The organism is Flavobacterium sp. UBA6135 (genome assembly GCF_002428305.1).
Taxonomy (GTDB): Bacteria; Bacteroidota; Bacteroidia; order Flavobacteriales; family Flavobacteriaceae; genus Flavobacterium.
Genome location: NZ_DIVJ01000005.1, coordinates 57,672 through 115,342, shown reverse-complemented (window position 1 = coordinate 115,342; position 57,671 = coordinate 57,672). Strand labels below are relative to the sequence as shown.

The window sequence follows — 57,671 nt, the reverse complement described above, 5'->3', positions numbered from 1 at the left end:
TTGTAAAAACCCAATTAATGTATTGATTAGTATAACCGCCAAGATTACATAGGTATCTACTTCATGTCCGGTAAACCATGAAATTAAAGCGGCCATAAACAAAATCAGAATTAAGGTGCTCTTGAACTGTTTTAAAAAAAGCATCCACCAAGTTCTGCCTCCGGTTTCCTGAATTTCGTTTTTCCCATATTCTTGTTGCCTTTTGGGAATGTCGCTTTCAGAAAGACCATTTTTTTGGGAGGTTTGAAAAAATTCAAATAATTCAGGAATGGTTTTTTGATAGGCTTTCATGGAATACAATTTATTAAATTGTAAGTTACTGATTTTATATTGTTTACGAAATGATAATTGTCATTGTGTCGAAAATTGGCGGGTTTAAAATCCATACATGGAAGATGGATTTGATTGGGGATAATAATTGTTATGGTTTCTATGTTTTGGACGGGTTAAAACCCATCCCTACAATATGGGTCGAACCTACGGCTCTTTGACGTTTGGTTAGAACAGATCCTTATGAAATGGATTTAAAAATGGACAGGTTGAAAGCTACATTTTGTCATGGATTCTATTTTGTGGATGGGTTAAAACCCATCCCTACAATATGGGTCGAGCCTACGGCTCTTTGACGTTTGGATTGAGGATTTTACCTAAGAAAGGGTCTAACTATTTTCGGACTTCATCGGTGTGGTTTCCATTTAAAATTCATTAACTACGTAGTATAAAATAGCTTTATTTTTCATTAATTAAAGCCTTGATTTCTTAATAGTTATTAATTTTATGATAGTTGTATAGATACTAAGTAAAAATATGCTATTTTTGTTATTATGCAGAAGAAATCAGTACAAATAGCATTTCTTTTTTTAGCTTGTTTTATACAATTAGGACATAGCTTATTTCCGCATACCCACGAAACAGATCATCACCATCATAATGGAACGCACCATCATCACCATGATGAAGAACATTCTGCTGAGAAGGGGATTTCACATTTTTTCTCCCATTTTAATCACGCTGCTGATGCTTTTTCTACTACTCAGGTAGAAGAAGTTAGTAAAATCAATGAAAAAGTTCCTAGTGATATATTGGTAATAGAAAATTATACCACCTATACATTATCTCTTACTTTATACAATAAAAAAGAAGCACTTTACAAAAAAGAACCGCTGATTTTTATTTCTCCTCATTTACATTCTTTACACTTTCGTGGTCCGCCCACACTCTTTAGTTAAACTATTCATTATTTGAATTACAAGACACTTATTGCCTATTATGGGCTGTAAGTCATTTTCATATATACTAATTTTAAAAACTAAATCAATGAAATCAACGATTCACGACCCGAGCGTTAGCGACCCGGTAAAGCAATTCCAAAAACTAAATCTTAAAAGCAGGAGTAGAAAAGCATTGCTTTCTATGGCAGTTGTAGGTATGCTACTTACTGCATGTAAAAAAAATGAAGAACACGGACATGATCACACCGATGGAACGCACCAACATGTGGACGGTGAAGAACATCATCATGAACATGAAGCAGCTGCTGCTTCACAAGAGGAATTTACCGTTGGGAAAGATAGTGTGGCGAAAAATGAGGCTCACGATCATCAACATGAAAATGGTGAAGACCACAAACATTAATCAATTTGATGTCTATAATTTATTATTATAGGCATCAAATTACTTTTTACTTTATATGAAAATAATAAATAAAATACTGTTACTTGGTTTATTCGTTAGCGGATTAACCAGTTGCAACAACAAAGAAGCGGCTAAAGAAAGTACTGCACTAGAACCTTTGTCACATACACTTTACACTGAGAATTCAGAATTATTTGTTGAATTTAAACCTTTAATTGTGGGTGAAACGTCAAAGTTTGCGGCTCACTTTACCGTTTTAGGTGAAAACTTTAGGGCTTTAACGGATGCTAAAATAACGGTCAGCTTAGTAGTTGGTGATAAGGGCATTAAAAACGCCATTGACACTCCGAGTTCCCCGGGTATCTTTCGCTTGGCTCTAAGTCCGAAAACCGCAGGAACGGGAACATTGATTTTTGACATTGTAGCCAAAGATTTTACCGATAAAATCACGATTGAAAAGGTTGTGGTTTACCCGGATGAAAAGACAGCTTTCGCTAATCAACCTCCACACGCTGAAAGTACTGCTATTTCGTATTCGAAGGAACAAGCTTGGAAAGTGGAATTTGCCAATCAAGCAGTTAAGAAACAAACATTTAATGACATCATTAAAACAAGTGGTCAAATTCTTTCTGCTCCGGGTGACGAAGTGATTGTTACCGCTAAAGCAAGTGGGGTTGTTCTTTTTTCCGGTAAAAGCACGATTGTAGGTGCTGCTATCAATTCAGGAAGCTCACTTTTTACCATTAGCGGTGGTGATATGGCTGAAAACAATATTGATGCCTCTGTAAAAGATGCCAGAGCCAATTATCTTAAAGCAAAATCAGATTATGAACGTTCAAAATCACTGGTTGCAGATAAAATTGTTTCAGAAAGAGAGCACCAACAAGTCAAGTTGCAATTTGATAATGCACAAACTGCTTACCATACGATTTCAAAAAATTACAGTTCTAAAGGCCAGAATGTGCTGGCTCCAATGTCGGGTTTTGTAAAAAATGTATTGGTCACCGAAGGACAATATGTACCCTCCGGAGCACCATTGGCTACGATTTCAAAAAACAAAAGATTATTAGTTCAAGCTAACGTCTCTCAAAACTATTTTAGTAGGTTATCAAGTATTACATCGGCTAATTTTAAAACACCTCAAAGCGATGTGGTTTACACTACAACTGCATTAAATGGAAGCCTTGTTTCTTATGGTAAAAGTGCCTCTGCATCCACTCCTTTTATTCCTGTAACTTTTGAAATTGATAATGATGGGCAGTTGGTTTCGGGTTCGATAATTGAGATTTATCTAAAATCTTCAACTATTGCAGATGCTTTAGTAGTTCCGGTTTCCTCTCTAATTGAAGAGCAAGGCATTTTTTATGTGTATGTACAAACAGGTGGCGAAAGTTTCGAAAAAAGAGAGGTGAAAGTAGGTGCAAGTGATGGTTTGAATGTACAAATTGTAGCAGGAATAACCGAAAATGAAAGAGTTGTTACCAAAGGAGGTTATCAAATTAAATTATCAAGTGCTTCAGGTGCTTTGCCAGCTCACGGACACGAACATTAGAAATTTTGAATTTTGAATTATTAATTGAAAGTATGAAAAAAGAAAATATTATAGTAACTAAGTCTTTTGATTTTGCATTGGTAATCATTGAGCTTTATAAACAATTGGCTGAACAAAAAGAATTTGTGATCTCCAAACAATTATTACGAAGTGGAACAAGTATCGGTGCAAATGTTCAGGAAGCAACTGCGGCAATATCTAAAAAAGATTTTACAGCAAAAATGTCAATTTCTTCAAAAGAAGCAAGAGAGACAAAATATTGGTTGCAATTGCTTGATAGAAGTAAATTAGTAGATTTAGACTATTCAAAATTAATTGATGATGTTGATCAACTCATCAATATTCTTACGGCAATAGTCAAATCATCTCAAAAAAATTAACAATGTTGAATGTTGAATTTTAAATTGTGAATTATTTATTTAATTCAAAATTCAACATTTATAATTCAAAATTCCATAAATGCTAAATAGAATAATAAAATTTTCACTACACAATCGATTTTTTGTAGTTGTAGCATCGGTTTTACTGCTGATTTTTGGCAGCATAATTGCTTTCAAAATGGAAGTAGATGTCTTTCCGGATTTGACTGCTCCAACGGTAGTTGTGCTAACTGAAGCTCACGGAATGGCTCCTGAAGAAGTAGAAAAGTTGGTTACATTTCCTATTGAAACCTCCGTAAATGGTGCAACTAATGTGAGGCGTGTTCGTTCCTCTTCCTCTGCCGGAATATCTATTGTATGGGTTGAGTTTGAATGGGACACCGATATTTATAAAGCACGACAAATTGTAAATGAGAAAATAACTGCGGTTGCTGAAAAACTACCACAAGGAGTTGGAAACCCCACAATGGGTCCACAATCTTCAATCATGGGAGAAATTATGTTGATCAGTGTAACCGCTGATAAAACTTCTCAAATTGATTTGAGAACCATTGCCGATTGGACTATTAGACCAAGATTATTAGCTACTGGTGGTATTTCGCAAGTAGTGGTTATTGGTGGAGAATACAAGCAATATCAAATATTAGCTTCTCCTCAAAAGATGAACTATTATAATGTTTCACTTAATGAATTGCTAAAAGCAAGTGAAGAAGCCAATGGGAATTCGTCGGGTGGTTTTATGAATGAATACAATAACGAATACATCGTTAAAGGTATTGGTAGAACCAACGAAATTGAAGCTTTGAGCAAGTCAGTTATTAAAATGCTGAACGGAAATCCAATTAAAATTGAAGATGTTGCTGAAATAAAGATTGGTGCTTCCTTAAAAATTGGCGATGGTTCGTTAAATGGCGAGCCGGCGGTGATTATGACAGTAATGAAGCAACCTTCAACCAATACGTTGGAGTTGACTGAAATCATTGATGCTTCGATAGCTGACATTCAAAAGAATTTACCAAATGATGTAAAAATTAATACCAAAATTTTCCGTCAGGCCGATTTTATTAATGCTTCCATCAGTAATATTCAAAAAACATTATTGGAAGGAACAGCTTTTGTCATCATCATTTTATTTTTATTCTTGATGAATTGGCGAGCTACCTTTATTTCGATGTTGGCCATTCCGATTTCCTTACTTGTAGCCATAATTACTCTAAAATATCTTGGTTTTACAATCAATACTATGAGTTTGGGAGGTATGGCAATTGCTATTGGCGACTTGGTAGATGATGCTATTATTGATGTGGAAAACGTTTTTAAACGACTCAAAGAAAATGCACGCAAACCAAAAGCAGCACAGCATGATAAAATAACCGTCATTTTTGATGGTTCGTTTGAAATCAGAAGTTCTATAATTAATGCCACCTTTATTATTATTGTTGCCTTTTTGCCCTTATTCTTTTTATCCGGAATGGAAGGTAAATTATTAGCACCACTTGGCATAGCTTTTATCGTTGCCTTGTTTGCTTCGTTAATCGTTTCCATAACGCTTACACCTGTTTTAGCAAGTTACTTATTGACTAATGATATGATGCTTTTAAAACAGCATAAAGAAAGTTGGTTGGTTGAGCGTCTGCAAAAAGTTTATTCCAAGACATTGCATAAAGTTATGGAAATGAAAAAAGCGGTGCTGATTTTTGCAGGTTGTTTGTTTCTAATTTCTTTGTTTGTCATGAGCCAATTGGGGAGAAGTTTTTTACCAGAATTTAACGAAGGTTCCTTAGTTATTAGTGCTCTTAGTTTACCCGGTATATCCTTAGAAGAAAGCAACAAAATTGGTACACAAGTTGAAAAAGCATTATTATCGGTACCTGAAATTAAAATCACAACCCGAAGAACCGGAAGGGCAGAATTGGATGAACACGCTCAAGGTGTTAACGCTGCCGAAATTGATGCCCCTTTTACACTTGAAGACAGAAGTCGTGATGAATTTATGGCAGCTGTTCGTGAAAAATTAGCCGGAGTTACCGGAGCCAATATTACTATCGGACAACCTATTGGTCATCGAATTGACCATATGTTGTCGGGAACTAGAGCCAATATTGCAATCAAAATTTTTGGGAATGATTTGAATATACTCTTTACACTTTCCAATGAAATCAAAGCCAAAATTCAGCATATAGACGGATTGGTAGATTTGAGTGTGGAACAGCAAGTTGAAATTCCTCAAATTCAAATTAAAGCGAAACGTGAAATTTTGAACCAATACGGAATTACCATTGGTCAGTTCAATCAATTTGTTGATGTCGCTTTTGCAGGCGAAAAAGTATCTGAAATCTATGAAGGCAATAAAACTTTTGATTTGATACTTCGTTTTGACGATGCCAACAAAGGCAAAATTGAGCATATCAAAAATGCTTTGATTGACACCTACGACGGAAAAAAAATACCCTTGTATTATGTTGCGGATATTGTAAGTACTTCAGGACCCAATACCATCAACAGAGAAAATGTACAACGTAAAACGGTTGTTTCTGCTAACGTTTCCGGTCGTGACCAAAAAAGTGTTGTCGCTGATATTCAGAAAATCATTGATGAAGAAGTAAAATTACCTGAAGAATATCATATCGAATATGGTGGACAATTTGAAGCCGAAGCCGAAGCCTCAAAAACATTAATTCTTACTTCACTTATTTCGTTATTGGTCATTTTCTTAATCTTGTATCAAGAATTTAAAAAGGTTAAAACTGCTTCTATCATATTACTAAATCTACCTCTTGCTTTAATTGGTGGTGTTTTTAGTATTTACTTCACTAGCGGTATTTTGAGTATTCCTGCTATTATAGGTTTTATTACTTTGTTTGGTGTTGCCACTCGTAATGGAATACTACTTGTGTCACATTATGAAACGTTAGAAAAGGAAGGATTATCGCTTTATGAAACCGTCATTCAAGGTTCAAAAGATAGATTAAGTCCTATTTTAATGACTGCCTTAACCGCAGGATTGGCTTTGATTCCGTTAGCTATCGCAAGTGATTTGCCAGGAAATGAAATACAAAGTCCGATGGCGAAAGTTATTTTAGGTGGCTTATTGACTTCAACCTTATTGAACATTTTTATTGTTCCTGTGGTGTACTATTTATCTAATCGAAAAAAAGTAATAAATGAAAACTAAATTATTAATTGGTTTGGCACTGTTAGCATTTAGTTCGGGATTTGCTCAATCTAATATTGACAATATCTTAACTGAAATTGCTAAAAACAATAAAACCATTCAAGCCAATACGAACTATTGGAATACTCAAAAAGTGCAATATAAAACCGGAAATTCATTATACAATCCAACTATTGAGTACGATTATTTAAAAGGAAGTCCTGCTAATGCCGGTAATCAAGCGGATTTGATAATCACGCAATCTTTTGATTTCCCAACTGTTTATGGAAAGAAAAATGAATTAGCTAAACAAATGAGTATGCAAGCCGATTTGCAATTGAAAGCTGCGAACCAAGAATTACTTTTGGAAGCTAAAAAGATTTGCATTGAATTGGTGTACCGAAACAAAATGCAAGTCCCGTTGACCAAACGAAAAGAAGCTACTGAAAAGTGGTTGGCCAATTTTAAGAAGAAATTGGATAGTGGCGATGGAACTATTTTGGATGTAAACAAAGCTGAAATTCAATTGTTGGAAATCAAAAAGCAGTTTCAAGATAATGCTTCAATCCTAATGAAATTAAAAGAGCAATTGACAAGTTTAAACGGTGGAAATAGTATAGATCTAACTGATCTTACTTATTTCGATATTCCGTTTATTCCCAATTTTGAAACCTTAGTAAAGGAGATTGAAGCCCAAGATTACATCAGAAAAACGCTAGAGCAAGAAAAAGTAATCGCTCAAAAACAGATTGATGTCAGCAAAGCTTTAGCGTTACCAAAAATGGAACTTGGGTATCACTATCAAGGTATTTTAGGCCAAACGTATAACGGAATTCACACCGGAATTTCATTGCCCCTATGGGAAAGTAAAAACACGGTAAAACTTCAAAAAGCGAAAATGGTTTATGCAGAAAGTGTGTTGACAGACCATTCCAACGAACGCTATTACGAAGTAAAACAGCTTTATGGTCGTTATGAAAGTTTAAAAAATATTTTAGCTGAATACGAAAAAATTAACCAATCTGTTGAGCCCATTCGTCTTTTGGATAAAGCATTGGCTGCCGGACAAATTTCAGCTTTGGAATATTTTGTAGAATTGAACTATTACAATACTACTTTTAATTCTTTTTTAGAAATTGAAAAAGAGTATTATGATGTTGTAGCCACATTGTTGAAGTACAAATTATAGCGTAGTTTACTACATAATTTTAGCCCAACAAATTAATGTTGGGCTTTTTGTTAGTGTACTCTTTGTTGATTTACAAATTCGCAAAGAAGTCATTTCCTTTATCGTCGGTAATGATAAAAGCCGGGAAGTCTTTGATGGTGATTTTCCGAACGGCTTCCATGCCTAATTCTTCAAAATCGACGACTTCAACAGACAGAATATTTTCTTTTGCAAGAATGGCTGCAGGACCTCCGATGGAACCTAAATAGAATCCGCCGTATTTTTGACAAGCATTTCGAACTTCGTCGGTGCGGTTTCCTTTGGCCAACATAATCATGCTGCCGCCGTGTTTTTGGAATTCATCCACATACACATCCATTCTGCCAGCTGTGGTTGGTCCGAAACTTCCGGAAGGCATTCCTTCAGGTGTTTTTGCCGGACCTGCATAATATACGGGATGATTTTTGAAATATTCGGGCATCGGTTTTCCGGCATCGAGTAGTTCTTTGATTTTAGCATGAGCGATATCTCGAGCTACAATCAACGTACCGTTTAATTTTAATCGGGTTTTGATGGGGTATTTTGAAAGTTCAGCCAGAATTTCTTTCATCGGTCGGTTCAAATCGATGGTTACCGGTTCTTCTAAATGCGGAGCCGTTTCGGGCAGGAATCGTTTTGGGTTGGTTTCCAATTGTTCCACAAAAATACCCTCTTTGGTAATTTTACCTTTAATATTTCTATCTGCAGAACACGAAACACCCATTCCAACCGGACAAGAAGCCGCATGTCGCGGTAAGCGAATTACTCGTACATCATGTGTCAAATATTTTCCGCCAAATTGAGCTCCAATGGCACTCTCTTGGCAAATTTGTTGTACGCGTTTTTCCCATTCCAAATCACGGAAAGCTTGACCTGCCATGTTTCCTGTGGTTGGTAAATGATCAAAATAGCCTGCAGAGGCTTTTTTGACTACGGCTAAATTTGCTTCTGCTGAAGTGCCGCCAATCACTAAAGCTAAATGATAAGGTGGACAAGCGGAAGTGCCTAAATCCATGATGCGTTCGCGTACAAAAGCTTCTAACGATTTTTCGTTTAACAACGATTTTGTCTTCTGGTATAAGAAGGTTTTGTTGGCCGAACCCCCACCTTTTGCCAGGAATAAAAATTCATAGGAACTTCCTTTTTTGGAATAGATATCAATTTGAGCCGGTAAGTTGGAGCCTGAGTTTTTTTCTTCAAACATCGAAATCGGTACAATTTGCGAATAACGAAGGTTTCTTTTTTGGTACGTATTAAAAATACCTCTGGAAAGCCATTCACCGTCGTCAGCACCTGTGTAGACATTCTCTCCTTTTTTTGCCATAACGATAGCCGTTCCGGTATCTTGACAAGAAGGCAATTGTCCTTCCACAGCAACAACCGCATTTTGTAACAGGTTGTACGCCACAAAACGATCGTTGTCGGTCGCTTCCGGGTCGTCAATAATTTTTCTAAGCTTTTCTAAATGAGAAGAACGAAGCATGAACGATACGTCGCTCAAAGCTTCTTCGGCTAATAAGGCAATTCCTTGTGGGTCAACTGTCAAAATTTCTCGGTCTCCGAGTTGTTCTACTTTTACAAAATCAGTTGTTATTTTGCGATAGGCTGTATCGTCTTTAAGAATGGGATAAGCGTCTTGGTATATAAAATCCATAGTCATGTAATTAAAGTGTAAAGTTACCATTTATTGGGGAATTTGAAAATAGTAATGAAACGAAACTTGCGTGCAGAATTCATTTTCAACTCCCAAACATTTGTTTACCTTTGCTTTTTAAAAATTAAGCTTCTCACTATGTTACAAATAGCCGTTATTCGGGAAAATAGAGATCAAGTTATCGCAGCTTTAGCGAAACGAAATATGGATGCCGTTACTTTGGTGGATACCGTTTTGGATTTGGATGAAAAACGCAGGGCCACACAAGTAGCTTTAGATAACGTGTTGGCGGAGTCTAATTTACTGTCAAAAGAAATTGGTGATTTGATGAAATCAGGTCAAAAGGACCAAGCCACTGCTTTAAAAGAAAAATCGACTTCTTTCAAAGAGCAAACGGCTCAATTGAAAGAGGCGTTGGAAAAATACACCACCGCTTTAGCGGAGGAATTATATAAAATTCCAAATACACCTGCTGCGATTGTTCCTGAAGGGAAAACGCCGGAAGATAACCTGACTGTTTTTCAGGCAGGGGCAATTCCGAAATTACATGAAGGTGCTTTGCCACATTGGGATTTGGTAAAAAAATACGACATCATTGATTTTGAATTGGGAGTAAAAATCACCGGTGCGGGTTTTCCCGTTTACAAAGGAAAAGGGGCAAAGTTGCAACGAGCTTTGATTACTTATTTTTTGGATAAAAATACCGAAGCCGGTTATTTGGAATACCAAGTGCCGCATTTAGTAAACGAAGCATCGGGTTTTGGAACCGGGCAGTTGCCTGATAAAGAAGGACAAATGTATCATGATGCGACCGATAATTTGTATTTGATTCCAACCGCAGAAGTGCCGGTAACCAATATCTTTCGCGATGTGATTTTGAACGAAAGTGAATTACCTGTTATGTGCACCGGTTACACGCCTTGTTTCCGAAGAGAAGCCGGATCCTATGGAGCTCATGTTCGCGGATTAAACCGTTTGCATCAATTTGACAAAGTAGAAATTGTTCGCATCGAACATCCTGATAAATCGTATGAAGCTTTAGATGGTATGGTGGAGCATGTTAAAGGTATTTTGAACGAATTGAAATTACCTTATCGAATCTTGCGTTTGTGTGGTGGCGATATGGGCTTTACCTCTTCATTGACCTATGATTTTGAAGTGTTTTCTACGGCACAAGACCGCTGGTTAGAAATCAGTTCGGTTTCTAATTTTGAAACGTTTCAAGCCAATCGTTTGAAATTGCGTTTTAAGGACAAAGACGGTAAAAACCAATTGGCACATACGTTGAATGGAAGTTCGCTAGCCTTACCCAGAGTAATGGCCGGCATTATAGAAAATTATCAAACTCCGGAAGGAATTGTCATACCGGAAGTATTGCGACCTTATACCGGTTTTTCAATTATTGACTAATTGCAAAATCGTTTAAAGAAGAGGTCCCTTTTACATCAAATGGGACCTTTTTTTATACAAACCCACATGGTTTTCGTTAATCTTACCCTAACGGGAGCTTGATTTAGTAAAAAAAAGTTACTTTAGTGCCTAGTTTTTTTGAGTTATGTTACAACGTTGTATTCTTTTTGTTTTTCTTTTGACCGGATGGGTACATTTTGGCCAAAATGAGCAGTTGGCACAAAACTACTTTGACAGTGGTTCTTTTGAAAAAGCGTTGGTTAGTTATCAAGAACTATTGAAAACCAATCCCGGAAACGGCATTTATTTTTTGCGAACCATAGAATGTTACCAACAATTGGAGCAGTATGATAAAGCGGAAAAAGAACTGAATGAACGTTTATTGAAATACAAACAAGCCACACTTTTAATTGAATTAGGCTATAATTATCAACTTCAAAAAAACACTACCAAAGCCGAATCATTGTATGAAGAAGCTCTTTTAAAAATAAATGAAGCTCCCACCAATGTCTATTCCGTTGCTTCCACTTTTGAAAAGAAAGTACTGTTGCAGTATGCACTAAAAGCTTATGAAACGGCTTATGAAGTGGATCCAAAATCCCGTTTTAATTATCAAATGGGTTTACTTTTCGGGCAATTGGGGCAACCGGACAAAATGATTGAAAAGTTTTTGGAGGAGTTGTATACCAATCCACAAAACAGTGTACTCATTCAAAATCAATTGTCTCGATTTATGAATGATGATACGGATGAACAATTTAATAACCAACTTCGCAAGGCCTTACTGGTAAGAGCACAACAAAACCAAGATATTTTTTGGAATCAAATGTTGAGCTGGTATTTTGTTCAGCAGAAAGACTATGGCAAAGCCTTTATTCAAGAAAAGGCCATTTATAAAAGAGAACCCGAGACGTTTTCCAATATTGTTTCCTTGGGTGAAATGGTAATAGAAGCGGAAGAAAACGATTTGGCTAAAGAAATATTCAATTTCATTTTAGAAAACACCAATGATTTGGATTTGCAAATTCAATCGCATTATTATTTGATGCAAATACAAATTGATCAGGCGGTAGAAAAAGACTATGCCACTATTGATGCTGCTTTGGAATTGCTTCTGAAAAAATACGGGGTGAGTCCTTATACACTTTCCATCCAATTGATGCAGGCCAACTTTGTTACTTTTAAACGCAACAATCCCGAGCAAGGGAAAGCTATTTTGAACCGGACGATGGAGTTGCCTTTGAATCGTTTTCAATTGGCTGATGCCAAAATGGAATTGGCGGATATCTTATTGTTTGAAAATAAATTCAATCAAGCTTTAATTTATTATACACAAATCCAAGAGGATTTAAAAAATGATGTGATTGGACACGAAGCCAGTTTAAAAGCGGCAAAAACCAGTTATTTTAATGTTGATTTTGATTGGGCTTTGACCCAACTCAAAGTATTAAAAACCGCCTCTACCCAATTGATTGCAAATGATGCTTTGGAATTGTTTTTATTGATTAACGACAATACCGTTGCGGATTCCACGCAAGCAGCTTTAAAACGATTTGCCAAAGCAGATTTTTTGGTTTATCAAAACAAAAAAGCAGCAGCCTTAAAAGAGTTTCAGACCTTGTTGCAGGAACACCAATCGGATGTCATTGCGGATGCTACGTTATTGCGAATAGGCACTTTGTATGAGGATTTAAAAGACACATCAAAGGCATTAGAGGCCTACCAAAAAATAATTGATGATTTCCCCGAAAGTATTTATAGGGATGAAGCCTTGTATTTTTCAGCGGAAATCTATCACAAAAAACTTAAAATGCCCGATAAAGCAAAAGCTCTGTATGAGAGTTTGCTTTTCAATCACCAAGACAGTATCCATTTTGTGGATGCGAGAAGAAAGTATCGACAATTGCGAGGCGACAGCAATTTGTAATTTTTTAATTTAACAGCAAAGCGTATGATTATTTATAATGTTACCATCAATATAGACGATAGTGTTCACGAAAAATGGCTGCATTGGATGCAAACCAAACACATCAATGATGTGTTGGCTACCGGAAAATTCTCCACAGCCCGAATGGTTAAAGTTTTGGTGGAAGAAGAAGGAAGTGTTACCTATTCCGTTCAATATGTAACCGACAGTAAAGAAAAGTTACAACGCTACTACACGGAAGATGCTCCGCGATTGCGTCAGGAAGGACTGCAGTTGTTTTCGGATAAAATGCTAACCTTTCGAACCGAATTGGAAGTGATTAGCGAGCATTTTTCAGAAGTTGCCATGCAGTAAACTGTTTCAGCAGCCTTCGCAGCAAACCACATTTTTTAATGCCTAAATCCCATCAACATGGAACAAGTAAGAGCAAAAAAACACCTTGGGCAACATTTTTTAAAAGAGGAATCTATCGCCAAAAACATAGCTGATTCGTTATCCTATTCCGGTTATTCCAAAATCTTAGAAATTGGTCCGGGAATGGGCGTTTTAACCAAATATTTATTAGAAAAGCCCACAGAAACTTTCGTCATAGAAATTGATAGGGATTCAGTGGTTTATCTCAATACCAATTACCCTCAATTGGCAGGAAGAATCATTTCCGAAGATTTTTTAAAATATGATTTAGGAGCCTTTTTTGGTCAGGAACCATTTGCTATTATTGGTAATTTCCCGTATAATATTTCTACACAAATAGTGTTCAAAATGTTGGCCATGCGAAATCAGATTCCCGAGTTTTCGGGGATGTTTCAAAAAGAAGTAGCCGAACGAATTTGTGAAAAAAAGGGCAGCAAAACGTATGGTATTTTATCAGTTTTGACTCAAGCTTTTTATGAAGCGGAGTACTTATTTACCGTTTCCGAGCATGTTTTTTCACCACCTCCGAAAGTGAAGTCGGGCGTATTGCGTTTAAGACGAAAAGAGAACTATCATTTACCATGTGATGAAAAACTGTTTTTTGCCGTGGTAAAAACGGCTTTTAACCAACGCAGGAAAACACTTCGTAACAGTTTAAAAACATACCAACTGTCTGATAATTTAAAAGAAGATAGTATCTTTGACCTCAGACCGGAGCAGTTGTCGGTTGAACAATTTGTGGCATTAACTCAAAAGATTGCGGCCAATGGAGTTTAAAATCAGCAGAGACTTTTTAGCTCAAATAGAGCAACTTATCAGTGAAAACAAGGGGCAGGAACTGTATGAGTTGCTCCATGACATTCACTATGCTGATATTGCCGAAATCATGGAAGAACTTGACCAGAAAGAAGCAAGTTACATTTTCAACCTATTAGATTCCGAAAAAACCGCAGAAATTCTTCTGGAATTGGATGAAGAAGTTCGCGAAAAAATACTTAAAAATTTAACGGCAAAAGAAATTGCAGAAGAGTTGGATGAACTTTCCACCGATGATGCTGCCGATATTATTGCTGAATTACCCCAAGAGAAAAAAGAGCAGGTAATTTCCGAATTAGAAGACGTTGAGCACGCCAAAGACATTGTGGATTTGTTGCGTTATGACGAAGATTCTGCCGGAGGTTTGATGGCCAAAGAGTTGGTGAAAGTCAACGAAAATTGGAATGTACTCACCTGTGTTAAAGAGATGAGAGTTCAAGCTGAAAACGTTTCAAGAGTCCATTCCATTTATGTTGTTGATGACGAAGGACGATTAAAAGGACGGTTGTCTTTAAAAGATTTATTGACCACTTCCACCAAAACACCGATTAGCGATATTTATATTCCAAAGGTAGATTATGTAAAAGTAGATACTAAAGATGTTGAGGTAGCCCGAATCATGCAGAAGTACGATTTGGAAGCCATTCCGGTAATAGATGAGATGGGACGCTTGGTGGGACGCATTACTATTGACGATATCATCGACGTCATCAAAGAAGAAGCCGATAAAGATTATCAGTTAGCGGCAGGTATTTCGCAAGACGTTGAGGCTGATGACAGCATTTTAGAATTGACGAAAGCCCGCTTACCGTGGTTGGTTTTAGCACTTTTGGGAGGTTTCATCGCTGTAAAAGTAACCGGACAATTTGAAGGTGCTATGGAAAATTACAAAGTGCTGTTTTTTTTCACGCCACTTATTGCTGCCATGGCAGGAAATGTAGGAGTTCAATCGTCTGCAATTATTGTGCAAGGTTTGGCAAATAATACTTTAGGAGGAACTATTTGGCAAAGGTTGTTTAAAGAAATGAAATTGAGTCTTTTCAATGGATTAATACTATCTTTTATTCTCTTATTAGGGAGTCATTTTTTATTAGGTCATGAGTATATTATCGGGATTACAGTTTCCATTGCCCTAATCTCTGTAATCGTCATCGCATCACTCATTGGCACTTTTGTTCCCATTACGCTAAATAAATACGGAATAGACCCGGCACTTGCAACCGGACCGTTTATCACAACGAGCAATGATATTTTTGGGATTTTAATTTATTTTTCCATTGCAAAAGCGATTCTAGGATTCTAAAATTTGTATTTTTAGGGTGCAAAAACCTGTTATGTATATAGCCAAGGACATAACTTTACATCATATTTCGTGAACATAACCAAAGTAAAAATTCTACACCTCGATTCCAATCATCCGCTATTGTGGGAGCAATTGGAAGTGTTAGGTTTTGAAAACCATGAGGATTATTTGTCTTCTAAAGAAGAAATCGAAGCAAAAATTCAGGATTATCAAGGCATTGTTATTCGCAGCCGATTTAAAATTGATAAAATTTTTTTAGACAAAGCCACTAATTTAGAATTCATAGCTCGTGTAGGTGCCGGTTTAGAAAGTATTGATTGTGACTATGCCCTTTCAAAAAATATTCATCTCCTAGCAGCACCTGAAGGCAATCGCAATGCGGTTGGCGAACATGCATTAGGGATGTTGCTTTCGCTGATGAACAAATTAAACCAAGCCAATCAATCTGTAAAAAGCGGCAACTGGCTGCGTGAAGGTCATCGCGGTTATGAATTGGAAGGAAAGACAGTGGGCATCATCGGTTATGGTAACATGGGCAAATCATTTGCTAAAAAACTGCGTGGTTTTGATGTGAAGGTTTTGTGTTATGATATTTTGCCTTTTGTTGGTGATCAAAATGCCAAACAAGTACCATTAGAAGAGTTGCAATTGAAAGCCGATGTGCTTTCGCTTCACACCCCATGGACACCGGAGACGGATAAAATGGTTAATGAAACATTTATCAATGCATTTGCTAAGCCGTTTTGGTTTCTTAACACCGCTCGCGGTAGGTCGGTGGTGACGGCAGATTTGGTAAAAGCACTTCAAGCCGGAAAAATTTTAGGAGCCGGATTGGATGTGTTGGAATACGAAAAACTTTCGTTCGAAAAATTATTTGAAGGAGAAAAACCGGAAGCTTTCACGTATTTATTAGAAGCAGAAAACGTTTTGCTTTCACCACACATTGCCGGATGGACGTTTGAAAGTCATGAAAAATTAGCTCAAGTTATTGTAGACAAAATCAAAAACCTATATCTCCCTTCAGAAGAAACAGCTGAAATTAAGCGAGTAACCGGAATTGGCGGCATCTTTTTTAAATCAAATGATTCCAAAAAATTAGTGGCATGGTACGGTAAACATTTAGGTTTAAAAACCGATCAATACGGCTCCACTTTTTGGTGGAAAGATAACGATGGTAACGATTGTTCCACACAATGGTCGCCTTTTGCTGCCGATACTACATATTTTTCACCATCCGAGAAACCATTCATGCAAAATTTCAGAGTGGAAAATTTAGAAAAACTTTTAGAAAAATTAAAGCAAGAAGGTGTAACAATTATAGGAGATATGGAGACTTACGACTATGGAAAGTTTGGATGGATTTTGGATCCCGAAGGAAATAAAATTGAACTTTGGGAAGCAATTGACAAAGCCTTTTTATAATTTTTTTCTATTTTTATAGTAACTAACCAATTTATATAAAAAACCATGGAAACATCAAAACCAAGAGAAGAGTGGAATACTCCAAAACCATCTGAGTTTCAACCGGCTTATCGCGAGTCAAAAAAGATTGCGGCAGGTATAACAGCGATACTTTTAGGTGGTTTAGGCGTGCATAAATTTATCTTAGGTTACACAAATGAAGGTGTAATTATGCTAATGTGTACCATCTTTGGGGTGGCCTTATCTTGTTTTATTTTTCCAATCTTCATCGCTGTAGGCGTTGGCATTGTGAGTCTTATTGAAGGCATTATCTACTTAACCAAAACAGATGAAGAGTTTTATCAGACCTATCAAGCTAATAAGCGACCTTGGTTTTAAATAGGAATAATAAAAAAACCCCAATAGTGATTGCACTTTAGGGGTGTTTTTAGTTTATTTCTTAACCGTTTTTTTCTTTCTTTTCCAACTCTGCCTGAAATTCTTCCATAACCGGTTTGACAGTGCTTTCAGGAATATCAGCAATTCTGATATACATTAATCCATCTACGGCATTATTAAAAAGAGGATCCACATTAAAGGCAACTACACGGGCGTTTTGTTTGATGTATTTTTTAATCAATACCGGCAGACGTAAGCTCCCCGGTTCAATTTCATCAATGATTTTGTCAAATTTATTCAAATCGGCTTCCGTTTCATTGAACACAAAATCTTTGTCGGCGTCTTTCAGTTTGACTTTGTACTCTTTTTTTGGATGAATGTATTGTGCAATATATGGGTCGTAATAATGCGATTTCATGAACTCAATCATCAACGATTTTGAAAAATCTGAAAATTGGTTACTGATACTAACACCGCCAATTAAGTATTTATGTTCGGGATAACGAAGTGTGGTGTGCACAATTCCTTTCCACAATAAAAACAAAGGCATTGGTTTTTGTTGGTATTCATTGATGATGAAAGCCCGTCCCATTTCAATAGATTTTGACATGAAGTCGTATAATTCCGGTTCAAATCGGAACAATTCATGAAGGTAAAAACCATCTATACCATATTTGGCATAAATTTGTGAACCCAATCCCATACGGTAGGCACCGGCAATCACCTGAGCCTCATCATCCCACAAAAACATGTGGTGGTAGTATTTGTCATATTGGTCTAAATCCAATGATTCATTGGTACCTTCGCCAACAGCTCTAAATGTAATTTCACGAAGTCTGCCAATTTCATGGAGAATGTTTGGAATTTTATCTGCGGTAATTAAATAGACGTGGTAGTTTTTACTTTGTAACAAACGGTAATCGCCTTGTTTAATCATGCCCATTTCCTCCAAAATCTTGTCGTGATTGGCAGGTTTTGCAATTTCTTTTGGACTTCTTGGTAATTTTAAACTTGGTGTGGTCAATAATTTGTTGCCTTTTTCAAAGGCATTGGCCAACATATAGGTTTTACGTCTCAAAAATTCAGAATAGGCATCAATTGTTTCGTATTCGTTTTGCTCGGCCACAGAAATAGGTTTTCCAATTCTAACTTTGATGACTCTGTTTTTCTGGGTTAATAATTCAGATGGCAGTTTAGCGGTTCGAAATGTGTCGTTAATTTTTGATAGAAAATAAAATAAACGGCTGTTTTTAGCATGAAAATAAATGGGAACAACAGGCACTTGGGCTTTTCGAATTACTTTAATGGCACCTTCTTCCCATGGTTTATCCACCACCAGTTTGCCATCTCTATAGGTTGAAACTTCTCCTGCCGGAAACATGCCCAATGGTTTGCCATCGCTTAAATGGCGTAATGTTTCTTTAATTCCCAATACACTGGATTTGGCATCCTTATGATTTTCAAAGGGATTTACCGGCATGATATAGGGTTTCATCGGTTCGATGCGGTGCAATAAAAAGTTGGCAATGATTTTAAAATTGGGCTCTCTTTCCAACATTAGTTTCAATAACAAAATCCCATCAATTCCACCAAGTGGATGATTGGAAACTGTAATATAAGGACCTTCTTTCGGAATTCGTTTTAGGTCTTCTTCAGGGATTTCAAATTTAATTTCAAATTCGTCCAATATACCATTCAAGAAAGGAACATCAGAGAGGTGTTTGTTGCGGTTGTAGATATTATTTAAGGTTGAAATTTTAAGTACTTTCATCAAAAGCCATCCTACAAACGTTCCGAACACGCCATATTTATCGGCATGAATTGCTTTAGCAACTTCCTTTGCGGTAACAAGCCCCATAGTTGTTATCTGTTTGTTTAATTTTTTGAGCGAACCACAAATATAGTAATTCTGCGTCTATTCAATTAAAAAAAGTAAACAAAAGCAAAAGTTGTTAAACATTTATTATAATTGATTTGCTGATGTTGCATTCCTGAAGATAATAGTTAATTTTGGGAAACTTTTTAACTTTTCAACATGAAGATTATATCCTATAATGTTAATGGTATTCGAGCCGCAATAACAAAGGGTTTTCTGGAATGGTTGCAACAAGCTAATCCCGACATAATTTGTTTACAAGAAATTAAAGCTACGGAAGATCAAATTCCAACCGAGGCAATTACGGCCGCGGGGTATCCGTATCAATATTATTTTTCGGCACAAAAAAAGGGTTACAGTGGCGTGGCCATTTTATCTAAAATAAAACCCAATTTAGTGGTTTTTGGCACAGGTATTGAACATATGGATTATGAAGGCCGGAATTTACGAGCAGATTTTGACACCTTTTCTGTCATGAGTTTGTATTTACCATCAGGCACAAATAGTGACCGATTGGGACATAAGTTCACCTATATGGATGATTTTCAAATGTATGTCAACACCTTGAAACAAACGATTCCGAATTTGATTATATGTGGGGATTATAATATTTGTCATGAGGCAATAGACATTCATGATCCGATTAGAAATGCAACCGTTTCCGGTTTTTTGCCGGAAGAACGCCGTTGGCTGGATGGATTTATGAAGAGTGGATTTATTGATAGTTTCCGGCTTTTTAATAAAGAGCCCCACCATTATAGTTGGTGGAGTTATCGAGCCAATGCCCGAAATAATAATAAAGGATGGCGAATTGATTATCATTTGGTGAGCGAACCGCTTCGTGATCGAATAAAAAGAGCTTATATTTTGCCGGAAGCCAAGCATTCTGATCATTGTCCGATTGGGATTGAGATAGCGTAGGAGTGCAATGGCAATGACAATAACAATGATAAAATCAATGTCAATAAGAATGTCAATAACACAATTTATTTGTTGTGAAGAGCAACAGAAAAAGCTTTAGTATAGCAGTGGAATACTTAACCTCTAAATAGTTTAAAAAATGATTAAAAAAATTTCAATAGTATTGGTACTAGCGGCACTTTCAACTTCGTGTGTTTCAAAGAAAGTTTACAATGATTTGGAAAGTAAATATGCGGCTTTAAAAAAGGAACAACGCCAGTTGGAGGATCAAAATGACGAGTTGACGCAAGCGAAAAACAAGTTGGATTTAGATTTGAAAGCAAATCAAGAAGAGTTGTCACGTATAAAGGCGGAACGCGATAAGTTACAAAATGATTATACTGCGGCAGCAAACAATTTGAAAGCATTACAGACTTCGTATGCGGCATTAGAAAAAAATTCGGACGAAGCTTTACAGGCTAACATGAAAAAGAACAGAGAATTGTTGGCTCAGTTGGATGCCAAAGAAAAGGCGTTGGCAGCTGAACAAGACCGATTGAACAAATTGCAAGCAGATTTACAAGATCGTTCGCAGCGTATTAATGAATTGGAGAGCATGATTGCTTCCAAAGAAGAAAGCATGAAACGATTGAAAGAAACCTTGTCAAAAGCATTGAACAGCTTTGAAGGAAAAGGTTTGACGGTTTATCAAAAGAACGGAAAAGTATATGTTTCCATGGAGAACAAATTGTTATTCCAAACCGGAAGTTGGGCTGTTGGCTCTGAAGGAAGAAGAGCGATTGTTGAAGTTGGAAAAGTATTGGCTCAAAATCCGGACATTTCAGTATTGATTGAAGGCCATACGGATAATGATAAAATTCTAGGAAATTTAGGCGGTGGTATCGAAAACAACTGGGATTTGTCCACTAAAAGAGCGACAGCTATTGTGAATATTTTAGCTGAAAACAAAGAAATTGTAAAACAAAACTTAACGGCAGCCGGACGCGGTGAATTTGCACCGATTGCTTCGAATGATAATGCAGAAGGAAAAGCCAAAAACCGACGAATAGAAATTATTTTGACACCTAAGTTGGATGAAATTTCTAAGATGTTGAATGATTTATAAAAACAGTTTCTGAGTCGCTAAGGTGCTAAGTTACTAAGGTTTTTCAATCTTTACTTAGCACCTTAGTATCTTAGCACCTTAGCACCTCAAAATGAATTACACCACTTTACCCACCACCGATATAAAAGTCAGCACCCTTTGTTTAGGGACAATGACATTTGGGGAACAAAACACAGAAAAGGAAGCCCATGAACAGTTGGATTATGCGGTTTCCAGAGGGATTAATTTTATCGATACGGCCGAAATGTATCCTATTGCAGCTCGAGAAGCGACTTTGGGAAGCACCGAACGTTATATAGGAACTTGGTTAAAGCACCGTGGTAAAAGAGATGATTTGGTCATTGCTACAAAAATAGCCGGGCCCAATCGCGGCATGGGATATATTCGTCAACCTCTTGATTTTTCTGCTAAAAGTATTCGTGAAGCGGTTGATTTGAGTTTAAAAAACCTTCAAACCGATTACATTGATTTATATCAGTTACATTGGCCGGAACGCGTGATGAATATGTTTGGACAACGCGGCGTTTCAAAAATCGATACACAATGGCAAGAGAATTTTATTGAAATTTTAACTGTATTTGATGAACTCATTACGTCAGGTAAAATCAGACATATTGGTGTTTCAAACGAAGCTCCATGGGCTGTGATGAAGTTTATCAGCGAAAGCGAGAAACATCAATTACCAAGAATTGCAACCATACAAAATCCTTATTCCTTATTAAATAGATTATTTGAAGTGGGATTATCTGAAATTTGTATGCGTGAAAATGTTGGTTTGTTGGCTTATTCCCCTTTAGGATTTGGGGTATTATCCGGTAAGCATTTAGAGGCTATACAACCTGATTCCCGAATCGGTTTGTTTCCGCAATTTTCAAGGTATACTTCAGAAAATTCTAAAAAGGCCACACGTTTGTATCAAGAATTAGCCGCTAGTTATGGGTTGACTTTGCCGCAAATGGCGTTGGCTTTTGTGCAACATCAATCGTTTGTTTGTAGTACGATACTAGGAGCAACAAATCTGAGTCAGTTGAAAGAAAATATGGATTCGCATCAGGTGGTTCTATCGGAAGCTTTACTTACAGAAATAAACAAAATACAGGAGTTGGTTCCAAACCCGGCACCGTAAGTTAGGTTTAAAAAAAGGTATTCTTTGATTCAGAACACCTTTTTTTATATACTTTAGAATTTTTAGAACTACATTACGATTTATTTTTTTATCAATTTAGTTCTGTGCCAATCCCCATTTGAAGCCTCAATACTTAAGAAATAGATACCACTCGTAAGATTTTGAACCGAAATTGAGGTTTCATTCCCCATGTTTGGATTAAAGGAACCCACTATTTTTCCGGAAGCCTCATTTAAAACTATTTGTTTGATGGCTAATAAGTTGGCGTTTTTTAGTGTTACAGTTTCTTCCGCAGGATTTGGATAAATTGAAAACCCATTGCTAGTGAAATCTTCTGTGCCAAGTGATGTATCCATTAACTTGTAAACAATTCCATTTGAAATTCCTGCTACATATAATTCCCCGTTTACATCTTCGCCAAAAGTTGCCAATGAGCCACTGAATGGAGCGGTCCAAGTTATAGTTCCCCCAGCGGTTGGAATCCATCCAATTCTATTGGCACAATAATCAGCAAAGAAATATTTATTTTGAAAATTAGGATACAAATTTCCGGTATAAGAATAGCCCCCTGTTACAGAGCAATAGCCCCCACCGTAAGGATATGTTGCAATCGGAAATTTGTAATTTGAAGAAGGACCACAGCCTGTAGTACTGTAAACCGAATTGCCTTCATAACATTTCCAACCATAATTCAATCCGGCATCGGTGGGCAATGCTTTGTTTATTTCTTCAATAGAACTTTGACCCACATCAGCAATCCATAAATCACCGTTAGTTCTATCAAATGAAAATTTCCAGGGATTTCGCATTCCCACTGCCCAAATTTCATCAGCTCCGGGTATTGCTCCGGCAAATGGATTTCCTGTTGGGATGCTATAAGGCGTTCCATTGTCTACATCAATTCGCAACATTTTTCCTAAAAGGGAATTGATGTTCTGTGCATAATTTTGTGGATCGCCGCCACTACCGCCATCTCCCATGCCAATATATAAATAACCATCAGGGCCAAAAGCCAAAGAGCCGCCATTGTGATTGGTATAGGGTTGTGTAACTGTCAATAGAATCTGAGCACTTGCCGGATTGGCAATGTTAGCATCCGTAGCACTTACGGAATAACGGGCAATCACGGTGGCACCATCACTCAATCGGGTATAGTTTACATAAAAATAGCCGTTTGTGTTATAGTTTGGGTGAAAAGTCAAGCCTAGCAAACCTCTTTCTCCGCCTGCTGTAATAATTGAACTTAAAGACAAAAAAGGTGTCGTATTGATAGTTCCGTCAGCGTTCAAAATACGGATTAGACCACCCCTTTGTACAACAAATAAACGAGAGTCACCTGCATTTACAATAGCCACAGGACTAGAAAAACCGGTTGCAAAGGATTGCAAAGCAATTGATTGCGAAAACAGACTTGTAGTAATACAAAAAACAGTAAAAAATAGTAATTTTTTCATAGTAGGTTGTTTTTGGAATAGTGTAAATTTATGAAATTATTTTTTAATTACACTTACAATTAGGCTATTACAAAAAAAAACCACCCTATTATCAAAATGATTTAGGATGGCTTAACAGCTGATAGGATAAATTAATTTAACCCATTGGGTGTAATTAAATTTTGGAAAATAATTTTGCCACTAATTCACTAATTTTTTATGGTAATTATTCGATTTAATTCGAATTTTCATCGAAGATGAACAAATTATTGCGTTTTAATAATTTATAATTCGAGAATTAGTGGTAAAAAAAACAAAATAATCTTGAATTAAATAATTTCACCCAACGGGTTAATTTACTACTTTATATCCCTTTGTTTTGGCAAGACTGTGAATGGAAACTGTAATGGCATTTCCCAAATCATCTTGCGACTTCGTTTTTTTGCTTTCTGCTTCAATGTAGGCTTGACGTTTTTTAGCTAATTCCGCCATTTCTTTTTGAATGGCATCGCGTTCTTTTGTTTTTTTATCAATTAGAATTTTCAGCTCCTCTTTGGTTTTGTTCTGAAGTTCTTTTGGTAAATCATCTTTCTTTAAGACATCAATGGCTTTTGGATTGCTCTTGGCTTTGTCTACCAAATCCCAAGTGTCATTTTTATATACTTCTTTGGATTTGCTTACTGCTCTTTCAGCATAATTGGCTCCTGAAATACTTTGAGCATTACTGTCTTCTCTCACTTGACTTGCTTTTTTTTGCGTTCCTTGGGAGCCGTAACCGATATACGTATCGTTTAAACGGGTGTTGCATTTTGTGATTTGCTCGTCATAAGGCGTTACAATATACTGCACTTTAGCATTAGAATCAATGTGAAAATATTTGCCTTCGCCTACATCAGCTCCGTCTTTCCAAAATCCGCGAACGCCTTCTTCATAACTCCCACAATGTATGGTGTTGATATAGATGTCTTTTCTTCGAGCATCAGCAATTGCTTCTTTGTAGTTGATAGACCCTTGATTGAAAGGTTCGTTTCCGGCAATGTAAATCAATTTCATACTTTTTCTGTCGCCGTGCCATTCCAATTTTTGACTGGCTTCTTGAATCACTGCACCACAATATTCTTCACCACCATTGGTGCGTAACGCAAATAATTTTTCTGATATCAAATCTAAATCTGTGGTAAGAGGCGTCACCTGACGAATATAATTGGAACTTCTGCTCAAGCCACTGTTTCCATATTCATATAATGAAATTTCAATATCCGGTGTTTTACCTTCGTATTTTAAGGTGGTGAGGGTGTTTACAATATTCCACAAACGCGATTTGGCTTGATCAATCAAGCCGTCCATGCTGTTTGAGGTGTCCAATAAAAGGGCTACTTGGATTTTTCCGGGAGACACTATGGTTTTTTCTACCTGTGGCTCAATTTTTGGTTGTTTTTCTGTGGTGTTGAAAAGGAATCCGCCGGAAACCAATATCAACGTGGCCATTACGTTTTTCATATTATTTCGTTTTATAATTTGATATAAAATTACTTTGCAAATGCATCCAACTTTGGCCCACTTGGTGAAACCCAATTTTGACTTGGTGAAATCGTTTTTTTAAGCCAAATTAATTTTCGTACTTTACACTATACTTTATAGGTTATGTATAATCAATTGAAAATACTACTACTTCTTTTCTTTTTCCCTTTGGTAATAGTGGCTCAAGACACGACCAAAACGAAAATGAGTACATCTTCCGTGAGCAAAAAAGCGATAGAACTTAAGGAAACTTTGTCTGAAAGTAACCCTAATGCAACGGCAGATAAATATGTGGAGTTGGCTGTCGAATTGGATAAAAAAGGCGATTATACTAAAGCCGAAGATTATTTGAAAAGAGCTTTACCCCTTTATCAAAAGCAAAAAAATAAAGATAAGGTGGCATCGACTACACGAATGCTGGCACAAATTCAGGAGAAGCAAAAAAAGTTCAACCAAGCCATTTTGAATTACCAATCGGCCAGTGAAGAAGCGGTGGAGGTGGGTTATTCTAAAGTTAATTCCAATGATGCGAGTCGTTTGCAAAACACCAATCCGAGAGTTCAGGCTGACTATTTGGATTCCAACATTAAGATTTTAGAGAAAGAAGGAAAAAAAGAAGAAGCTGCCGAAGTGTACAAACAAAAAGCGGAGGTAGATTTAAAGTCCGATAACAAAGGTATGGCGATTGAAAGTTATGAAAAAGCCATTGCCGTTTCTAAAGATAAACCTGAAGAAGTGTTGAAATTGAAAAGTGAGATTTCAAAAGTCTATGCTTCGGAAAATAACTTGGATAAAGCGATTGAAATTACGAAAAGCACGATAGCGGAAGCAGAAAAACTCGGAAGTGTTTCACAACAAATTGAGCAGCAACAAACGTTAGCGGGTTTGTATTTTAAAAATGAAAACCAAGATGATGCCATCGTTTTGTTAGAAGAAACCTATGATTTGGCTTTAAAAAACGGACGTACTTTTGATGCTAAGAAAGCGATGTTGGCTCTTTCGGATCATTACAGAGCACAAGGCAATCAAACGAAAGCGATTGAATTATATGACCAATTTCTGAATGATTTTGATCGAATGGTTCAAGCGGATAGTTCGTTGGTCGATTCGAAAATTTTTCAAGTTACTGAAGAAAAAATCAAGCAATTAGAAAAAGAACGTGCGTTGAAAGATGAGTTAATTACGAAGAAAAACAAGTTCAATTATGTGTTGATTGGTTCCGTTATTTTGATGTTGATTTTATTAGGATTGATTGCGAAAGCGTTGTTTTCTATCAAAACCAAGAATAAAAAAATTGCATTGCAATCGCTTCGAAGGGAAATGAATCCGCATTTTATTTTTAATAGTTTGAATAGTGTGAACCAATTTATTGCTCAAAATAATGAGTTGGAAGCCAATAAATATTTGACATCGTATTCCAATTTGATGCGTAATATGATGGAAACGTCAAACAAAGATTTTATTTCGTTATCCAATGAATTAGAGCAGATTAAGAAGTATTTGGATTTAGAACATTTGCGTTTTCAGGACAAATTTGTTTATGAAATTGTGGTGGATGAAAAATTGGATACCGATGCGATTTTGGTTCCGAATATGTTGATTCAGCCGCATTTGGAGAACGCCATTTGGCACGGATTGCGTTATCGAGAAACTATAGGGAAATTGAAAGTGACTTTTGCGGAAGAAAATCAATTGATTAAAGTTTCGATTGAAGATGACGGCATTGGCGTTGAAAAAAGTCGAGAATTGAAAACGCAAAATCAAAAAGTGCACGAATCCAGAGGATTAAACAATGTAGAAGAACGGATTAATTTGCTGAACGATTTATATCATCAACAGATTTCTTATACCATTTCGTCGGGAACTGATGGCAACGGAACCTTGGTCACGCTTTATTTTTCTAAAACCACCAAAGTAGCATGAACGATTTTCAAAAAATAAAAAGTGTCATTGTCGAAGATGAATCGGCTGCTCGCGAAGCGTTGAAAAATTATTTGGCAAAATATTGTCCGCAAATCGAGATCATTGGCGAAGCACAAAACAGTCGTGAAGCCATTCCGTTGTTGCACGAACTACAACCGCAATTGGTTTTTTTGGATGTAGAAATGCCGTTTGGCAATGCATTTGATGTGTTAGAAGGATGTAAGGATTTGCATTTTGAAACCATTTTTGTTACTGCTTTTTCGGAATATTCGTTGAAAGCGTTGAACCAAAGTGCGGCGTATTATTTGTTGAAACCCATTAGCATTGAAGAATTGATTTTGGCCGTAAACAAAGTGCAACAACAATTGATGCAACAGGAATTGTTTAACCGAAATCAAATCATCGTACAAAATTTCCGCGAACCCAAAATCGAGAAGCAACAAGTTATTTTACCCACGTTAGAAGGTTTTGAAGTCGTCAAAATGGAAGAAATCGTTCGTTTGCGAGGCAATGGTAACTTTACAGACATTCATTTGTCCGATGGATCCAAAAAAATGGTCTGTCGTTTTTTGAAACACTTTGATGAAATGTTGGATTTTCCGTTTATGCGGGTGCACAAATCACATATTATCAATTTGAATTTTGTGAAATCCTATCACAAATCATTAGGTGGTTATGTGACACTTTTTGATGAAACGGAGATTGAGATTTCTGTGAATTATAAGGAGGAGTTTTTGAGGAGGTTTAGGTGAGGTTTCAAATTAATTAATTTCTCCCAACCTTTTACTCTTTTTACGCATCTTATTAGAAAACCCTATTGATGAACAAGCTTATTACATTTTTTATTTCATTTCTACTTCCTTTGTTTGTGCTTGGTCAAAGCAATGTGCTTGGTATTGAAACAAAATCCATTAATCAATATTTAACGTTAGAAAAAAGAGAGGGAGGTTATGTTTTTAAGGGCATTAACGGAAACGAATCGCAAAAATATGATTATGTCAATTTTTTTAATGATGGTTTTGTCGAAACGAGAATTATTGTTCCATTGACTGAGGAGGAAATTCAACGACGAGCTAATTTAAATAGAGTATATGATAGATGCGGAAGTTATTATAGATCTAATGATATCACTCAAACCGTTCATGTTTTACAGTTAATGGTGGAATTGAAACTAATTGACAACTATCTTTTTCTTCCCTTTTTTCCTGTGTTAGAAAGGGATGATCTTAAAATGAAAATGATTGAAGATATTGGTACTGCAGGCAAAAATGGGAAATATGCATTGGTTAACATTAAAGGAGAAATTTTATCTGATTTCAAATACAATAATCCTATTTATGATAATAACTCATGGCGAAATAATTATTTTGAAAAAGGGAAATTGATTTCGGTTATATTGGATAAACATTCCGGAAAAGAAATTTTTGTCACACAAGACAGCATCGTTCAGTTTTGGGATTCGGAGAATTATTTATTGAAAAATAAAGCAGGTAAGTATCATTTAACTTTTCAGTCTAAAAAACAAAAAGTAAATCCGTTGTTTCGATTTGTAAAAGCTTTGCCAACAGAAAGTAGTTTGTTTACGTATCACAATTTTTTAACTAATGAAAGTGGATTTCTCACTTTAAAAGGTGAAAAATCAATCACCAATTTAATTCCATTTACCAATTTTTATAAAGGACATTGCATTGTTGTTGAAGTCATCAAAGAAGAGCAAAAAAAGAATTATTATGGCGAGCTTTTACCTCAAAAAATTACCCGAGTGCTAAAAATTGTCAATGAAAATTTTGAAACGGTAAAAGAATTACCGGAAGTGAATTATGTTAGTGGAAATTCTTTTAACCGCTTCGGACAAATCATTGCCACGAGTCATAAAGCAAGCAACAATCACTTTGTGTTGGATTATTTGGGAAATCATATTATTCCTCCAAATCAATTTGACAATCGACTCAAAGAAGTTTTTGAAGGTTTATATGAAGTGACAGATTACGCTTACACTAAAACAAAAGAAAGTCAGTACTACGAAAATTTTTACAACCAAAAAGGCGAAAAATTATTTGAAGATAATTCTCCATTTAAACATCAAAATTTATGGTTGAAAACAAAACCCGAAGTAAATTATCTCACGAGCTATGGTCAAGTTGTACTTACTTTAGACAAAGAAAATAACATCATTCCCAGAAAATAATGAAAAAGAGCTACTTTATAATTTTATGTTCGTTGCTAAGCTATTCATTCGGCTATAGTCAAGAAAAATTTCAATTGCTTTTTGAAACAAATTTAGCTGAAATCAGCACTGAAAATGAAAAGGTTTTGAATGAAAAAGTAACCTTGTTCAAAGCAAATTTCTCGGCCAATTACAAAATAGAAATTACTGGCCATACAGATGATGTCGGCAGTTTGTTTTTCAACAAAAAACTTTCAGAAAAAAGGGCTAAAGCGGTTGCTGATTTTTTTGCAAAAAAGGGCATTCCAAATTATAAAATAAGCCCAAAAGGTGTGGGATATAATTTTCCCGTTGCCGACAATGATTCGGAAGAAGGAAAAACAAAAAATCGTCGGGTAGAGGTGCAATTTGTTTACGAAAATGAATTAAATCTGCTATCGATTAAAAAGTTTAAAAAGAAACCAACCTCGTATTTTTTTGACAGTCAAGTTGAAAAACTCATCACTTATTCTTTCGGAACAAAGATTAGTATTCCGAAAAATGCTTTTACCGATGAAAACGGGAATGATGTTTTGGGAGAAATTGAGATTCGATATGAAGAATACCGAAAACCGATTGATTTCATTTTATCCGGAATACCGATGCATGTTGACCAAGATAATCAAAGAAGCTTTTTTAATTCGGGAGGGATGTTTACGATGTTAGCGTTTCAAACCGGAAAGCCAATTCATTTAAAACCTTCCAAAGATGTTGTAATTGATTTTAAACTCACTGAAAATTTACCAAATTTAAACTTTTATGGTTTAGATAGTTTATCAAACAAATGGACAGAATTTGGGAAAATAACAGATGGAAATGGCGATCGATTACAAAATTTTTTTGTTTGCGGATCCTATCAGGAAGAAGAGCAAAAATGTAATTTAAGACATTGTGAATCTTTAAAACTCATTCACAAAAGAGGAATAGAATACGCCGAAAGTAACGTTTTACTTTCTGATTTGGCTAATCTCACCGATCCGGCACATTTTGAACGAGTTCAACAAGCGATTGAACGTAACAAAGAAAAAATCGTTTCCAACACTCACCGAATAAATGTTTACAACAAAAAACTCAGTCAGCACAAAACGCGATTTGTATTGAAAAAAAGTGAGAAAACGCCATCCACAACTTCATTTAAAATTGAGGTGGAGCATCCTTCAACTTCTGAAAATAAAAAATTAGCCAAATACAATTGGGAGATTTCAAACGAAGAAATCACCAACGAAGAAATTATTTTTGCTTCAAAATGGATGTATTGTTTGGTTGAAAAAAACAAAGACGACCACTATACTATTACTTTGAAAGACACTTCGACTCAAGTGGTTTTGAAAAATGCTTCACTAGATGTTCCCAACAGAATAAAACGTAAAAAGAAAGGAAAGCACTTGGAAAATTTGATTTCTAACTTCAATGAGCCTGCTTTTAATCAAAACCAATCCGATTCAATTAAAGAGAATCTTATCGTTCAAAAAAACAAAATTGAAAAAGATTTACAAATTTTAGGACGCTATCGAAAAGGCAGTTTTGATCGAGAAGAAAATCAAAAAATAATCGATTCGCTTGACTGTTTTTCCTATTACAGTCGAGATATTAAAACTAAAAACGAACAATCCATGGACTTAGAAACCTGGTTGAACTATTTTGATGAGAATAAAAAAATGATGTTCGAACGTTATTCCGATTTACCTGAAAATGAAGCGTATAAAAAATGTATTGAAGCCGAATTGGAACGAGAAAGAGAGCGTTTACGGAATTTAGAATTGCTCAAACAACTGGCCACGGAAGGTGTAAAAGAAGATAACTTAATGCAAAGCATCAGCATTACTAATTTAGGTTCTTATAATTTTGATGTCATCATCAACAATCAATTTCCGCAAGTTCTTTTTGCAGAATATCGAGTTAATTCTACCAAGATTGAGCCTGCATTTATTTTTCTGATCAACGAGAATATAAATGGTGTTTTTAGGTTTGATCAAAATAGAACAGATTATAATCCATCCCGATTTATTTATTATCCCAGTTCAAAAAACACTTTATTAGTATTTGATCAAAACGGTGAAAGTTATTTGTTTTCTGCCAAAAAATTCAACTTGCTGAACTCAGGGAATTCAAATCAACCCAAGATTTTAAATTTAGAGAAAATTAAAAACAAACAAATGTTAGAAAGTGAGTTTTAAAAAATCTTTTTGCCTATTTCTTTTATTTCAATTTTTTGGAACGATTTGTTTTGCTCAAAAATTAACGCAAACACCTGAATTTATTTTACATCAAATTGATGAAGGGAAATTTGAAGAAGCTCTCACTGATTTAAATCAAATTCAAGACCCGCAAACGCTAGAAAATACAACCGTTAATTTGTACAAAACTTTTGTTGAAAATATTTTAAATCATAAATTTCATTCAAAAAAAGTAATTCAAGATGCTCTTTTCAAAGTTTATGTACAATCGAAGCACATTAAAGCACAAGGTGTTTATAATAGCTTAGAAAAAAAGTATGTTGTTGCTCCAGTTTATGATTCCATTATTGTTTATCCCTATTTTGAAAAACAATTCATCAAGGTTTTTAAAAAAAAGCAACAAGCCTTATTGGATGTTGATGGTAACTTGATTATTCCTTTGGGAAAGTATGGCAATATCTATCCCATTTCACATGAACTTTTTGTAGCAGACAAACGAACAGAACATAAACATTTTATTCAAGCTCCTTTTAGCATTTTCAATCTTCAAGGCGAGTTGATTCTTGACAACCAAAATTTAGATCAGCATCAAGGTCGAATTGACATTCCGCATTTCATTCAAACTCGTGATTCTATTGGAAAAGTAACTATTTTTGATGTTAAACAAAAGAAAGTAATTTATGAAAATTTAGCGTATTGCCTTGATAACACCTATGCATTTCACAATAATGAAATAGCTGATGTAAACCTTGAAGCAGAAACACAACGATTTGTTTTGATGAAAGCAGAAAACGGAAATTTTGTGTATCATGTTGTGAATGATGAACTTGTTCAACTCAAGGAATTTGATACCTATATTGATAATTTTACTGATTTGACTTTTCTTGAAAATAAATTATCGAGTTTAATCAACTTAAAAAAGAATGTCACGTTAAACGAAAATCAATACGGAGATTATGACAAGTATATTATTGTAAAAAAGAACAACAAGTTTGGGATTTACAATTTATTTCGAAACACATTTTATAAACAACCCATTTATGATAGTATTTCGCCTATTGGAAATACTTTTTATCAAGGAAAATGGATGAATTTGATTTTTGGTAAAGAGATAATCAAACCCTTTTTCAATACTCGTCAAGGACTACTATTTAAAGAAAATAACAAAGTGGGCTTACTCGATTACCATGGAAACATCATTGCTCAACCCATTTATGAAGACATCAAAAAAATAGGACATTCTTTGTTTTATTTAAGAAAAGGTAAAAAATGGGGCTTCATTAACACTGAAAAAGATGCCATTCTGGTAGAACCAAACTATGATTATTTTGATAGAGATGAAAATTATAATTTGAATGCGTATCAAAAATTAAAAGTTATCAAATACACAGAACTAGGAAAAAAAGTCATGCCGAATACGCTTGTGGATTTTGATGTCCAATATTCTAACTTTGAAAATGACCTTCGTTTTAATGTAGTTGAATATAATAACCCAGAGCGACTACGTTTTCAAAAAAATGGTCTTTATGGTTTGGCTGATTCATATAAAAATGAAATTGTTCCACCAATTTATACTTCCATAAGTTTATCATCTAATAATAATTTCTTAGTTACAAAAAACGAAACATTATTCGGATTAATTGATGAAAATGGGAAACAATTAATTCCGCCAAATTACTTAACTATTGACGGAGACACTTTTTCTAGAGAAAATTTGTATGTTGTAGTGAATGATGAAAACGTCAAAGCCATTTTTAATGGTTTTGGAGAGATGGTACATCCTTTTTCAATTCATGAAATTAAAGCAATTAAAAATGTAAATGACACATTAAGTTACAGCATTATTTTTGAAGAAATTGACACGCATCCGGTGACATTTAGTGTGAATCAAAACGTAATCAAATCGTATGGCGATTCAGTTTTAAAATTGGAAAAAGGTACTGTTTTCAAAGTTGATTTAAACGCAACTAATTGTTACTTTTTATCCAAAGATAAGATTGCTTTTGCCAGTAAAAACAACAAGTTTTACGGTTTTTATCATTTATTAACCGGAGAAAAATCATCTGTCAACTATTCCGGTTATATGGAAATGAACGATAGTCTTTTAATCGTTAAAAAAGGCAATAAGTTTGATACGTTGTTGGATAATTCATTTGCTGAAACCCCATTGCCAAAACCATTTGATTATAAAGAAAATAACAACTACTTTTTCAAAGAAAACAACGTTTATGGCGTAATGAATCATCAGCTTAAAGAAGCTAACTTTAAGTATCCGGTGCTAAAACCTTTCTACAAATACAGGGAAACTATTTTTTATTCCGAAGAATTTAAAACCAAAGCCAATACTTTCTTCTTGTTTTCATCTAATGCAGCTAGTAAAAAGCTCGGTTTAATTGACTTTTCCGGAAAAATTATTGCAAAACCAGAACGTTTTGACGCTATTCATTTATTGTTTTTTAAAGAATATGAAAGTGAAAATGTTTTTAAAACAAATGAATTTTTAAAGCCTTATAAAGACAAACTTTTTTATGGTGTTACCAATTTCGATTCTAGTTCACAGATAACAATTTTCACGGAAGACAATACAATAGTAACACAATTCGAAAAAGAGAGTCAACAAACGTGGCGTTTTGCTAAATACAATCAAGCGATTATTCTTCAAAATTCAAAAGAAATAGAAATTTTACCTTTAAATAAAAAAGGAAAATCATTGACGATTCCGGTTGGCAATTTTCAAGAACGGGAAGATGGGAGTTATCTAAACAGTATTTCTTTGCCAAATAATTTTCAAAAAACAACTATTTATGATGCTAATGGTAAAATTTTGTTTGATAAAACCTTTGACAGAAAAGAAGGTATTTCTACTATTAATTATGAAAATTATATTGCTATCAACAAAAACAAATATGGAATTTATAACGGAAAATCTGAAATAGTTGTTCCTTTCAACTATGATTATATCGAAGAAATTAATTCAAAAACTTTTATTGCAAAACGAAATACTAAATTTGGAATAATTGATAATGAAAATACCGTTTTACTTGATTTTGCCTATGATACAATTTCAAAAAAACCACAAGTTGGAAGCTCTCGTTTTGATACGAATACTTTTTTAAATGCAATAGAAGTTGAAAAAAATCACTTGGTTGGATTACTCGATGTAAAGAATTTCAAAACTATTATTCCCGTTTCTTTTGATGCTGTAAAAATTCATTCCTACAGCCTAGTTGCAAATAAAGATTCACTACATGTTGTTTATGATTTTAAAGGAAATGAATTGTTCAAAGCAAATGTTGATAGTATATCTGTAGAAGAATATTCCGGTTTTAAATTTTTCAAAAAAGGAAAAGAATTTTTTATGAATAAAGAAGGAGAAATTGTAGTTGCAAATCCGAATAAATATGTTTCGTATGAACAAAAATTGAAATTAGAATATTGCGTTGAAAAAGAAAATAAGTACTATTTATTTCACAATGATCAAATTATTCATTCCATTCCTATTTCAACTATTTATGAGCAAAATATTGAAATGGAAGATGAAAAAACTGTTGATTTTCTACTTATTGAAGACGAACAAAAAAAGTTGGCTTTGTTTGATAAAAGCTTAAATAGTATTCTTCCGTTTGCTTTTGATGAAATCAGTTTTACAAACAATTTGGATTTTTTAATTGTAAAACAAAAAGGAAAATTTGGTGTTGTAAACTTTAAAAATCAAATCATTATTCCGATAAAACATGACCAAATTGAATTTGATAATGGACAACAATTATTTAAAGTAAGAATAAAAGATATCAACTATAAATTGTCACCTTTAAATAAGGTTTTAAGTAAAAAACAGATTGAAAAAGAAATAGATTAAAACTACCCAAACAATTCCCCCACCACATCTTCAATCTTCGCCACTAATTTCACTTGAATTAATGTGTCTTTCAATGAAATTTTATTGTATTTCGATACAAAAATCGTTGAAAACCCTAATTTCTCCGCTTCCAAAATGCGTTGTTCTACACGGTTCACGGGGCGAATTTCTCCTGCTAATCCCACTTCTCCTGCAAAGCAAAAATCTTTACCAACGGGAATATCTTCGTTGGAGGATAAAATGGCGGCAACAACTGCCAAATCAATCGCAGGATCATCGACAGAAATTCCGCCTGTCACATTTAAAAAAACGTCTTTTGCTCCTAAACGGAAACCAGCACGTTTTTCTAAAACCGCCAAAATCATGTTGAGTCGTTTGGCATTGTAACCGGTTGTGCTGCGTTGCGGCGTTCCGTAAACTGCAGTGCTGACTAAGGCTTGAATTTCAATCATCAACGGCCGCATGCCTTCTAAAGTGGAAGCAATTGCCGTTCCGGAAAGTTCTTCGTCTTTGTGTGAAATCAGAATTTCTGATGGATTGGCCACTTCTCTCAAACCGGAACCTTGCATTTCATAAATGCCAATTTCTGCCGTAGAACCAAAACGGTTTTTGAGCGAACGTAGAATTCGGTACACGTGGTTTCGGTCGCCTTCAAATTGCAAAACGGTATCTACCATGTGTTCCAAAATTTTGGGTCCGGCGATGGTTCCGTCTTTCGTAATATGACCAATCAACAATACCGGAACATTCGTTTCTTTAGCAAATTTGATAAGTTCCGCCGTGCATTCGCGAATTTGCGAAATACTTCCGGCAGTGGATTCAATATAATCGGTATGTAAGGTTTGAATAGAGTCAATAATCACAATCTCCGGTTCCATTTCCTGAATTTGTTTGAAGATGTTTTGCGTTTTGGTTTCCGTAAGAATGAAACAGTTTTCATATCTGTTTTCAATTCGTTCGGCACGCATTTTTATTTGTTTCTGACTTTCTTCACCTGAGACATATAAGGTTTTATAAGGTAATTTTAAAGCAATTTGAAGTAACAACGTACTTTTCCCAATACCGGGTTCACCACCCAAAAGGGTTAAAGAACCGGGAACGATTCCTCCACCAAGCACTCGATTCAACTCGCCATCTGAGGTGTCAAGACGAATTTCCTGAGTCGAATCAATATCTTTTATTCGAAGTGGTTTAGGAGCTTTTTTGGTTTCGGTTGACGAAGGTTTCCAACCCGATTTTTCTTCTTTTTGAATCACTTCTTCCACAATGGTATTCCATTCGCTACAAGCATGACATTGGCCTTGCCATTTAGAAAATTGAGTACCGCAATTTTGACAGAAGAAAGTCGTTTTAATTTTTGCCATGGGTATTACTGCATTTTCTTCATTTCCTCTGATTTGTCAAACATCATGTCTTTGTTTAAATCGCCAATAGGTTCTCTGTTAAAGGCATTGATATAGTATTTTTGAGCTCTTTTATAATCTTCTTTTTTCTCAAACATCAAGGCCAAATGATAGTCCGGCAACATAGATTTTGGATAATGTTTACGGGCTAAAATGGACAATTCATCAAACTCATTGTACGCTTTGTTTCTCAAAATTGCGGCTTCAATCGCTTTAAAATCATTCAAACGAATGGGCATTTTGATGTTTAAAGATTTTTCAAGCGTTTCATATTTATCAGACAAATAGGTTACATAACCACTTTCCATTTTGACGATTTTTTCTTGAAATTCCACGCTAGTGATGGGTTGGTATACGGCGAAAATCTGATATAAAGCATTAGGAATGGCGTGCAACACTAACGAATAATGGGAAGCCCCTTTGAAATCATCAAATTTATAATTGAATCCCGTTTTGGTGATTTTAGACAAGCCTTCATCCAATTTTTTAATACGGGTTTGCATTTTTTTCAAATCACCATCGGCAGTAGCATGGTAGTAAAAAATCGGTTTTGTGATTTGGTTGATTCTTTCCGGCAAGCGGTTTTCCATTTCGGTAGGAAGTTCCGGACTCAAAGAAATATAGGCATCAAATAGCGGGGTTTCTTTATAAAGGTAAATGTTCAAAAAACCGGCAGTTGTGTCATGACCGGCAATTATTTTGAAGGGAGCGATTCGGTAATTTTTTTCAATGTAGGGGACCAGTTCGGTACCGATAAACTCAAAGAAGAAATTTCCTTTTTCTTCCGGAAGTCCGGTTTCTTTAGAAACTTCACAATCGTCATAACGTTCGTTGTTTTTATTTTGTGAAATGGCCACAATAAAAACTTCGGGTATGTCGTCCCAATAATTTGAAAAATCAAAAGCTCCTTGAAACGGATTTACTAAATATTCGCCGTCTAACAAAACGAGTAACGGGTATTTCTTTGTTTTATCAGCATTGTATGACTTGGGAACAACGATAGTAATTTCTCTATCTTCTCCTAGTTTTTTTGAAGTAAATTGTTCGGTACTTTTTTTTTGTGCAAATGAAGTAGCAACTAGTGCTAAAAAAGTAAAAATGAGTGCTTTTTTCATCATGACTCGTTGCTGTTTAGAGATTAAAAAATAATTTTTAAAGCAGGAGCAAGATACTAATTTATTTGTTTTTATGCAGGATTGGTAAGATTAAAAAAGACAAGAGTCCTAATGCAACTATCATAAGGGTTTGTGAAGTCCAAACAATCCAACCAAAAGCATTCCCGGCAGTTTCGGGAACGGCATAAACCAATAAAATTTTTGAAATTAAAAAAGGGTAGGCACCAAAACCACTATTAGTGACTGTGATAGCAACGCCACCTGTAATAAATGCCATCAAGACAGCATTAAAACTCAAATTTGAAGTTTCGGGTAAAGCAAAAATAGTGACATAAAACATCAAGATGTAACAACACCAAATGAAAAAAGAGTGGAAAATAAACCAACCCTTTTTTTTCATGGAAAGCACACTTTGAAGGCCCTCCATCAGTCCTGAAAGTTTAGCTTTAAGGGCGAGAATCCATTTGTTACTTGATTTTTTATAAAGCCATAATGCTATGCTAAAACCGGCTATAACCACAAAAGCCAGCAGTCCTAATTGTTTTACAGAAAGATGATCTAAAACAAATTTTTTAAAAATATCGTATTGAAGAAGTATTGCCAAAGCGATAAAACTCAATAAGAAAATAAAATCAACAATTCTTTCTGCAATTATAGTTCCGAAGGCTTTGTCAAAAGGAACGTCTTCGTATTTTTTTAAAACTAAAGCCCTACTCACCTCTCCGGAACGTGGAATGGTCATGTTCATAAAATAGGCAATGCAAACTGCCATAAAGTTGGTACTTAGTTTCGGTTTGTAGCCTAACGGTTGGAGTGCGAAACCCCATCGGTAGGCTCTTGAAAATAAGGCCAGCATTCCAAAAAACAAAGAAATCAGAATGTACCAATAATTGGCATTTTGAAATTGAGCCTTTATTTCCTCTATCTGTTCCGGTGTAAATTTGTCATAGGTATATCCAATTAAAAAGACCCCCAAAGCAATTGGGAGCAATATGGATAACCATTTACTAATTTGATTTTTCAACGGATTAGGTCAAGGAGTTGTCTTTTTCGTTTGGGAAAACTAACGAAGGTTTGAAGGTTTTGGCTTCTTCAATATCTAAAATTCCGTAAGAAATAATGATAATAATATCGCCTTTTTGAACTTTTCGGGCTGCAGGACCATTTAAGGTTATTTCACCGCTGTTGCGATTCCCTTTAATTACATAGGTCTCTAAACGTTCACCATTGTTGATGTTTACAATAGAAACTTTTTCTCCCTCCACTAAGTTCGAAGCGTCCATAAGGGCTTCGTCAATAGTAATACTTCCGATATAATTTAAATCGGCACCAGTTACCGTCACACGGTGAATCTTGGATTTAACAACTTGAATTTGCATGGTGCAAAGGTAATTAATTTAATGAAATCGTATCTATCAATCGGATATTGTTAACAAAAACCGCAATAAAAGCCCTATATTTTTTGTTTTTAGATTTTCTCAGACAGGTTTTTAGGGAGGTTTCGTCAGCAATTTCAAAATATTCCAAGGAGAACGTTTGGTGGTTTTGGAATACTTTAGTTACCCAATCGCTAACCTCTTTAGCACTTTTCGTGCCAAATTTTAGTTTTGCTTGTTGTAATGTATTGTAAATCAGTGCAGCATCTTTTCTTTCCGTGTCAGAAAGGCGTTCGTTTCGTGAACTCATTGCCAGACCGTTTGCTTCTCGATGGATAGGGCAAGGCACTATATTTACAGGGATTTTATATTTTGAAACCAATTTTTTGACAATTTGCAACTGTTGGAAATCTTTTTCACCAAAGTAGGCATTGGTGGGTTGAACGATTTCAAAAAGTTTTTTTACCACAGTACCCACCCCGTCAAAATGTCCGGGTCTGAATTTGCCTTCCATTTGAAATTCTAAACCATCAAAAGAAAATGGTGCTGCTTTTTCATTTGGCGTATAAAGGTCAGCTACTTCAGGGGCATAAACTATCACATTGGGGTTCAGTTTTTCAATTTTTTGAATATCAGCTTCTAAAGTGCGTGGGTATTTCACCAAATCTTCAGGGTTGTTAAACTGGGTAGGGTTGACAAAAATACTGATTACAGTTATGGTATTGTTTTTTGCGGCAGTATCCAAAAGAGATAGGTGGCCTTGGTGCAATGCTCCCATTGTTGGAACAAAACCTATCGATTTGGTTTTTACCCAAAAGGGCTTTAAATAAGTGCCTAGATCTGCTTTGTTGTTGAAAACGAGCATTTGTTTTGAGTTAAATAAGGTGCAAACTTACTATTTTAGTAATTAACTCCATAAATTTTTGTAATTTTGCATGTTTTTAAATCTAACCCATAAAAGTTCAAAACCCTATGAAGGACAAGAGGATATTGTATGTATCATCTGAGGTGGTGCCTTATTTAGCAGAAAATGAAGTTTCCAATATGTCGTATGATGTGCCAAAAATGATCAATGATCAAGGAGGACAGATACGTATATTTATGCCTAGATACGGTAACATTAATGAGCGAAGACATCAATTGCATGAAGTAATCCGGCTCTCAGGAATGAATTTAGTTGTTAATGATTTGGATATGCCTTTGATTATAAAGGTAGCTTCCATTCCAAAAGAACGAATTCAAGTTTATTTCATTGATAATGATGACTATTTTAAGAGAAAAGCAACGTTTACTGACGAATTGGGTGTTTTGTTTCCGGATAATGACGAGCGAGCTATTTTCTTTGCCAAAGGAGTTGTTGAAACTGTAAAAAAATTAAATTGGGTTCCGGATATTATTCACGTACACGGATGGTTGGCTTCATTATTGCCGCTTTATATGAAGCATTATTATAAAAACGAAGCATTATTTGCAGAAACAAAAATTGTAACTTCTGTTTACAGTCAGTCTTTTGAAGGGAATTTAGACATGCAATTGCTTAATAAGGTTGCGTTTGACGGTATTTCAAATGAATCTGCTCAATTTTTGGCAGAACCTAATTATGAAAACATAATTAAAACAGCTGTGATGCACTCCGACGCTGTAATAATTGCATCAGAAGGTGTTTCTTCAAGTTTAACAAAATTTATAGAATCATCAGAAAAACCTTTTTTACCTTTCGCCTCTAAAGATCGTTTTGCGGAAATGTATACCGATTTCTATAAAAATACTGTATTACTATAATTTTTTAAAATTCAGAATGTTAACACAAAAAAGTTTATACAACGCTTTAGTTGCCGTTTTTTTTCTTGTTTTCCTAGGCTCATGCGATAAGGATTTTAACACCATTGGGGGTGATATTATTGGAGATGATCACTTTGATTTGTTGGCTTATCGCGATGCAAAAGTGAATGCTTTTAATCAACGTGTTGGCGTGATTCAGAGTAATAATTTGGATGTAAATCCTTTAGGAGTGTATAATAATCCGGTTTTCGGGAAAACGATTGCTCATTTTGTTACGCAACTTGAAGTAAGCTCATCCAATATTAATCCAACCTATGGGGAAAATATTGAAGTAGAATCGGTTGAGTTAATAATCCCTTATTTCAGCAAAAGGACCAATACAAATGATGATGGAGAAAGTACTTATAAGCTGGATTCTATTTACGGGACTGCATTATCTAAGATGAAATTAGATGTTTATGAAAACGGCTATTTTCTTAGAGACTTAGATCCAAATTCGAATTTCACACAATCGCAGAAATATTATACGGATCAAAAAGCAGATTTTGACGCTAACATTGTGGGGAATCGATTAAATGATGATGAAGCTGTTTCACAAAATGATGAGTTCTTTTTTGACCCAGCCGAACGTGTGGCCACTACAGTTGATGAAGATGATAATGAAACCGTTACTCGTTCAGCACCAGCCATGGTCTTAAAATTAAATAAAGACTTTTTTAAGACCAAGATTTTAAGTAGTCAAGGAAAGTCAAAAATGGTGAACAACAACCTTTTTAAAAATTATTTTAGAGGTTTGTATTTTAAAATTGATGAACTAGGGGCATCTAATACATTAGCGTTATTAAACTTCAAACAAGGTAAAATCACCATTAAGTATAAAGAAGATTTAGTTTCCGGAGAGGAGACCACACGAGTAGATAAAGTTGTTGAACTTAATCTTCTTGGCAACACCGTTAGTTTGCAGGAAACAACCAATAGTCCGGTTTATGAAAATGCTTTATCCAGTAGTAATTCCACAACAGGTGATCCAAGTTTGTATCTTAAAGGAGGTTCGGGATCTATGGCAATAATTGAATTGTTTACATTAGAAGAATTAGAGGATTTGCGTGCTAAAAGATGGTTGGTTAATGAAGCTAATCTAACTTTTTACATAGAAAATACATTGATGGGAACTAATTCTCCTGAACCTGAGAGAATTTTTCTTTATGATTTAAACAACAAGAGACCTTTGCTGGACTATTATTTAGATTTAACATCAATTGCTTCGAAACCAAAAAGAGGAAAGTTTATACATGGAGGGTTAATTCAAAAAGAAGAAGCTGAGGATGGAAGAGGTGTTTATTATAAAGTTCGTATTACCAATCATATTTCAAATTTGATTAGAAAAGACTCAACTAATGTTAAGTTGGGATTAGTGGTGACGGAAGATTTTAGACAGATTACGAATTACAGTAGAAAGAATTCATTGCCGGAAGATTTATTTAAAAGTGTACCAGCCGGAACAGTTCTAAACCCTTTAGGTACCGTAATTCATGGAAATCATCCATCTGTACCAGCGGATAAAAAGTTGCGTTTGGAGATATTTTATACAAAACCTAATTGATAGAGTATGTGTGGAATTGTAGGCTATATAGGTAAAAGAGACGCTTATTCTATTGTTATTAAGGGATTAAAACGATTAGAATACAGAGGCTATGATAGTGCAGGAATAATGCTGCATGATGGTAAAAATTTAAAAGTATCTAAAACAAAAGGGAAAGTAACAGATTTAGAAGCCAAAGCAGCTTCTGAAAATAACATCTATGGTTCCATTGGAATGGGTCACACTCGTTGGGCCACTCATGGTGTGCCAAATGATGTAAACTCACATCCACATCTTTCTAATTCAGGTAAGCTTGCTATCATTCATAATGGTATAATTGAAAATTATGAACCTCTAAAAAAAGAATTATTAAAGAGAGGTTATGTTTTTCATTCAGATACAGACACAGAAGTATTAGTAAATTTGATTGAAGATGTTCAAAAGCAAGAGAAAGTAAAATTAGGTAAAGCAGTTCAAATAGCTTTAAACCAAGTAGTGGGAGCTTATGCGATTGCCGTATTTGATGTCGAAAAACCAGATGAAATTGTTGTTGCGAGATTAGGAAGTCCGTTGGCTATTGGTATTGGTGAAAATGAGTTTTTTATTGCATCAGATGCCTCGCCTTTTATTGAATATACCACGAATGCAATTTATTTAGAAGATGAAGAAATGGCAATCGTTCGGTTACACAAACCCATTAAAGTACGAAAAATAAAAGATGATACTTTGGTTGACCCGTATGTTCAAGAGTTGAAAATGAACTTGGAACAAATTGAAAAAGGGGGTTATGAGCATTTTATGCTTAAAGAAATTTATGAGCAACCAAATGTAATTAAAGATACCTACAGAGGAAGACTCTCTGCAACCACCGGAATAATTAAAATGGCCGGAATTGAAGATAACATTGAAAAATTTCTTCAAGCAGACAGAATTATAATTATTGCTTGTGGTACTTCATGGCATGCCGGATTAGTAGCTGAATATGTTATTGAAGAGTTTACAAGAATTCCTGTTGAGGTTGAATATGCTTCGGAATTCAGATATAGAAATCCAATTGTAAATTCTAACGATGTTGTTATTGCTATATCGCAATCCGGTGAAACAGCTGACACTTTGGCGGCCATAAAATTAGCCAAAGAAAGAGGAGCTTTTGTTTTTGGAGTATGTAATGTAGTGGGTTCTTCTATTTCAAGAGAAACACACGCCGGTGCTTATACCCATGCAGGTCCAGAAATTGGAGTGGCATCAACAAAGGCATTTACAACACAAATAACAGTTCTTACTCTAATAGCTTTACGATTGGCAAAAGCCAAAGGAACGCTTTCTAAATCTGATTTTTTCAGATATTTAAATGAATTAGAATTAATTCCGGAAAAAGTACAAGAAGCTTTATTGACCAATACAGAAGTTGAAAAGATAGCCAAATTAATAAAGGATAGCAATAACAGTCTTTATTTGGGAAGAGGATATAATTTTCCGGTAGCATTAGAAGGGGCTTTAAAACTAAAAGAAATATCGTATATTCATGCTGAGGGATATCCTGCTGCAGAAATGAAACATGGTCCAATTGCTTTGATTGATGAACACATGCCGGTTATTGTTATTGCACCAAAGCAAGGCCACTATGATAAAGTGGTAAGTAATATACAAGAAATAAAATCCAGAAGCGGAAAAATAATTGCTGTTGTTACAAAAGGTGATACGCAAGTGAAGGCATTAGCAGATTATATAATTGAAATTCCGGAGACATCGGATGCTTTATCACCACTTTTGACAACCATTCCACTTCAATTGTTGTCGTATCACATAGCTGTCTTAAGGGGATGTAATGTAGATCAACCAAGAAATTTGGCAAAATCGGTTACTGTAGAATAACAGTTTTTCATTATAAAATTACAAAAGGGCGGGATATTTATCTCGCCCTTTATATTTTTTTATAGAATCCCTTAATTTTTATTTTTTATGTAATTTATTTTTAAAAAATAGTATGAACGCATACTATTTTTAGGTTTTTTATCAAAAAGGTTAAAGATTTCACAAAATTAACCGTTGCGAAAATCATAAAATCAACACTATATTGGTGTTAAATGTTGTAAAAATCAGCCGATTTTTTATTGATATCAAAATAATTTGTACTTTGGTAACTTAAACTAACAAAATTCTAACCTTATGAAAGTGTATTTATTTATTCTGTCATTGTTTATTTGTGGCGTCTCATTTGCACAAAGTACGATTTCAGGATCTGTTGTTGATGCAACCAATCAACCCATTCCTGGAGCAAGTATTAAAATTGTTGGCGAAGCCATAGGAACAGTTACCGATTTTGATGGTAACTTTACTTTGTCAACCCAAAAAAATCCACCTTATGTCATAGAGATATCAAGTATTGGATTTGCTTCTCAAAAAGTAAACATTACCAGCAGTTCTCAAAAAGTGACTGTTAAACTTAGTGAAGAAGAAACCCGATTAAACGAGATTGTGGTGTCTGCTTCTCGAACACCGGAGCGAATTCTGGAATCTCCTGTAACCATTGAAAGAATGACTTTGCAGGAAATTAAAAACACAACATCTGCAACGTATTATGATGGTTTAGAAAATTTAAAAGAGGTGCATTTTAACACTAGTAGTTTAAACTTTAAATCAATAAATACTAGAGGGTTTGCAACTGTTGCTAATACACGTTTTATGCAATTGGTTGACGGAATGGATAACTCTTCTCCGATGTTGAACTTTGTATTAGGAAACCTTATAGGACTTTCTGAACTAGACGTTCAAAGCGTTGAATTATTACCCGGAGCCTCATCGGCTCTTTATGGGGCTAATGCCTTCAATGGTATTTTATTTATGAATAGTAAAAGCCCTTTCACACATCAAGGAATAAGCTTTTATTCAAAATATGGACAAACGTCTCAAAAAATTGCCGGCGATAATGATTATTGGGATTTTGGAATTAGAGCAGCTCATGCTTTCACAAAACATTTTGCTGCAAAAGTTAATTTTACTTACCTAAGAGCAACAGAATGGATTCCTGCTGATGAAAGAAGTGTTTCAGGCGGAACTATTGGTCATGCAAACAACCAAAATTATGATGGATTGAATATATATGGAGATGAGGTTACTACGTTTATACCAAACGTGGGACAAGTTTCCAGAACAGGTTATGCAGAGCAAGATTTAAACGATAATAAATTGGAAAATGTAAAATTTGATGCTTCGATTCATATCAAACCTTGGGATGATGATTTTGAGATTATTGCAACCCACAAAATTGGTTTGGGAAATACAGTTTACCAAGGAGCAAATCGCTATCGTTTAGAAAACTTTAGAATGCAACAAAGTAAATTAGAAATCAAAAATAGAAATTTCTTTGTTCGTGGTTATATTACCACAGAAGACGCTGGTGATTCTTATGACATGCGTTTTGCCGCATGGAATGTGAACAGATCTTGGAAATCAGATCAAGAGTGGTTTACAAATTATGCAACTGCTTATTTAAATTCAAGTATATTTTTAGGAGCAGATGCCACTACAGCATCCGGCATTGCTAGAAATTTTGCTGACTACAACCAAGTGCCAGCTGCTTTAACAGGAATTTTAACACCATCTACTTCTCCATCAAGATTTATGCCCGGTACTCCTGAATTCCAAAATGCGTTGGAGGCTGTAACCGCAGATCCGGATTTAAGAACAGGAGCAAAATTTAAAGATGAATCCATAATTTATCATTCCGATTTAAATTACAATTTTAAAGAAATTATAAATTTTGCCGAAATTCAAGTAGGAGGTTCTTATAGAATGTATGAATTAAATTCCGATGGAACTATTTTTACGGATTACGACGGGCCAATCAGATATAAAGAATATGGAGCCTATACACAACTTCAAAAGAAGTTCTTAGCAGAGGAACGCCTAAAATTTACAGGATCTATTCGTTATGACAAATCTCAAAATTTTGATGGACAGTTTTCACCAAGAGTTTCTTTGGTTTATTCAGCAGGGGAACTTAAAAATCATAATTTTAGAGCTTCCTTTCAAACCGGTTTTAGAAATCCGACAACACAAGATCAATATATTGGTTTAGATTTAGGACCATTTGCTTTAATTGGCTCAACACCTGACAATTTATCTCGCTATGTTGAAACCTTAAACGTTAGTGCTCAAGGTCAAACATTTCCGGGTGTTGGTCCAACAGTGACTTTTACCGGAGCAGATGCTTATAACAATAATTTATATACAGCTTCCTCTGCAGCACTTTTTGCTGCTACTCAAAATCCAGGGGTTTTGGAAGTGGCCAATATCGCTTTAGTTAAACCGGAATTTGTAAAAGCTTTCGAAGTGGGTTATAAATCGGTTTTAGAAAATGGACTTTCTGTTGATTTGAATGCTTATTATAACATTTATGATGATTTCATGAGTACATCTCGTGTTATTAAGCCTTACTATGGAACCGTTGGTACCGATTTTACTGATCCGGAAGTACAACAATCATTACAGGCCTTAGCTAATGGTGACCGTAGAGTATATCAAGTATACACCAATACAACAGAAACTGTGAATTCACTTGGATTTGGTGTAGGACTATCTAAAAAAGTATTTGGTAATTATGAAGTAGGGGTGAATTATAACCATGCTCAGTTTGAGTTTGATCAATCAAAAGATCCTTCATTTATTGCCGGTTTCAATACACCTAAACACAGAGTAAAAGCATCTTTAAGCAATACGGAGCTATTTAAAAACTTTGGTTTTGGAGTGAATGCAAGATGGAGTGATGAATATTTGTGGCAATCTTCATTTGCAGATGGCTTGATACCTGCAGTAACTGTGTTTGATGCACAAATTACCTATGCTGTACCTACCATTAAATCAGTTTTCAAACTTAGTGGAGCCAATATTGGAGGTAATGATTATCTTCAAGTTGTTGGTGCCGGTAGAATTGGGCAACAGTATTTAATTGGATGGACAATTAATCCATAAGAAGTATTTAATTTTAAAAAAGTAAGAAACCATGATAAAAAATTTCAAATTGCTACTATTAGTTTCCTTAGGGTTTGTAGCTTGTAATTCAGATGAAGAAGATATTTCGGGTATTTTACCTGAAGAACCACCAGTAACTGCAGGAAGTGCCGATTTTTCAAAATATGTTGCTTTGGGAAATTCATTAACGGCGGGATTTAGCGATGGAGCTTTATTCATTAAAAGTCAAGAAAACAGTTATGCTAAACTACTCGCCGATCAATTTGAGTTGGCCGGTGGCGGAGAATTTAGGATTCCATTTATGAATGATAACGTAGGAGGTTTGCTTTTTGGAGGCATGCCTAATGCATCTTTCGGTCCCAGATTAATATTTAACGGTGCCGCTCCAATTCCTTTACCTGGGGGTACCCCTTCAACCGAAACGTTTAATGTTGTTAGTGGGCCTTTTAATAATTTAGGTGTTCCGGGAGCCAAGAGTTTTCACTTATTAGCTCCGGGTTATGGAAATCCCGCAAATCTACCGGCAGCTGCAAATCCTTATTTTGTTAGAATGGCATCCGCTCCGGGAACCTCAGTTTTAGCTGATGCTATGGCTCAAAATCCGACCTTCTTTTCGTTGTGGATTGGGAATAATGATGTGTTAGGTTATGCTCTATCAGGTGGCGATGGAACAAATCCAATTACTGATGAAGCTACTTTTACTTTTGCTATAAATACATTAATTACCACTTTAACTTCAGCTGGTGCTAAAGGTGTTGTAGCTAATATACCAGATGTAAAAACTATTCCTCATTTTAAAGTGGTGCCTTTTAATCCTCTAAGTCCTTCTAATCCATCATTCGGACCAATGATACCGACATTGAATGCAACTTTTGCTCAATTAAATCAGGCTTTTGCATTTTTAGGAGTACCTGAGCGTTCTATTCAATTTAACACAAATTCCAATAGCCCCGTGGTGATCCATGACGAATCGTTATTAAATATTTCCGCTCAACTTACAGCCGTTCTTCAAGGAGGTGGTTTAGATCCGGTTACTGCCGCTCTGTTTGGCAGTCAATTTGGACAATGTAGACAAGCCACAAATCAAGATTTATTTGTATTGCCTTCTTCAAATATCATTGGTCAACTCAATACGGCTAGATTTACAACCTTAGTAGGTATGGGTGTGCCGGCTGCTACAGCAGGACAGCTTTCAATTAATGGTGTAACTTTTCCATTAGAAGACAAATGGGTGTTGTTGCCAAGTGAACAGGCAGATTTGGCTGCCGCCACTGCTACTTTCAATACAATAATTAAAAATGCAGCAGAGGGGGCTAATTTGGCTTTTGTTGATGCCTTTGCAATATTAACTCAATTATCTACTACAGGAATTCGTTTTGATAACTTTCACATGACGAATGCATTTGTTTCGGGAGGAGCTTTCTCCTTGGACGGAATCCACATTACGGCTCGTGGAAATGCCTATATTGCAAACAAATTTACGGAAGCAATTAATGCTACCTATGGATCTACGCTTCGAATGAATAAAATGAAAGATTTTCAAATTCATTACCCTCCTATTTTAAATTAATTTAAAAAATCCATTTTAAACCACCTCTAATCAAGGTGGTTTTTTGTTTTTATGTACTTTGTTTAAGCGTTAGGAGTCTATGATTAGAATAATTCAAAAAAACCTAAAAAAAACACGCATTTACTATTGATTTTATATTTTTAAAAATTATCTTTGCACTCTGAAAAAAGAGGTGTTTACCATAAACATAAATAGCTATTAAATAAATACATAAGCAATGTCAAAAGTAATAGGAAAAGTTTCCCAAATCATCGGTCCGGTAGTAGATGTAGTGTTTAACTCTAAGGATGCCGAATTGCCAAAAATTTATGATTCTGTTGAAATCACTAAACAAGATGGTACCAAGTTAGTTCTTGAAGTACAATCTCACATTGGTGAAGACACTGTTAGAACCATCTCAATGGACTCTACAGACGGTTTAAGCAGAGGAACAGAAGTGGTAGCTACAGGTGCTCCAATTCAAATGCCAATTGGTCCGGATGTTTACGGAAGACTTTTTAATGTAATTGGTGATGCCATTGATGGTTTAGGTGATTTGCCTAAAGCAGGTGTTGATGGAATATCAATCCACAGACCGGCTCCAAAATTTGACCAATTATCAACTTCAACAGAAGTTTTATTTACAGGTATTAAAGTAATCGACCTTATCGAACCTTATGCAAAAGGTGGTAAAATTGGATTGTTTGGTGGTGCCGGTGTAGGTAAAACCGTATTGATCCAAGAGTTGATTAACAACATCGCAAAAGGTCACGGTGGACTTTCTGTATTCGCAGGAGTAGGAGAAAGAACACGTGAAGGAAACGATTTACTTCGTGAGATGTTGGAATCAGGAATTATAAAATATGGAGAAGATTTCATGCACTCTATGGAAAATGGAGGATGGGATTTATCTAAAGTAGATAAACCGGGAATGAGAGAGTCTAAAGCTACTTTCGTATTCGGACAAATGAACGAACCACCGGGAGCTCGTGCTCGTGTGGCGTTATCAGGACTTTCTATTGCAGAATATTTCCGTGATGGTGCAGGTTCAGACCAAGGAAAAGATGTACTTTTCTTCGTAGATAACATCTTCCGTTTTACACAAGCAGGTTCTGAGGTTTCGGCTCTTTTAGGTCGTATGCCTTCTGCGGTAGGTTACCAACCAACATTGGCAACAGAAATGGGTGCCATGCAAGAGCGTATTACGTCAACCAAAAAGGGATCTATTACTTCTGTACAAGCGGTTTACGTACCTGCGGATGACTTAACCGATCCGGCTCCTGCAACAACGTTTGCTCACTTAGATGCAACAACGGTATTGTCTCGTAAAATTGCCGAGCTAGGTATTTATCCTGCAGTAGATCCATTGGATTCTACGTCAAGAATTTTGACAGCAGATATTTTAGGAGATGAGCATTATAACTGTGCTCAACGCGTTAAAGAAATTCTTCAAAAATACAAACAACTTCAAGACATTATCGCCATCTTAGGTATGGAAGAGTTGTCTGAAGAAGATAAATTATCAGTATCTCGTGCTCGTCGTGTACAACGTTTCTTATCGCAACCTTTCCACGTTGCAGAACAGTTTACAGGTATCCCGGGAGTATTGGTAGATATTAAAGAAACAATCAAAGGATTCAACATGATTATGGATGGTGAATTAGACCATCTTCCTGAAGCAGCTTTCAACTTGAAAGGTACTATCGAAGATGCTATTGAAGCCGGACAAAAAATGTTAGCAGAAGCATAAATAGTTGGCAGTAATTAGTAAGCAGTCTTCAGACTGACCACTAAAAACTGACCACTAAAAACTTAATAAATATGATTTTAGAAATAATATCACCCGAGGCAGTTTTATTCAAAGGCGAAGTAATCTCAGTTACCGTTCCGGGAACTAATGGAGAATTTCAAATGTTGAACAATCACGCTGCTATAGTTTCTTCTTTAGGAAAAGGAACCGTTAGGTTTGAAGGAAATAATGTAACCTTTTCTAAAGATGTTGCGGCTAAATTCAGTCAACAAGGAACTACATATAGTTTGTCAATCAATTCAGGTACGCTTGAAATGAACAACAATAAAGCAATTGTTTTAGTAGATTAAACTACATTTTTATAAAATATTAGAAAGTCATACAGCAATGTGTGACTTTTTTTATGAGCTATTTCCCGCTTTCATAACACCATTATTCCTTCAAAAATTCCATAATATCACCCGGCTGACATTCCAAAATTTCACAAATCAATTCCAATGTCGAAAACCGGATAGCTTTCGCTTTTCCGGTTTTTAAAATAGAAAGATTGGCTGTTGTGATGCCAATTTTTTCGGCCAATTCATTCGAACGCATTTTGCGTTTGGCTAGCATTACATCTAAGTTTACTATGATAGGCATGATTAAATGGTTAATTCATTTTCTTCTTTTAATTTTTTACCCATTAGAAAAACTTCTGATAAAACACTAAAAAATAATCCCAAAGCAAGAACATATAGAAATGGACCGTAACCAATGTCAATAGTTAATTTTCCAATAAGTAGTTGTAATGCAAAAGTAAGTAACGCGTAAACTACGGCATTTATCATGATCAACTGACCAATTTTGTTCAGTAATTTTGCGTTCTCTACTTCAAAAATTATAAGCTTTTTAAAGTTCTCTAGTAATTTCCTAAAAAAGTATAGTGCATAAATAAATAGGCCAAAGTGCATCAACGCCACCGGCAATAAATATTTGCTTTGGCCAATTGATGTATCTATTTCCAAATCATTTATTTTAAGCGGGATGTCAATGGTTTCGTTGCTAAAAATGATGAAAACAAAAAAGACAATAATAAGAGGCAACGCAAACAGTGACATGATCCAAATAAAATCAACAATAGCTTTTAAAATGTTTAATTTTCTCATGGTAATTGGTTTTAAGTTGAAGACAAATATATAAAAATTATTGATAAACAATAATTAAATATCAAAAAACAGATAAATATTTAAAAAAATTTATGAATTTTGATTTTTACATTTGTGAGATATGAAGTCACTACCCAGTTCATTACTTAAAAAATTAGAAATTCGTGAGCAAAATGCTTCCTTACGAAAATTGCCCGTTCCATCATCGCTCATTGATTTCTCGTCTAATGATTATCTGGGATTTGCAAACAATGAAGAAATTTTTCATCAAACACATGAATTACTGATTACTCGGAATTTAAAAATAAACGGGGCCACCGGATCAAGATTGCTTTCTGGAAATCACGCTTTATATACAGAAACGGAAGAATTCATCGCTCAATTTCATCAAACCGAAGCGGCACTCATTTTTAATTCCGGTTATGATGCCAACGTAGGCTTTTTTAGTTCCGTACCGCAACGTAACGACATTATTTTATATGATGAATTGTGTCATGCTTCCATTCGAGATGGCATTCAAATGAGTTTGGCCAAATCCTATAAATTCACTCATAATGATTTATCAGCTTTAGAAAACCTACTGTCAAAGTTTCAACCCGCTCCTGAAACTTTGGGACGCAACCCGCAACCCGAAAACATTTTCATTGTCACCGAATCCATTTTTTCCATGGATGGCGATTCGCCCGATTTGGAACAAATGATTGGCTTAACCGAAAAATACAACGCCTACTTCGTTGTTGACGAAGCTCATGCCTTAGGTGTTATTGGTGAAAATGGAGAAGGTTTGGTTCAAAACTTACAACTTCAAGACAAAGTATTTGCTCGAATCATGACTTTTGGAAAAGCTTTAGGATGCCACGGTGCTGCTGTCTTGGGGAGTTTGCAATTAAAAAATTACCTCATAAATTTTGCCCGTAGCTTTATTTACACCACAGGTATGTCACCTCATGCGGTGGCTACGATTTGGGTTGCCTATCAACAGCTTTCTAAAAGTCAAACCGAAAGAGTACAATTAATTAAAAATAGCACACTTTTTGACGAATTACTCCAATCACCCATCACCCAACATCCATCACCCATTAAGTCAATTCTTTTTTCTGGAAATGAACGCGTGAAAAATATCGCTTATCAATTACAACAAAATGGATTTGATGTAAAACCCATTCTTTCACCCACTGTTCCTGAAGGCAAAGAACGACTTCGATTTTGTATTCATAGTTACAACACGGAAAAACAAATTTTTGATCTGCTTGCCTTGTTATCATAGCTTTGTTGATTTTTGTTATATAATCCTAAAAGCCTTGCGAACTTTGCCATTCTTTGCGAACTTTGCGTTTAAACCATTAACATGAAATTTTTTATTACCGGAATTGGCACCGACGTAGGCAAAACCATTGCCTCAGCCATTATTACAGAAGCCTTACAAGCCGATTATTGGAAACCCATTCAAGCCGGAGAATTGGATTTTTCAGATAAAGACAAAGTCAAATCGCTCTTGTCCAATTCCAAATCTGAAATATATGACAACAACTATGCGTTGCATACGCCTGCCAGTCCGCATTATGCTGCAGTAATTGACGGAATTACCATTGACATAAAAAACATTCAAGCACCCCAAACCAAAAATCATTTGGTGATTGAAGGTGCCGGTGGTATTTTTGTACCCATCAATCAAAGGGAAACTATTATGGATTTAATCCAACCCGATTACAAAGTAATTGTAGTTTCCCGTCATTATTTGGGGAGTATTAATCATACTTTGTTGACCATAGAAGCCTTGCAAAACAGAAAAATAAACATTGGAGGGATTCTTTTTTCAGGAAACGAAAATCAAGGAACGGAATCCATTATTCTTTCCAAAACCGGAATACCTTTTTTAGGAAGAATTGATAACGAACCCTATTTTGATCAAAATGTAATTTCGTATTATGCCGAAAAATTCAAAGAAAATCTTATTAGCCTAATCTAACAATCCAAAAATCTAAAAATGACTCTCTCCCAAAAAGATCAACTTTATAATTGGCACCCTTATACCCAACATCAAACCACCGGACTTTTACCGGCAATTGTGAAAGGAGATGGTGTTTATCTATGGGATGAAAACGGCAAGCAATACCTTGATGCTATTTCCAGTTGGTGGGTCAATCCTTTTGGTCATTCCAACCCCGTTCTGGCTGAAGCAATTTACAAACAGCTGATTACTTTAGAGCACGTTTTGTTTGGAGGTTTTACCAATAAACCGGCGGTTGAATTGGCAGAAAAGTTGCTTGCTATGTTGCCTTCTAACCAAAGGAAGTTGTTTTATTCAGATAATGGTTCCACCGCTGTTGAAATTGCGATCAAAGCCGCTTTGCAGTATTTTTACAATAAAGGAGAAAAACGCACCAAAATCATCGCTTTTGAAAATGGTTTTCACGGCGATACCTTTGGAGCAATGGCAGCGAGTGGCATTAGTTTTTTTACGGAAGCTTTTCAGGGTTCGATGCTGGAAGTGGTTCGAATTCCTATTCCGACTGCAGAAAATGATAGTTTGACGGTTTTGAATGACTTACTTCAAACCAATGAATTTGCTGCTTTTATCTTTGAACCCCTTGTTCAAGGAGCGGCCGGAATGGTGATGTATGAAGCATCGAAATTGGATAAATTGATGGGGCTTTGCAAAAAAAATAATGTATTTACTATTGCTGATGAAATCATGACCGGATTTGGTAAAACCGGAAAAACCTTTGCTTGTAATTATTTGACCGAACAACCGGATATGATGTGTTTATCAAAAGCTTTAACAGGAGGAACTATTCCAATGGCTGTGACGAGTTTTTCGCAACAAATTTTTGACGGGTTTTTATCTGAAAATGTCAATAAAGCCTTGTTTCATGGTCATACCTTCACAGGAAATCCAACCGGATGTGCAGCAGCTCTAGCGGCTATTTCCTTATTGGAGTCTGAAGATATGCAAAGCAACATACAGCGTATTTCTGCCCAACATTTGACATTTCAAAAACAAATTATATCACATCCTAAAGTAAAAACAACACGTGTTTTGGGAATTATTTTTGCTATGGAAATTGAATCTATCGGAGACCAAAGCTATTACGGTTCCTTGCGAAATCAACTCTATGATTTTTTTATTGAACAAGGAATTATACTCCGACCGGTTGGCAACGTAGTATATATTTTACCCCCTTATATTACCACGAATGAACAATTGGAAATAATTTATACAACACTTTCAAAAGCTTTGGAGATAGTGTAAATTTGTATTCCAAAACTACACTATTGCATCCAAAAATTGCCATAACATCACTTGCTTCTTTTTCTCCATTAGGTCAAACAAAATCAGCTGTTTGGGAAAATTACCTTGCGAAAAAACCACTGATTTCTGAAAAAGTAATTGGAAATACTCCAACTTTAGTTGCTGCTTTGCCTGAGGTATTGACTCATGAAGTGGAACAACTGAGAAATTCTGATTCGAAATACAAGTTTTTAGATGCTTCTGTTTTGTATGCTATTTTAGCCGCACGAGCTGCAATCGCTCAAACGGATTGGTCATCCACTTCTGATTTTGGCATCAATATCGGCTCATCAAGAGGGGCCACCCGGTTATTTGAAAACCACCATAAAGATTTTTTAAAAACGGGAAAGGTCTCCACTTTGGCATCACCAACAACTACCTTAGGGAACATTTCCAGTTGGGTGGCTCATGATTTACAGACAATCGGGCCTGAAATATCTCATTCCATAACGTGCTCTACTGCTTTGCATGCGTTATTGAATGGGGTAGCATGGTTAAAAAGCGGCATGGCTCACCAGTTTTTAGTGGGTGGCAGTGAAGCTCCATTGACTCCTTTTACCATTGCACAAATGCGAGCCATGAAGATTTATGCTTCCGAGTTTGTTGAGTATTCTTGTAGAACGTTTGATTTTGACAAAACAAAAAACACCATGGTTTTGGGAGAAGGTGCTGCTGTAGCTTGTTTGGAAATAGGGGAAAAGGAAAAGGCTTTGGCTTATATTGAAGGTGTTGGTTATGCCACAGAGGTATTGCAACACGGTGTTTCCATTTCAGCCGAAGCCTTATGTTTTCAACGTTCTATGAAAATGGCGTTGGGTTCAATTCGACCTGAGGAAGTAGATGTTATAGTTACCCATTCACCAGGGACAATAAAAGGAGATGTTAGTGAGAGCAATGCCATTACAGCTGTTTTTGGCTCAAAAAAACCTTTGCTTACCAATAACAAATGGAAAATAGGCCACACCTTTGGAGCTTCAGGGTTGTTAAGTATCGAAATGGCCGTCTTGATGATGCAACACAATCAATTGATACAGGTGCCTTTTTTAAAGCATCAAGAACAATATAAACCGATTCAGAAAGTATTAGTGAATGCTGTTGGTTTTGGAGGTAATGCCGTTAGTGTATTGCTCTCTTTATCATAAAAAAAATACCGCTACTGGAGCGGTACTTCTTAACTAACAAAATGTAACCTATTGTAGAATAATTTTTCGGGTTATTGTTTTATTGTTTTCCAACACTACTTTTACAATTAGGAAAGCAGTATTCAAATCAAAAGTATTGGTCACAAATTCCGATGTGTCAAGGCTGATATTGCTGAAAATTCGTTTTCCTAAAACATCATAAATTTCGATTCCGGTAATATTAGAAGCAGTAGATGCGGCTGTAATTGTTTTATTAGAACCGTAAATAAGAACGCTATCTTCATTAAATAGTGGATTATCGACACTTAAAATTTGGTTCACATAATGCACCTGGAAACGCTCGTTAAAACTACCTGCTGCTGATGTGAATGTAAAAGGAGCCTCTTTTAGGTTGTGATAAGTATCAGTAGTGGTATCTTTTATATAGATCGCTTGGTTTGTATTGAAGAGTCCTTCTGCACTATCAAGTTCAAAGGTATAAGTGCCGGCGGTTGGAACTTTATAACCCAAGTAAACAACATCTTGATTGCTAAATGGTAAAGCCTTGCCTTGTATGGTAACATTTTTGTTGTTAACAATAGTATAGACATCAATGGTACTACTTGTAAAAGTTACGGCATCATAAGAAAGGTCAAAATCATTGGTTGCCCCTTCCACATATCCCACCAAAAGTTGTCTGAACATGTTGGTATTTGCTCCTTTTATATTAATCCAGTACCTATCATATTCCGTGTTCAAAGGGGGGTATTGGAATTCATAAACACTATCGTATTGTGTAGTGTTTTCTGAGGATGTTCTATAAAAAGATGTGTTGCTTGTGTTTTGTTGTAAAATTCTCATGCTGTTGTCAAACTGAACATTGCCATCAACCAATTGTTTAACAAAGAACCCTTGGCCTGAGGCAATTTTTCCGTTTGGTCTCAGATTTTCTAAAGGAGTTGTTGAGGTTGTTGTACTTCCGGTTAAGTTCCATGAAGCATAATCGGATTGTGAGTAGGAACCTCCAGTATATTGTGTGTTTGATGTCCAAAAATACAAAGTGTTAATTTGCAAGGACTGATTTGTTGCGTTTCTTACAAATCGTGCGGCATCAATAGCACTAGGGTAAGGGTTTCCTAATAATACTGTATTTCCTGTTACATCAGAAGATCCGTCATAGATA

General features: G+C 35.5%; 45 protein-coding genes and 1 pseudogene (2 of these 46 cut by a window edge). 33 read left to right on the top strand and 13 right to left on the bottom strand.

Annotation, left to right across the window (positions count from 1 at the left end; all coding sequences use genetic code 11):
* Positions 1-291: the 5' portion of a cation-translocating P-type ATPase gene (locus B3L86_RS01685; RefSeq protein WP_291114343.1), read on the bottom strand. The gene continues 2,409 nt to the left of window position 1, outside the view; 291 of the gene's 2,700 nt are visible here — the first part of the coding sequence; its start codon is at positions 289-291; its stop codon lies off the left edge, out of view.
* 533 nt (positions 292-824) lie between these two features.
* On the opposite strand from B3L86_RS01685, the gene B3L86_RS01680 reads away from it, so the two are divergent.
* The 6 genes from B3L86_RS01680 to B3L86_RS01655 all read left to right on the top strand — a co-directional run bounded on the left by B3L86_RS01680 (position 825) and on the right by B3L86_RS01655 (position 7,910).
* Entirely contained in the window at positions 825-1,229 is a 405-nt protein-coding gene (locus B3L86_RS01680) for a hypothetical protein (protein WP_291114341.1), read from the top strand.
* An 88-nt stretch (positions 1,230-1,317) separates the two neighbouring features.
* Positions 1,318-1,635 carry a hypothetical protein gene (locus B3L86_RS01675; protein ID WP_291114339.1) on the top strand — a complete coding sequence of 106 codons (318 nt, stop codon included), beginning with the start codon at positions 1,318-1,320 and terminating at the stop codon, positions 1,633-1,635.
* Between the two features lie 55 nt (positions 1,636-1,690).
* Positions 1,691-3,187 carry an efflux RND transporter periplasmic adaptor subunit gene (locus B3L86_RS01670; protein ID WP_291114337.1) on the top strand — a complete coding sequence of 499 codons (1,497 nt, stop codon included), beginning with the start codon at positions 1,691-1,693 and terminating at the stop codon, positions 3,185-3,187.
* Between the two features lie 32 nt (positions 3,188-3,219).
* A complete protein-coding gene (locus B3L86_RS01665; protein WP_291114335.1) occupies positions 3,220-3,567 on the top strand; it encodes a four helix bundle protein in 348 nt (115 codons plus the stop codon).
* Between the two features lie 79 nt (positions 3,568-3,646).
* Entirely contained in the window at positions 3,647-6,742 is a 3,096-nt protein-coding gene (locus tag B3L86_RS01660) for an efflux RND transporter permease subunit (protein WP_291114333.1), read from the top strand.
* A complete protein-coding gene (locus B3L86_RS01655; RefSeq protein ID WP_291114331.1) occupies positions 6,732-7,910 on the top strand; it encodes a TolC family protein in 1,179 nt (392 codons plus the stop codon). The genes B3L86_RS01660 and B3L86_RS01655 overlap by 11 nt, the downstream gene beginning before the upstream one ends.
* A 70-nt stretch (positions 7,911-7,980) precedes the next feature.
* Here B3L86_RS01655 and B3L86_RS01650 read toward each other — a convergent pair whose 3' ends face one another.
* Positions 7,981-9,582, bottom strand: coding sequence for a fumarate hydratase (locus B3L86_RS01650; protein ID WP_291114347.1), 1,602 nt, complete (start codon positions 9,580-9,582; stop codon positions 7,981-7,983).
* A gap of 138 nt (positions 9,583-9,720) precedes the next feature.
* Between B3L86_RS01650 and serS the strand changes: the two genes are divergently transcribed.
* From serS to B3L86_RS01615, 8 genes and pseudogenes are all read left to right on the top strand, one after another.
* Positions 9,721-10,992, top strand: coding sequence for a serine--tRNA ligase (gene serS, locus B3L86_RS01645; RefSeq protein WP_291114329.1), 1,272 nt, complete (start codon positions 9,721-9,723; stop codon positions 10,990-10,992).
* A 145-nt stretch (positions 10,993-11,137) separates the two neighbouring features.
* Positions 11,138-12,919, top strand: a complete 1,782-nt coding sequence (locus tag B3L86_RS01640) for a tetratricopeptide repeat protein (RefSeq protein ID WP_291114327.1) — start codon at positions 11,138-11,140, stop codon at positions 12,917-12,919.
* Positions 12,920-12,943: 24 nt separating this feature from the next.
* Complete coding sequence (locus tag B3L86_RS01635; protein ID WP_291114325.1) at positions 12,944-13,273, top strand: DUF4286 family protein; 330 nt, start codon at positions 12,944-12,946, stop codon at positions 13,271-13,273.
* A 57-nt stretch (positions 13,274-13,330) separates the two neighbouring features.
* Positions 13,331-14,110 carry a 16S rRNA (adenine(1518)-N(6)/adenine(1519)-N(6))-dimethyltransferase RsmA gene (gene rsmA, locus B3L86_RS01630; protein ID WP_291114323.1) on the top strand — a complete coding sequence of 260 codons (780 nt, stop codon included), beginning with the start codon at positions 13,331-13,333 and terminating at the stop codon, positions 14,108-14,110.
* Positions 14,100-15,452 carry a magnesium transporter gene (mgtE, locus tag B3L86_RS01625; RefSeq protein ID WP_291114321.1) on the top strand — a complete coding sequence of 451 codons (1,353 nt, stop codon included), beginning with the start codon at positions 14,100-14,102 and terminating at the stop codon, positions 15,450-15,452. Before rsmA ends, mgtE begins: the two co-directional genes overlap by 11 nt.
* Before the next feature lie 75 nt (positions 15,453-15,527).
* Positions 15,528-16,466: pseudogene (locus B3L86_RS01620) on the top strand (2-hydroxyacid dehydrogenase); the annotation flags it as partial.
* Positions 16,440-16,874 (top strand): VOC family protein, encoded by a 435-nt coding sequence (locus B3L86_RS13640; protein WP_349679475.1) that lies wholly within the window; start codon positions 16,440-16,442, stop codon positions 16,872-16,874. The pseudogene B3L86_RS01620 and the gene B3L86_RS13640, both read left to right, overlap by 27 nt.
* 45 nt (positions 16,875-16,919) lie before the next feature.
* Positions 16,920-17,252 (top strand): TM2 domain-containing protein, encoded by a 333-nt coding sequence (locus B3L86_RS01615; protein WP_291114319.1) that lies wholly within the window; start codon positions 16,920-16,922, stop codon positions 17,250-17,252.
* A gap of 61 nt (positions 17,253-17,313) precedes the next feature.
* On the opposite strand, the gene B3L86_RS01610 is transcribed toward B3L86_RS01615, so the two are convergent.
* A complete protein-coding gene (locus B3L86_RS01610; RefSeq protein ID WP_291114317.1) occupies positions 17,314-19,110 on the bottom strand; it encodes a lysophospholipid acyltransferase family protein in 1,797 nt (598 codons plus the stop codon).
* A gap of 177 nt (positions 19,111-19,287) precedes the next feature.
* On the opposite strand from B3L86_RS01610, the gene B3L86_RS01605 reads away from it, so the two are divergent.
* From B3L86_RS01605 to B3L86_RS01595, 3 genes are all read left to right on the top strand, one after another.
* Positions 19,288-20,049 (top strand): exodeoxyribonuclease III, encoded by a 762-nt coding sequence (locus B3L86_RS01605; protein WP_291114315.1) that lies wholly within the window; start codon positions 19,288-19,290, stop codon positions 20,047-20,049.
* Positions 20,050-20,188: 139 nt separating this feature from the next.
* Positions 20,189-21,154, top strand: coding sequence for an OmpA/MotB family protein (locus B3L86_RS01600; RefSeq protein WP_291114313.1), 966 nt, complete (start codon positions 20,189-20,191; stop codon positions 21,152-21,154).
* Positions 21,155-21,245: 91 nt separating this feature from the next.
* On the top strand, positions 21,246-22,280 hold the full coding sequence (locus tag B3L86_RS01595) for an NADP(H)-dependent aldo-keto reductase (RefSeq protein ID WP_291114311.1): 1,035 nt from the start codon (positions 21,246-21,248) through the stop codon (positions 22,278-22,280).
* An 80-nt stretch (positions 22,281-22,360) separates the two neighbouring features.
* On the opposite strand, the gene B3L86_RS01590 is transcribed toward B3L86_RS01595, so the two are convergent.
* Positions 22,361-23,734 (bottom strand): PQQ-dependent sugar dehydrogenase, encoded by a 1,374-nt coding sequence (locus B3L86_RS01590; RefSeq protein WP_291114309.1) that lies wholly within the window; start codon positions 23,732-23,734, stop codon positions 22,361-22,363.
* 330 nt (positions 23,735-24,064) lie between these two features.
* The gene (locus B3L86_RS01585) at positions 24,065-25,213 is read right to left on the bottom strand and encodes a vWA domain-containing protein (protein ID WP_291114307.1); all 1,149 of its coding nucleotides are present in this window, start codon (positions 25,211-25,213) and stop codon (positions 24,065-24,067) included.
* A gap of 225 nt (positions 25,214-25,438) precedes the next feature.
* Here B3L86_RS01585 and B3L86_RS01580 point away from each other — a divergent pair, with 225 nt between their 5' ends.
* The 5 genes from B3L86_RS01580 to B3L86_RS01560 all read left to right on the top strand — a co-directional run bounded on the left by B3L86_RS01580 (position 25,439) and on the right by B3L86_RS01560 (position 35,399).
* Positions 25,439-27,157 carry a tetratricopeptide repeat-containing sensor histidine kinase gene (locus B3L86_RS01580; protein ID WP_291114305.1) on the top strand — a complete coding sequence of 573 codons (1,719 nt, stop codon included), beginning with the start codon at positions 25,439-25,441 and terminating at the stop codon, positions 27,155-27,157.
* Positions 27,154-27,909: a LytR/AlgR family response regulator transcription factor gene (locus B3L86_RS01575; protein ID WP_291114304.1), complete on the top strand. Its 756-nt coding sequence runs from the start codon at positions 27,154-27,156 to the stop codon at positions 27,907-27,909. The genes B3L86_RS01580 and B3L86_RS01575 overlap by 4 nt, the downstream gene beginning before the upstream one ends.
* A 68-nt stretch (positions 27,910-27,977) precedes the next feature.
* Complete coding sequence (locus B3L86_RS01570) at positions 27,978-29,345, top strand: hypothetical protein (protein WP_291114303.1); 1,368 nt, start codon at positions 27,978-27,980, stop codon at positions 29,343-29,345.
* On the top strand, positions 29,345-31,540 hold the full coding sequence (locus B3L86_RS01565) for an OmpA family protein (RefSeq protein WP_291114301.1): 2,196 nt from the start codon (positions 29,345-29,347) through the stop codon (positions 31,538-31,540). The genes B3L86_RS01570 and B3L86_RS01565 overlap by 1 nt, the downstream gene beginning before the upstream one ends.
* Complete coding sequence (locus tag B3L86_RS01560) at positions 31,530-35,399, top strand: WG repeat-containing protein (protein WP_291114299.1); 3,870 nt, start codon at positions 31,530-31,532, stop codon at positions 35,397-35,399. The genes B3L86_RS01565 and B3L86_RS01560 overlap by 11 nt, the downstream gene beginning before the upstream one ends.
* Positions 35,400-35,401: 2 nt before the next feature.
* Here the strand turns inward: B3L86_RS01560 and radA are convergent, their stop codons facing one another.
* The 5 genes from radA to panC form a co-directional block, all read right to left on the bottom strand.
* The gene (gene radA, locus B3L86_RS01555) at positions 35,402-36,763 is read right to left on the bottom strand and encodes a DNA repair protein RadA (protein WP_291114297.1); all 1,362 of its coding nucleotides are present in this window, start codon (positions 36,761-36,763) and stop codon (positions 35,402-35,404) included.
* Between the two features lie 5 nt (positions 36,764-36,768).
* A complete protein-coding gene (locus B3L86_RS01550) occupies positions 36,769-37,917 on the bottom strand; it encodes an alpha/beta hydrolase (RefSeq protein ID WP_291114295.1) in 1,149 nt (382 codons plus the stop codon).
* A gap of 61 nt (positions 37,918-37,978) precedes the next feature.
* Positions 37,979-38,941 carry a lysylphosphatidylglycerol synthase transmembrane domain-containing protein gene (locus B3L86_RS01545; RefSeq protein ID WP_291114293.1) on the bottom strand — a complete coding sequence of 321 codons (963 nt, stop codon included), beginning with the start codon at positions 38,939-38,941 and terminating at the stop codon, positions 37,979-37,981.
* Between the two features lie 4 nt (positions 38,942-38,945).
* Positions 38,946-39,296 (bottom strand): aspartate 1-decarboxylase, encoded by a 351-nt coding sequence (gene panD / locus B3L86_RS01540; protein ID WP_291114291.1) that lies wholly within the window; start codon positions 39,294-39,296, stop codon positions 38,946-38,948.
* 13 nt (positions 39,297-39,309) lie between these two features.
* Complete coding sequence (gene panC, locus B3L86_RS01535) at positions 39,310-40,158, bottom strand: pantoate--beta-alanine ligase (protein ID WP_291114289.1); 849 nt, start codon at positions 40,156-40,158, stop codon at positions 39,310-39,312.
* Positions 40,159-40,265: 107 nt separating this feature from the next.
* On the opposite strand from panC, the gene B3L86_RS01530 reads away from it, so the two are divergent.
* From B3L86_RS01530 to B3L86_RS01500, 7 genes are all read left to right on the top strand, one after another.
* Positions 40,266-41,075 (top strand): glycogen/starch synthase, encoded by an 810-nt coding sequence (locus B3L86_RS01530; RefSeq protein ID WP_291114287.1) that lies wholly within the window; start codon positions 40,266-40,268, stop codon positions 41,073-41,075.
* Between the two features lie 16 nt (positions 41,076-41,091).
* Positions 41,092-42,678: a DUF4270 domain-containing protein gene (locus B3L86_RS01525; RefSeq protein ID WP_291114285.1), complete on the top strand. Its 1,587-nt coding sequence runs from the start codon at positions 41,092-41,094 to the stop codon at positions 42,676-42,678.
* Positions 42,679-42,684: 6 nt separating this feature from the next.
* A complete protein-coding gene (gene glmS, locus B3L86_RS01520) occupies positions 42,685-44,532 on the top strand; it encodes a glutamine--fructose-6-phosphate transaminase (isomerizing) (protein ID WP_291114283.1) in 1,848 nt (615 codons plus the stop codon).
* A gap of 294 nt (positions 44,533-44,826) precedes the next feature.
* Positions 44,827-47,631: a carboxypeptidase-like regulatory domain-containing protein gene (locus tag B3L86_RS01515; protein ID WP_291114281.1), complete on the top strand. Its 2,805-nt coding sequence runs from the start codon at positions 44,827-44,829 to the stop codon at positions 47,629-47,631.
* 31 nt (positions 47,632-47,662) lie between these two features.
* Entirely contained in the window at positions 47,663-49,201 is a 1,539-nt protein-coding gene (locus tag B3L86_RS01510; protein ID WP_188361068.1) for a G-D-S-L family lipolytic protein, read from the top strand.
* Positions 49,202-49,418: 217 nt separating this feature from the next.
* Entirely contained in the window at positions 49,419-50,930 is a 1,512-nt protein-coding gene (atpD, locus tag B3L86_RS01505) for a F0F1 ATP synthase subunit beta (RefSeq protein WP_291114279.1), read from the top strand.
* Positions 50,931-51,001: 71 nt separating this feature from the next.
* Positions 51,002-51,280, top strand: a complete 279-nt coding sequence (locus B3L86_RS01500; protein WP_291114277.1) for a FoF1 ATP synthase subunit delta/epsilon — start codon at positions 51,002-51,004, stop codon at positions 51,278-51,280.
* An 82-nt stretch (positions 51,281-51,362) separates the two neighbouring features.
* Here B3L86_RS01500 and B3L86_RS01495 read toward each other — a convergent pair whose 3' ends face one another.
* On the bottom strand, positions 51,363-51,569 hold the full coding sequence (locus tag B3L86_RS01495; protein WP_291114275.1) for a helix-turn-helix domain-containing protein: 207 nt from the start codon (positions 51,567-51,569) through the stop codon (positions 51,363-51,365).
* A gap of 2 nt (positions 51,570-51,571) precedes the next feature.
* Positions 51,572-52,075 carry a DUF2975 domain-containing protein gene (locus B3L86_RS01490; RefSeq protein WP_291114273.1) on the bottom strand — a complete coding sequence of 168 codons (504 nt, stop codon included), beginning with the start codon at positions 52,073-52,075 and terminating at the stop codon, positions 51,572-51,574.
* A 121-nt stretch (positions 52,076-52,196) separates the two neighbouring features.
* On the opposite strand from B3L86_RS01490, the gene B3L86_RS01485 reads away from it, so the two are divergent.
* The 4 genes from B3L86_RS01485 (at position 52,197) to B3L86_RS01470 (ending at position 56,509) form a co-directional block, all read left to right on the top strand.
* Complete coding sequence (locus B3L86_RS01485) at positions 52,197-53,342, top strand: aminotransferase class I/II-fold pyridoxal phosphate-dependent enzyme (protein WP_291114271.1); 1,146 nt, start codon at positions 52,197-52,199, stop codon at positions 53,340-53,342.
* Between the two features lie 81 nt (positions 53,343-53,423).
* A complete protein-coding gene (gene bioD / locus B3L86_RS01480; RefSeq protein WP_291114269.1) occupies positions 53,424-54,044 on the top strand; it encodes a dethiobiotin synthase in 621 nt (206 codons plus the stop codon).
* An 18-nt stretch (positions 54,045-54,062) separates the two neighbouring features.
* Positions 54,063-55,328, top strand: a complete 1,266-nt coding sequence (gene bioA / locus B3L86_RS01475; RefSeq protein WP_291114267.1) for an adenosylmethionine--8-amino-7-oxononanoate transaminase — start codon at positions 54,063-54,065, stop codon at positions 55,326-55,328.
* A gap of 23 nt (positions 55,329-55,351) precedes the next feature.
* A complete protein-coding gene (locus tag B3L86_RS01470; protein WP_291114265.1) occupies positions 55,352-56,509 on the top strand; it encodes a beta-ketoacyl synthase N-terminal-like domain-containing protein in 1,158 nt (385 codons plus the stop codon).
* 48 nt (positions 56,510-56,557) lie between these two features.
* Here the strand turns inward: B3L86_RS01470 and B3L86_RS01465 are convergent, their stop codons facing one another.
* Positions 56,558-57,671, bottom strand: the 3' portion of a protein-coding gene (locus tag B3L86_RS01465) for a T9SS sorting signal type C domain-containing protein (protein ID WP_291114263.1). The gene runs 1,313 nt beyond the window's last position; the window shows 1,114 of its 2,427 coding nt (coding positions 1,314-2,427); its start codon lies off the right edge, out of view; the stop codon is at positions 56,558-56,560.

Bases quoted from the DNA above. Each gene is read 5' to 3' on its own strand.
- B3L86_RS01680 (WP_291114341.1), top strand. From the start codon at position 825: ATGCAGAAGAAATCAGTACAAATAGCATTTCTTTTTTTAGCTTGTTTT.
- B3L86_RS01675 (WP_291114339.1), top strand. From the start codon at position 1,318: ATGAAATCAACGATTCACGACCCGAGCGTTAGCGACCCGGTAAAGCAA.
- B3L86_RS01670 (WP_291114337.1), top strand. From the start codon at position 1,691: ATGAAAATAATAAATAAAATACTGTTACTTGGTTTATTCGTTAGCGGA.
- B3L86_RS01665 (WP_291114335.1), top strand. From the start codon at position 3,220: ATGAAAAAAGAAAATATTATAGTAACTAAGTCTTTTGATTTTGCATTG.
- B3L86_RS01660 (WP_291114333.1), top strand. From the start codon at position 3,647: ATGCTAAATAGAATAATAAAATTTTCACTACACAATCGATTTTTTGTA.
- B3L86_RS01655 (WP_291114331.1), top strand. From the start codon at position 6,732: ATGAAAACTAAATTATTAATTGGTTTGGCACTGTTAGCATTTAGTTCG.
- B3L86_RS01650 (WP_291114347.1), bottom strand. From the start codon at position 9,582: ATGGATTTTATATACCAAGACGCTTATCCCATTCTTAAAGACGATACA.
- serS (WP_291114329.1), top strand. From the start codon at position 9,721: ATGTTACAAATAGCCGTTATTCGGGAAAATAGAGATCAAGTTATCGCA.
- B3L86_RS01640 (WP_291114327.1), top strand. From the start codon at position 11,138: ATGTTACAACGTTGTATTCTTTTTGTTTTTCTTTTGACCGGATGGGTA.
- B3L86_RS01635 (WP_291114325.1), top strand. From the start codon at position 12,944: ATGATTATTTATAATGTTACCATCAATATAGACGATAGTGTTCACGAA.
- rsmA (WP_291114323.1), top strand. From the start codon at position 13,331: ATGGAACAAGTAAGAGCAAAAAAACACCTTGGGCAACATTTTTTAAAA.
- mgtE (WP_291114321.1), top strand. From the start codon at position 14,100: ATGGAGTTTAAAATCAGCAGAGACTTTTTAGCTCAAATAGAGCAACTT.
- B3L86_RS01615 (WP_291114319.1), top strand. From the start codon at position 16,920: ATGGAAACATCAAAACCAAGAGAAGAGTGGAATACTCCAAAACCATCT.
- B3L86_RS01610 (WP_291114317.1), bottom strand. From the start codon at position 19,110: ATGGGGCTTGTTACCGCAAAGGAAGTTGCTAAAGCAATTCATGCCGAT.
- B3L86_RS01605 (WP_291114315.1), top strand. From the start codon at position 19,288: ATGAAGATTATATCCTATAATGTTAATGGTATTCGAGCCGCAATAACA.
- B3L86_RS01600 (WP_291114313.1), top strand. From the start codon at position 20,189: ATGATTAAAAAAATTTCAATAGTATTGGTACTAGCGGCACTTTCAACT.
- B3L86_RS01595 (WP_291114311.1), top strand. From the start codon at position 21,246: ATGAATTACACCACTTTACCCACCACCGATATAAAAGTCAGCACCCTT.
- B3L86_RS01590 (WP_291114309.1), bottom strand. From the start codon at position 23,734: ATGAAAAAATTACTATTTTTTACTGTTTTTTGTATTACTACAAGTCTG.
- B3L86_RS01585 (WP_291114307.1), bottom strand. From the start codon at position 25,213: ATGAAAAACGTAATGGCCACGTTGATATTGGTTTCCGGCGGATTCCTT.
- B3L86_RS01580 (WP_291114305.1), top strand. From the start codon at position 25,439: ATGAGTACATCTTCCGTGAGCAAAAAAGCGATAGAACTTAAGGAAACT.
- B3L86_RS01575 (WP_291114304.1), top strand. From the start codon at position 27,154: ATGAACGATTTTCAAAAAATAAAAAGTGTCATTGTCGAAGATGAATCG.
- B3L86_RS01570 (WP_291114303.1), top strand. From the start codon at position 27,978: ATGAACAAGCTTATTACATTTTTTATTTCATTTCTACTTCCTTTGTTT.
- B3L86_RS01565 (WP_291114301.1), top strand. From the start codon at position 29,345: ATGAAAAAGAGCTACTTTATAATTTTATGTTCGTTGCTAAGCTATTCA.
- radA (WP_291114297.1), bottom strand. From the start codon at position 36,763: ATGGCAAAAATTAAAACGACTTTCTTCTGTCAAAATTGCGGTACTCAA.
- B3L86_RS01550 (WP_291114295.1), bottom strand. From the start codon at position 37,917: ATGAAAAAAGCACTCATTTTTACTTTTTTAGCACTAGTTGCTACTTCA.
- panD (WP_291114291.1), bottom strand. From the start codon at position 39,296: ATGCAAATTCAAGTTGTTAAATCCAAGATTCACCGTGTGACGGTAACT.
- panC (WP_291114289.1), bottom strand. From the start codon at position 40,158: ATGCTCGTTTTCAACAACAAAGCAGATCTAGGCACTTATTTAAAGCCC.
- B3L86_RS01530 (WP_291114287.1), top strand. From the start codon at position 40,266: ATGAAGGACAAGAGGATATTGTATGTATCATCTGAGGTGGTGCCTTAT.
- B3L86_RS01525 (WP_291114285.1), top strand. From the start codon at position 41,092: ATGTTAACACAAAAAAGTTTATACAACGCTTTAGTTGCCGTTTTTTTT.
- glmS (WP_291114283.1), top strand. From the start codon at position 42,685: ATGTGTGGAATTGTAGGCTATATAGGTAAAAGAGACGCTTATTCTATT.
- B3L86_RS01515 (WP_291114281.1), top strand. From the start codon at position 44,827: ATGAAAGTGTATTTATTTATTCTGTCATTGTTTATTTGTGGCGTCTCA.
- B3L86_RS01510 (WP_188361068.1), top strand. From the start codon at position 47,663: ATGATAAAAAATTTCAAATTGCTACTATTAGTTTCCTTAGGGTTTGTA.
- atpD (WP_291114279.1), top strand. From the start codon at position 49,419: ATGTCAAAAGTAATAGGAAAAGTTTCCCAAATCATCGGTCCGGTAGTA.
- B3L86_RS01500 (WP_291114277.1), top strand. From the start codon at position 51,002: ATGATTTTAGAAATAATATCACCCGAGGCAGTTTTATTCAAAGGCGAA.
- B3L86_RS01495 (WP_291114275.1), bottom strand. From the start codon at position 51,569: ATGCCTATCATAGTAAACTTAGATGTAATGCTAGCCAAACGCAAAATG.
- B3L86_RS01490 (WP_291114273.1), bottom strand. From the start codon at position 52,075: ATGAGAAAATTAAACATTTTAAAAGCTATTGTTGATTTTATTTGGATC.
- B3L86_RS01485 (WP_291114271.1), top strand. From the start codon at position 52,197: ATGAAGTCACTACCCAGTTCATTACTTAAAAAATTAGAAATTCGTGAG.
- bioD (WP_291114269.1), top strand. From the start codon at position 53,424: ATGAAATTTTTTATTACCGGAATTGGCACCGACGTAGGCAAAACCATT.
- bioA (WP_291114267.1), top strand. From the start codon at position 54,063: ATGACTCTCTCCCAAAAAGATCAACTTTATAATTGGCACCCTTATACC.